The organism is Micromonospora sp. NPDC048909 (genome assembly GCF_040649635.1).
Taxonomy (GTDB): domain Bacteria; phylum Actinomycetota; class Actinomycetes; order Mycobacteriales; family Micromonosporaceae; genus Micromonospora.
Genome location: NZ_JBEZFU010000004.1, coordinates 224,973 through 282,643 on the forward strand (window position 1 = coordinate 224,973; position 57,671 = coordinate 282,643).

General features: G+C 73.0%; 46 protein-coding genes (2 of these 46 cut by a window edge). 32 read left to right on the forward strand and 14 right to left on the reverse strand.

The genetic code is table 11. The features are described 5' to 3' along the window. From AB0C04_RS13305 to AB0C04_RS13325, 5 genes are all read right to left on the reverse strand, one after another. Nucleotides 1-761, reverse strand: the 5' portion of a protein-coding gene (locus AB0C04_RS13305; protein ID WP_357052838.1) for an aminotransferase class V-fold PLP-dependent enzyme. It extends 421 nt beyond the left edge of the window; the window shows 761 of its 1,182 coding nt (coding positions 1-761); its start codon is at nucleotides 759-761; its stop codon lies off the left edge, out of view. Between the two features lie 63 nt (nucleotides 762-824). Then, on the reverse strand, nucleotides 825-1,889 hold the full coding sequence (locus AB0C04_RS13310; protein ID WP_357052841.1) for a tyrosine recombinase XerC: 1,065 nt from the start codon (nucleotides 1,887-1,889) through the stop codon (nucleotides 825-827). Nucleotides 1,890-2,072: 183 nt separating this feature from the next. Next, the gene (dprA, locus tag AB0C04_RS13315; protein WP_357052844.1) at nucleotides 2,073-3,287 is read right to left on the reverse strand and encodes a DNA-processing protein DprA; all 1,215 of its coding nucleotides are present in this window, start codon (nucleotides 3,285-3,287) and stop codon (nucleotides 2,073-2,075) included. Continuing rightward, nucleotides 3,284-4,804, reverse strand: coding sequence for a YifB family Mg chelatase-like AAA ATPase (locus AB0C04_RS13320; RefSeq protein WP_357052847.1), 1,521 nt, complete (start codon nucleotides 4,802-4,804; stop codon nucleotides 3,284-3,286). The genes dprA and AB0C04_RS13320 overlap by 4 nt, the downstream gene beginning before the upstream one ends. Nucleotides 4,805-4,855: 51 nt before the next feature. Further along, nucleotides 4,856-5,215, reverse strand: coding sequence for a YraN family protein (locus tag AB0C04_RS13325; RefSeq protein ID WP_357052850.1), 360 nt, complete (start codon nucleotides 5,213-5,215; stop codon nucleotides 4,856-4,858). A gap of 197 nt (nucleotides 5,216-5,412) precedes the next feature. Between AB0C04_RS13325 and AB0C04_RS13330 the strand changes: the two genes are divergently transcribed. From AB0C04_RS13330 to frr, 5 genes are all read left to right on the forward strand, one after another. After that, nucleotides 5,413-6,567 (forward strand): hypothetical protein, encoded by a 1,155-nt coding sequence (locus tag AB0C04_RS13330; protein ID WP_357052852.1) that lies wholly within the window; start codon nucleotides 5,413-5,415, stop codon nucleotides 6,565-6,567. A gap of 272 nt (nucleotides 6,568-6,839) precedes the next feature. After that, complete coding sequence (rpsB, locus tag AB0C04_RS13335; RefSeq protein ID WP_357052856.1) at nucleotides 6,840-7,706, forward strand: 30S ribosomal protein S2; 867 nt, start codon at nucleotides 6,840-6,842, stop codon at nucleotides 7,704-7,706. A 135-nt stretch (nucleotides 7,707-7,841) separates the two neighbouring features. Then, nucleotides 7,842-8,669: a translation elongation factor Ts gene (tsf, locus tag AB0C04_RS13340; RefSeq protein WP_350869695.1), complete on the forward strand. Its 828-nt coding sequence runs from the start codon at nucleotides 7,842-7,844 to the stop codon at nucleotides 8,667-8,669. Nucleotides 8,670-8,828: 159 nt separating this feature from the next. Next, nucleotides 8,829-9,596 carry a UMP kinase gene (pyrH, locus tag AB0C04_RS13345; RefSeq protein WP_350869696.1) on the forward strand — a complete coding sequence of 256 codons (768 nt, stop codon included), beginning with the start codon at nucleotides 8,829-8,831 and terminating at the stop codon, nucleotides 9,594-9,596. Between the two features lie 80 nt (nucleotides 9,597-9,676). Then, nucleotides 9,677-10,234: a ribosome recycling factor gene (gene frr / locus AB0C04_RS13350; protein ID WP_350869697.1), complete on the forward strand. Its 558-nt coding sequence runs from the start codon at nucleotides 9,677-9,679 to the stop codon at nucleotides 10,232-10,234. Nucleotides 10,235-10,313: 79 nt separating this feature from the next. Here the strand turns inward: frr and AB0C04_RS13355 are convergent, their stop codons facing one another. Further along, nucleotides 10,314-10,757, reverse strand: a complete 444-nt coding sequence (locus AB0C04_RS13355) for a hypothetical protein (RefSeq protein ID WP_357052861.1) — start codon at nucleotides 10,755-10,757, stop codon at nucleotides 10,314-10,316. Nucleotides 10,758-11,142: 385 nt separating this feature from the next. Between AB0C04_RS13355 and AB0C04_RS13360 the strand changes: the two genes are divergently transcribed. The 3 genes from AB0C04_RS13360 to AB0C04_RS13370 all read left to right on the forward strand — a co-directional run bounded on the left by AB0C04_RS13360 (nucleotide 11,143) and on the right by AB0C04_RS13370 (nucleotide 14,949). Beyond that, a complete protein-coding gene (locus AB0C04_RS13360; RefSeq protein WP_357052864.1) occupies nucleotides 11,143-12,558 on the forward strand; it encodes a phosphatidate cytidylyltransferase in 1,416 nt (471 codons plus the stop codon). A gap of 104 nt (nucleotides 12,559-12,662) precedes the next feature. Beyond that, nucleotides 12,663-13,814 carry a 23S rRNA (adenine(2503)-C(2))-methyltransferase RlmN gene (gene rlmN, locus AB0C04_RS13365; protein WP_350869700.1) on the forward strand — a complete coding sequence of 384 codons (1,152 nt, stop codon included), beginning with the start codon at nucleotides 12,663-12,665 and terminating at the stop codon, nucleotides 13,812-13,814. A gap of 31 nt (nucleotides 13,815-13,845) precedes the next feature. Beyond that, on the forward strand, nucleotides 13,846-14,949 hold the full coding sequence (locus AB0C04_RS13370) for a DivIVA domain-containing protein (protein WP_357052867.1): 1,104 nt from the start codon (nucleotides 13,846-13,848) through the stop codon (nucleotides 14,947-14,949). Between the two features lie 106 nt (nucleotides 14,950-15,055). Here AB0C04_RS13370 and AB0C04_RS13375 read toward each other — a convergent pair whose 3' ends face one another. After that, entirely contained in the window at nucleotides 15,056-15,277 is a 222-nt protein-coding gene (locus AB0C04_RS13375) for a DUF2631 domain-containing protein (RefSeq protein ID WP_350869704.1), read from the reverse strand. Between the two features lie 91 nt (nucleotides 15,278-15,368). Here AB0C04_RS13375 and AB0C04_RS13380 point away from each other — a divergent pair, with 91 nt between their 5' ends. The 4 genes from AB0C04_RS13380 (at nucleotide 15,369) to AB0C04_RS13395 (ending at nucleotide 18,203) form a co-directional block, all read left to right on the forward strand. Continuing rightward, nucleotides 15,369-15,536, forward strand: a complete 168-nt coding sequence (locus tag AB0C04_RS13380) for a hypothetical protein (protein ID WP_357052870.1) — start codon at nucleotides 15,369-15,371, stop codon at nucleotides 15,534-15,536. Nucleotides 15,537-15,562: 26 nt separating this feature from the next. Further along, on the forward strand, nucleotides 15,563-15,706 hold the full coding sequence (locus tag AB0C04_RS13385; RefSeq protein ID WP_357052873.1) for a hypothetical protein: 144 nt from the start codon (nucleotides 15,563-15,565) through the stop codon (nucleotides 15,704-15,706). A gap of 127 nt (nucleotides 15,707-15,833) precedes the next feature. Further along, the gene (locus AB0C04_RS13390) at nucleotides 15,834-17,414 is read left to right on the forward strand and encodes a Rieske 2Fe-2S domain-containing protein (protein WP_357052877.1); all 1,581 of its coding nucleotides are present in this window, start codon (nucleotides 15,834-15,836) and stop codon (nucleotides 17,412-17,414) included. Between the two features lie 168 nt (nucleotides 17,415-17,582). Next, nucleotides 17,583-18,203: a TMEM175 family protein gene (locus AB0C04_RS13395; RefSeq protein WP_357053693.1), complete on the forward strand. Its 621-nt coding sequence runs from the start codon at nucleotides 17,583-17,585 to the stop codon at nucleotides 18,201-18,203. A gap of 27 nt (nucleotides 18,204-18,230) precedes the next feature. Here AB0C04_RS13395 and AB0C04_RS13400 read toward each other — a convergent pair whose 3' ends face one another. Then, nucleotides 18,231-19,823: an NAD(P)/FAD-dependent oxidoreductase gene (locus tag AB0C04_RS13400; RefSeq protein ID WP_357052880.1), complete on the reverse strand. Its 1,593-nt coding sequence runs from the start codon at nucleotides 19,821-19,823 to the stop codon at nucleotides 18,231-18,233. Nucleotides 19,824-20,010: 187 nt separating this feature from the next. Here AB0C04_RS13400 and AB0C04_RS13405 point away from each other — a divergent pair, with 187 nt between their 5' ends. Beyond that, entirely contained in the window at nucleotides 20,011-21,174 is a 1,164-nt protein-coding gene (locus tag AB0C04_RS13405) for an alkaline phosphatase PhoX (protein ID WP_357052883.1), read from the forward strand. Nucleotides 21,175-21,312: 138 nt separating this feature from the next. On the opposite strand, the gene AB0C04_RS13410 is transcribed toward AB0C04_RS13405, so the two are convergent. Beyond that, nucleotides 21,313-22,143 carry a YhjD/YihY/BrkB family envelope integrity protein gene (locus AB0C04_RS13410; RefSeq protein ID WP_357052886.1) on the reverse strand — a complete coding sequence of 277 codons (831 nt, stop codon included), beginning with the start codon at nucleotides 22,141-22,143 and terminating at the stop codon, nucleotides 21,313-21,315. Between the two features lie 51 nt (nucleotides 22,144-22,194). Here AB0C04_RS13410 and AB0C04_RS13415 point away from each other — a divergent pair, with 51 nt between their 5' ends. The 6 genes from AB0C04_RS13415 to ispG all read left to right on the forward strand — a co-directional run bounded on the left by AB0C04_RS13415 (nucleotide 22,195) and on the right by ispG (nucleotide 31,902). Further along, a complete protein-coding gene (locus tag AB0C04_RS13415) occupies nucleotides 22,195-22,740 on the forward strand; it encodes a GNAT family N-acetyltransferase (protein WP_357052889.1) in 546 nt (181 codons plus the stop codon). A gap of 565 nt (nucleotides 22,741-23,305) precedes the next feature. Beyond that, nucleotides 23,306-27,247: a CARDB domain-containing protein gene (locus AB0C04_RS13420; protein WP_357052891.1), complete on the forward strand. Its 3,942-nt coding sequence runs from the start codon at nucleotides 23,306-23,308 to the stop codon at nucleotides 27,245-27,247. A 258-nt stretch (nucleotides 27,248-27,505) separates the two neighbouring features. Beyond that, nucleotides 27,506-27,997: a YcxB family protein gene (locus AB0C04_RS13425; protein ID WP_357052895.1), complete on the forward strand. Its 492-nt coding sequence runs from the start codon at nucleotides 27,506-27,508 to the stop codon at nucleotides 27,995-27,997. Between the two features lie 262 nt (nucleotides 27,998-28,259). Further along, entirely contained in the window at nucleotides 28,260-29,471 is a 1,212-nt protein-coding gene (gene dxr / locus AB0C04_RS13430; RefSeq protein WP_357052898.1) for a 1-deoxy-D-xylulose-5-phosphate reductoisomerase, read from the forward strand. After that, on the forward strand, nucleotides 29,471-30,721 hold the full coding sequence (locus AB0C04_RS13435; RefSeq protein ID WP_357052901.1) for a site-2 protease family protein: 1,251 nt from the start codon (nucleotides 29,471-29,473) through the stop codon (nucleotides 30,719-30,721). The genes dxr and AB0C04_RS13435 overlap by 1 nt, the downstream gene beginning before the upstream one ends. A gap of 8 nt (nucleotides 30,722-30,729) precedes the next feature. Continuing rightward, nucleotides 30,730-31,902 carry a flavodoxin-dependent (E)-4-hydroxy-3-methylbut-2-enyl-diphosphate synthase gene (ispG, locus tag AB0C04_RS13440; RefSeq protein ID WP_357052904.1) on the forward strand — a complete coding sequence of 391 codons (1,173 nt, stop codon included), beginning with the start codon at nucleotides 30,730-30,732 and terminating at the stop codon, nucleotides 31,900-31,902. 70 nt (nucleotides 31,903-31,972) lie between these two features. Here ispG and AB0C04_RS13445 read toward each other — a convergent pair whose 3' ends face one another. After that, entirely contained in the window at nucleotides 31,973-32,539 is a 567-nt protein-coding gene (locus AB0C04_RS13445; protein WP_357052907.1) for a PadR family transcriptional regulator, read from the reverse strand. 120 nt (nucleotides 32,540-32,659) lie between these two features. On the opposite strand from AB0C04_RS13445, the gene AB0C04_RS13450 reads away from it, so the two are divergent. The 3 genes from AB0C04_RS13450 to AB0C04_RS13460 all read left to right on the forward strand — a co-directional run bounded on the left by AB0C04_RS13450 (nucleotide 32,660) and on the right by AB0C04_RS13460 (nucleotide 38,488). After that, complete coding sequence (locus AB0C04_RS13450) at nucleotides 32,660-33,892, forward strand: MFS transporter (protein WP_357052910.1); 1,233 nt, start codon at nucleotides 32,660-32,662, stop codon at nucleotides 33,890-33,892. A 58-nt stretch (nucleotides 33,893-33,950) separates the two neighbouring features. Next, a complete protein-coding gene (locus AB0C04_RS13455) occupies nucleotides 33,951-34,790 on the forward strand; it encodes a GNAT family N-acetyltransferase (protein WP_350869733.1) in 840 nt (279 codons plus the stop codon). 203 nt (nucleotides 34,791-34,993) lie between these two features. Then, complete coding sequence (locus AB0C04_RS13460) at nucleotides 34,994-38,488, forward strand: ABC transporter ATP-binding protein (RefSeq protein ID WP_357052914.1); 3,495 nt, start codon at nucleotides 34,994-34,996, stop codon at nucleotides 38,486-38,488. A 359-nt stretch (nucleotides 38,489-38,847) separates the two neighbouring features. On the opposite strand, the gene AB0C04_RS13465 is transcribed toward AB0C04_RS13460, so the two are convergent. The 4 genes from AB0C04_RS13465 to AB0C04_RS13480 all read right to left on the reverse strand — a co-directional run bounded on the left by AB0C04_RS13465 (nucleotide 38,848) and on the right by AB0C04_RS13480 (nucleotide 43,106). Continuing rightward, on the reverse strand, nucleotides 38,848-39,915 hold the full coding sequence (locus AB0C04_RS13465; protein ID WP_357052917.1) for an NADH:flavin oxidoreductase/NADH oxidase: 1,068 nt from the start codon (nucleotides 39,913-39,915) through the stop codon (nucleotides 38,848-38,850). A gap of 64 nt (nucleotides 39,916-39,979) precedes the next feature. Further along, complete coding sequence (locus AB0C04_RS13470) at nucleotides 39,980-41,284, reverse strand: dicarboxylate/amino acid:cation symporter (protein WP_357053696.1); 1,305 nt, start codon at nucleotides 41,282-41,284, stop codon at nucleotides 39,980-39,982. 201 nt (nucleotides 41,285-41,485) lie between these two features. After that, a complete protein-coding gene (locus AB0C04_RS13475; RefSeq protein WP_357052920.1) occupies nucleotides 41,486-42,148 on the reverse strand; it encodes a DUF998 domain-containing protein in 663 nt (220 codons plus the stop codon). Further along, nucleotides 42,141-43,106, reverse strand: coding sequence for a glutathione S-transferase C-terminal domain-containing protein (locus tag AB0C04_RS13480; RefSeq protein ID WP_357052923.1), 966 nt, complete (start codon nucleotides 43,104-43,106; stop codon nucleotides 42,141-42,143). Before AB0C04_RS13480 ends, AB0C04_RS13475 begins: the two co-directional genes overlap by 8 nt. A 106-nt stretch (nucleotides 43,107-43,212) precedes the next feature. Here AB0C04_RS13480 and pcaF point away from each other — a divergent pair, with 106 nt between their 5' ends. From pcaF to AB0C04_RS13530, 10 genes are all read left to right on the forward strand, one after another. Continuing rightward, nucleotides 43,213-44,418 carry a 3-oxoadipyl-CoA thiolase gene (pcaF, locus tag AB0C04_RS13485; RefSeq protein WP_357052926.1) on the forward strand — a complete coding sequence of 402 codons (1,206 nt, stop codon included), beginning with the start codon at nucleotides 43,213-43,215 and terminating at the stop codon, nucleotides 44,416-44,418. Nucleotides 44,419-44,523: 105 nt separating this feature from the next. Beyond that, nucleotides 44,524-45,339, forward strand: a complete 816-nt coding sequence (locus AB0C04_RS13490) for an SAM-dependent methyltransferase (RefSeq protein WP_357052929.1) — start codon at nucleotides 44,524-44,526, stop codon at nucleotides 45,337-45,339. Between the two features lie 4 nt (nucleotides 45,340-45,343). Beyond that, complete coding sequence (locus AB0C04_RS13495; RefSeq protein ID WP_357052932.1) at nucleotides 45,344-47,512, forward strand: EAL domain-containing protein; 2,169 nt, start codon at nucleotides 45,344-45,346, stop codon at nucleotides 47,510-47,512. After that, nucleotides 47,512-48,012: a DUF456 domain-containing protein gene (locus AB0C04_RS13500; RefSeq protein WP_357052935.1), complete on the forward strand. Its 501-nt coding sequence runs from the start codon at nucleotides 47,512-47,514 to the stop codon at nucleotides 48,010-48,012. Before AB0C04_RS13495 ends, AB0C04_RS13500 begins: the two co-directional genes overlap by 1 nt. A 310-nt stretch (nucleotides 48,013-48,322) precedes the next feature. Further along, a complete protein-coding gene (locus tag AB0C04_RS13505) occupies nucleotides 48,323-49,915 on the forward strand; it encodes an amino acid permease (RefSeq protein WP_357052938.1) in 1,593 nt (530 codons plus the stop codon). A gap of 88 nt (nucleotides 49,916-50,003) precedes the next feature. Continuing rightward, on the forward strand, nucleotides 50,004-51,368 hold the full coding sequence (locus tag AB0C04_RS13510) for a glutamine synthetase family protein (protein WP_357052941.1): 1,365 nt from the start codon (nucleotides 50,004-50,006) through the stop codon (nucleotides 51,366-51,368). A gap of 129 nt (nucleotides 51,369-51,497) precedes the next feature. Beyond that, a complete protein-coding gene (locus AB0C04_RS13515; RefSeq protein ID WP_357053699.1) occupies nucleotides 51,498-52,853 on the forward strand; it encodes an aldehyde dehydrogenase family protein in 1,356 nt (451 codons plus the stop codon). Nucleotides 52,854-52,856: 3 nt separating this feature from the next. Beyond that, complete coding sequence (locus AB0C04_RS13520; protein ID WP_350869751.1) at nucleotides 52,857-53,624, forward strand: 3-oxoacyl-ACP reductase; 768 nt, start codon at nucleotides 52,857-52,859, stop codon at nucleotides 53,622-53,624. A gap of 17 nt (nucleotides 53,625-53,641) precedes the next feature. Beyond that, nucleotides 53,642-54,355, forward strand: coding sequence for a gamma-glutamyl-gamma-aminobutyrate hydrolase family protein (locus tag AB0C04_RS13525; RefSeq protein ID WP_357052945.1), 714 nt, complete (start codon nucleotides 53,642-53,644; stop codon nucleotides 54,353-54,355). 292 nt (nucleotides 54,356-54,647) lie between these two features. After that, nucleotides 54,648-57,671, forward strand: partial view of a SpoIIE family protein phosphatase gene (locus AB0C04_RS13530; protein WP_357052949.1) — the 5' portion only. The gene runs 615 nt beyond the window's last position; only the first 3,024 of its 3,639 coding nucleotides appear in the window; its start codon is at nucleotides 54,648-54,650; its stop codon lies off the right edge, out of view.

Sequence of the window (57,671 nt, forward strand, 5' to 3'; positions counted from 1 at the left end):
CCGGCGTCCTGTTCCCAGGAGACCACCAGCGGCTCGATCCGGTCCCGCCACGACGGCGCCACCACCAGTGCGGCGGTGCCGCGCGGCGCGTACCCCCATTTGTGCAGGTTGCCCACCCAGAAGTCGGCGCCGACGCTCGCCACGGTGGTGGGCAGCATGCCGGGCACGTGCGCCGCGTCGACCAGGACCGGCACCCCGTGCTCGTGGGCCACACCGACGATGGCGGCGGCGGGAAAGACCTTGGCGGTGGCGGAGGTGAGCTGGTCGATGACGAGCAGCCGGGTGCGGCCCGGGCGCAGCCCGGCCCGGATCGTCTCCACGATCTCCTCGGCGGTGGCGGCCAGCGGCACCGGCAGCACCCGGCTCTCGGCCCCGGTGCGGCGGCACTCCCGCTGAATGGAGAAGCTGACCGCGCCGTAGCCGTGGTCGGTGCTGAGCACCTCGTCGCCGGGGCGCAGGCCCAGCGACTGGAGCACCACCGCGACCCCGGTGGTCGCATTGGCGACCAGCGCGGTGCCGTCGGGGTCCGCGCCGAGGAAGGTGGCCAGGTGCCGGCGGGTGTGCGCGACCCGGTTGACCAGCCCCTGAGTGAAGAAGCGCAGCGGGTTGGCCTCCATCTCGTCGCGCAGCCGCTGCTGGGCCCGCTGGACGCCGAGCGGTACCGCGCCGAACGAGCCGTGGTTGAGGTGGCTGACCGCCGGGTCGAGGGAGAAGAGCAGGCGGGCACCCGGAATCGGCTCCGGTGGCTGCGGGACGCTCACGCGGTGATCGTAACTGTCGGTCGATCATCGTCCGCCGGTTCGGGCTGCGGTGCCCCGGCGGGGTCAGGCGCGGGGATGGGCCTGGCGATACGCGGCCCGCAACCGCTCGACCGAGACGTGCGTGTAGATCTGGGTGCTCGCCAGCGATGAGTGGCCGAGCAGCTCCTGCACCGCACGCAGGTCCGCGCCGCCCTCGAGCAGGTGGGTGGCGGCCGAGTGGCGCAGGCCGTGCGGGCTGGTCGGGGGCAGGCCGGCGGCCTCGGCGTAGCCGCTGACGATCCGGCGCGCGGTGGTCGGGTTGAGCCGGCCGCCGCGGGCGCCGAGGAGCAGCGCGTCCCCCGACTGCGCTCCGGCCAGCGCCGGCCGGCCCTGGCGTATCCACTCGTCCAGCGCGCGCTGCGCCGGCACCCCGTACGGCACCGTCCGCTCCCGCCCGCCCTTGCCGAACACCCGGACCACCCGCCGGGCGTGATCGACGTCCGCGCGGTCCAGCCCGCACGCCTCGCTGACCCGGACGCCGGTGCCGTAGAGCAGCTCCAGCAGCGCGCGGTCCCGCAGCAGCACCGGCTCCACGGTGTCGGGCAGTTCTCCCGTCCCGCCGGCAGTCCCGCCGTCCCGGTCGGGCGGTCCATCCGGAGCGGCGCCGGGGGGTGCGAGCGACCCGTCGGCCCGCGGCTGGTCGACGCGCGCCGCGGGGAGTCGGCCGGGGGCCTCGACCAGGGCGGCGGCCTGCTCGGCCCGGAGGACGCCGGGCAGCTCCCGTTGGGCACGAGGGCTGGCCAGCGCCGCACCCACGTCGGTCGTCAGCAGGCCGCGGCGATGTGCCCAGGCACTGAACACCCGGGCGGAGGCAGCTCGCCGGGCAAGTGAGCTTCGGGCCGCTCCGCTCGTCCGCTGCCGCGCGAGCCAGCTGCGTAACACCGTCAGGTCCACGCCGGCGACGTCCGCACGGCCCATCCGGGTGGCATGGTCGAGCAGCGAGACCAGGTCGGTGACGTACGCCCGCACCGTGTGGGTGGAGCGGTTGCTGACCCGGGACAGATGATCGGCGAACTCGTCGACCGCCTCGCGCAGCGCGGGCGGGAGGGCCTGGTGGGCGGCCCGGGTGCCGCCGGCGTCGCGGCTCATCGCCGCCCCGGCGGGCAGGAGCGCCCGGACGACGCGGACCCGCTGTCGGCTGGCACGGCGCAAGCCTACGGGCGCCCGGTCCCGGGCGCGCGCCGCTCGCTCGGCGCGGCCCGGCGCGCCGCTGGCTCGGCGCTGGCTCGGCGCGCCGCTGGTTCGGCGCGGCCCGGCGCGCTGTCCGGATCGTCACCCGTCGCTTGCGGGGTTGGCCGGCGCCCGGCTGGCCGGCACCCGGTTGGCCGGCGCGAGGCCGTACCCGTCGTCGCGGCGGACCACCAGGGTCAGCTCCTCCAGCAGGGAGAGCTTGCGCAGCGCGGTCCGTACGTCCAGGCCGGCCCGGGCGGCGAGGCGCTGCACGTCGGCCCTGCCGCGCCGGGGCATCGCCTCCAGCACCGAACGGGCCTCGTCGTCGAGCGCGTCGGTCGGCCGCTCCGGCCCGCGCGCCGGCGGCGCCAGGTCGGCGCCGATCCGGCCCACCTCCTCCAGCACGTGCGCCACCCCGACCACCAGGCGGGCTTTCGGGTAGTCCCGGAGCAGCTCGTGAGTGCCGACCGACATCGCGGAGGTGACCGGACCCGGTACCGCCATCGCCGGACGGCCGATCGCGAGCGCCCGGTGCGCGGTCTGCGTCGCGCCGCTGCGGGCCGAGGCTTCCACCACCACGGTGCCGAGGGTGCCGGCCGCGATGACCCGGTTGCGGATGAGGAACCGTGGGCGCAGCGGCTCGGCGCCGGGCAGCCATTCGCTCACCAGCAGCCCGCTCTCGGCGATCCGGTCGAAGAGCGCCGCGTTGCCCATCGGATAGGGCCGGTCCACGCCGCAGGCGAGTACGGCCACCGTCAGGCCCCCGGCGTTGAGCGCGCCCCGGTGCGCGGCGGCGTCGATCCCGAACGCGCCGCCGGAGACGACCGTCCAGCCCCGGTCGGCCATGCCGTAGCCGATCTCGGTGGCGACGTGCGTTCCGTAGCCGGTGGAGGCCCGGGCGCCGACCACGGCGACCGAGCGGTCCAGCGCCTCGGCCAGCGGCCACGAGCCGCGTACCCAGAAGCAGAGCGGCGGGGCGGTCTCGGTGTCGACCCTGCGGTAGGCACCGGGCAGCTCGAGCTTGTGCAGGTCGGTGAGGCGGGCCGGCCACTCCTCGTCCTCCGGGGTGACGATCCGTGCGCCGAGGCGTTCGGTGCGCGCGAACGCGTCGGCGGCGGCAGCCCGGGCATCACCGTGGGCGCTGCGGGCGGCCACCGCCGACCGCAGCTTCTCCTCCGGCGCCCGGCCGGCGAGCAGCAGGTCGAGCGTCGCCACCGGACCGAGTCGGGTGACCAGTCGGTGCACCGAGCGGGTGCCCGGTTCGGTCAACCAGGTCAGTGCGACCCGGGCCAGCGTTCGTTCCTCCTGAGTGCTCATGTCGCGTCCCCCGTCCGCAGTTGGATGGCCTCCCGCACGTCGTCACGGTCCGGCCGGTCCCGGCCGTCGAGATCCGCGATGGACCAGGCCATCCGGATGACCCGGTCGAAGCCCCGGGCGGAGAGCGACCCCGAGTCGAGCCGGCCGCGCAGCTCCGTCGTGTCCCGCGCGGGCAGGCGCCACGGTGCCCGGCGCAGGTGCGGCCCGGGCACCTCGGCGTTGAGCCGGCGGCCGAGGCCCGACCAGCGCTCGGCCGCCGCCTGCCGGGCCGCCGCCACCCGTTTCCCGACCGCGGCCGAGGACTCGCCGCCGCCGTCACTGGCCATCAGCTCCGCCGCCCGCACCGGCGGCAGCTTCACCTGCACGTCGATCCGGTCGAGCAGCGGACCGGAGAGGCGGCCGAGGTAGCGTCGCCGGGCCAGTGGACTGCACTCGCAGTAGGCGTCGCCGGCCGGCTTGGCGCACGGGCACGGATTGGCGGCGAGCACGAGCTGCGTGCGGGCCGGGTATTCGGTGCCGCCCTGACTGCGGGCCAACTGGACCCGCCCGTGCTCCAACGGCTGGCGCAGCGCCTCCAGGGCGCCCTTGCTGAATTCGGGCGCCTCGTCGAGGAAGAGCACCCCGCGGTGGGCCAGCGAGATCGCGCCCGGTCGGGCCAGCCCGGAGCCGCCGCCGACCAGGGACGGCACGGTCGCGGTGTGATGTGGGGCCTGGAACGGTGGCCGGCGCAGCAGCCGGCCGCCGGGCGGCAGCAGCCCGGCGATGGAGTGCAGGGCGGTGACCTCCAGCGCGGCGTCGTCGTCCAGCGCGGGCAGGATCGAGGGGAGCCGTTCGGCCAGCATCGTCTTGCCGGCACCCGGCGGGCCGAGCAGGGCCAGGTGGTGCCCGCCGGCGGCGGCGACCTCCAGCGCCCGCCGGCCCAGCGACTGCCCGGCCACGTCGACCAGGTCGAGTTCGTCGCCGGCCGGCGACGGCTCGACGGCGGCGGGCTCGATCAACGGGGTGCCGTCGCGGACGAAGGCGACCAGCCGGTGCAGGGTGTCGACCGCCCGGACCCGTACGCCGGGGATGACGGCCGCCTCGGCCGCGTTGCCCTGGGGCACGATCACCCGTTCGATGCCGGCCCGGGCGGCCGCGGCGACCATCGGCAGCACGCCGCGTACCGGCCGGACCGTCCCGTCCAGCCCCAGCTCGCCGAGGATCACCACCTGGTCCAGCGGCACCAGCGGCAGCTCGCCGGAGCCGCCCAGCAACGCCGCGGCGATGGCCAGGTCGAATGCCGAACCGAACTTCGGCAGGGTGGCCGGCAGCAGGTTGAGCGTGATCCGCCGGTTCGGCCAGCGCTGGCCGGAGTTGACCACGGCGGCGCGGACCCGGTCGCGAGCCTCGTGCAGCGCGGTGTCCGGCAGGCCGGAGATCACCACCGCGGGCAACCCGGCGGCCAGGTCGGCCTCCACCTCCACCAGGTGCCCGGTGACCCCGACCAGCCCCACGCAGAGCACCTTCGCGTAGCTCATCGCGCGCTGCCCGTCCGGGCCGGGCTGACGGGTGCGGTCCGCCCGGGCATCTCAGAACGCGCCCTTGAGGTGCTCCACCCGGGCCGGGCCGGCGTCGGGCAGCCGGACCGAGAGCACGTCGAAACGGACCTCGTCGGCGGTGGTGCCGGTCTCGGCCAGCCATCGGGCGGCCAGGCCGCGCAGCCTCCGGGCCTTGGCCGGTACGACGGCCTCGGCCGGGCTGCCGAACTCGCCGCCCCGACGGGTCTTCACCTCGCAGAACGCGAGCACCGGCCCGTCCCAGGCGATGATGTCGATCTCTCCGGCCGGGCAGCGCCAGTTCCGGGCGACCGGCCGCAGCCCCGCCCCGATCAGGTGTTGGACGGCGCACCGCTCGCCGTACGCGCCGACCGCCTGGTTCCGCTTCGTCATGGCCGGCACGCTGCCCTGCTCCGGCCGCCCGGGGCGACCCCGGAGCGACCCCGCTGTGGACAACGCCCGGGCTGTGGACGACCGGACGATCATGCCGGTCTCGTGCTATGCCACCTGAGCCCGACCGGCGGAATTGGCGGCGGTGCGGCGTCGGGGTCGAATGGCGTCCGTCGGGCCGGTCGCATACGGTGCCGGACGTGGACGGACGACGGAGCTTCCCCGACGACCAGGAGTCGCGCTGGTACCCCGGTGAGCGCGGACGCGGCTACGAGCCGGACTGGCGTGGCACGGACGACGCGCGCCCGCGGGACGAGGAGTTCCGCGCCCCGGAGCAGCGTGGCCCCGGCGACGAGGTTCGCTACGCCGACACCGCCGGCTACCGCGAGCCGGCGCGCTTGGTCGCGGCCGACGCCGATCCCGGCCGGTTCGGCGTCGCGGAGGCCGACTCCGGGCGCTTCGCCGCCGTTGACGGGGGTTTCGGCGTCCCCGAGAGCGACTCGGGCCGGTTCGCGGCGGTCGACGCCGGGTTCGACGTGGCCGAGCGGGACGCCCGACGCCGGGCCGAGCCGGGTGGGTTCGGCAGCGGCGACGACTCGGGACGCTTCGGGGCGGTGCGCCCGGCCGGGGACGACCGGCAGGACTCCGCCGGATACCGGGTCAACCGGGCACGACGCGCCGAACCGGACCCGGTCGAGGTCTCCGGCGACCTGACTTTCGCGCGCGCCGGCCGTCGCGTCGAACCGGACCCGGCGGACGCCACCGGCGATCTGGCCGCCGGGCGGGCCGGCCGCCGCGCCGCCCGGGAGGTGACGGAGCCGGTCGCCCCCGAGCCGACGGCCGCCACCCGGGAGCCCGAATCCGCCGGGGCCGAGCCGCCCCGGACCGCCCCGCTCGCCGGCTATCCGATCGTCGACTCCGGCCGGGGCGGTGAGCAGCCGCACCCGCTGGAGATGCCGACGGGGCCGATGCACCCGATCGGGCCGCGCGCCGACCTGCCGCCGTATCTGCCGGGCGCCGCGCCGGACGCGGTACGCCAGCCCACCGGCGACGGGGTCTACCGGACCCGCCGGCCGGTGCTGGCGGTGCTCTTCGCGCTGCTCGCCCTGGTCTTCGAGATCCCCGCGCTGCGGCTGCTGGCCAGCGGCGTGACCGGGGACCCGGTCTCGGCCGGGAACGTGGTGGCGGGGACCTTCCTGGTCGCCGGGCTGCCGATCTTCGCGATCGGGCTGTACGGGCTGCGTACCGGTGGATTGTCCCTGGCCGACGGCGGGCGGGGCTGGTTGCGCCCGCCGACGGCCTACCTGACCGTCGCCCTCGTGCTCTTCGTCGCCGCCGCGCTCGCCGCCGGCTGACGCGCGGGGCCGGTCGCCCTACCGGCCGGCTGGTCGGCCGCCCTGGTGGGCGCGGCGCACCCGGAGGCCGGCGGGCGGGGGAGGGGCGTACACTGGTCGACTGGCGACCGCCTCGTGCGGTCGACCTCGCGCGCCCTCTCCACGAGCCGTCGTGGGGCGACGGCCTCCCTGGTCCCGATCTTGATCGGGCCCGCCATGGCCGGCGACCGGGCGCCAGGACGCCCGGCCGCCGGCCGGGCGCGACAACCAGGGACCGCAAGGAGTACCCCACCATGGCCGTCGTGACCATGCGTCAGCTGCTGGAAAGCGGTGTCCACTTCGGGCACCAGACCCGGCGCTGGAACCCGAAGATGAAGCGCTTCATCTTCACCGAGCGCAACGGTATCTACATCATCGACCTGCGCCAGACTCTCGACTACATCGAGAAGGCGTACGAGTTCGTGCGTGGCACCGTCGCCGAGGGCGGCAGCATCCTCTTCGTCGGCACCAAGAAGCAGGCCCAGGAGGCGATCTCCGAGCAGGCGACGCGGGTCGGCCAGCCGTACGTGAACCACCGCTGGCTCGGTGGCATGCTGACCAACTTCCAGACCGTGTACAAGCGGCTGCAGCGGATGAAGGAGCTGGAGGCTCTCGGTGACCTGAGCGGCACCGCCGCCGGCTACACCAAGAAGGAGACCCTGCAGCTCTCCCGCGAGAAGATCAAGCTGACCCGCACCCTGGGCGGCCTGCGGGACATGCAGAAGCTCCCGGCTGCGATCTGGGTGGTCGACACCAAGAAGGAGCACATCGCCGTCGACGAGGCCCGCAAGCTGGGCATCCCGGTGATCGCGGTGCTCGACACCAACTGCGACCCGGACGAGGTCGACTTCCCGATCCCGGGCAACGACGACGCGATCCGCTCGGCCGAGCTGCTGACCAAGGTCGTCGCCGCCGCCGTGGCCGACGGTCTGATCGCCCGTTCCGGCCGGCGCCGGGGCGCCGACGAGAAGCCGGAGCCGGGCGTCGCCTCCGACGAGCCGCTGCCCGAGTGGGAGCGCGAGCTGCTCGAGGAGCCGAAGAAGGCCGACGAGCAGGAGCAGCCGGCCGCCCAGCAGCAGGAGCAGCCGGCCGCCCAGCCGGCGGCCGCCGCCGCGGAGTGATCGCACCGTCGCTGTCCCGCTGTCCGTTTCGGCGGACGGCGGGACAGCGGCGGACGGGTCGGCACATCCGGCCCGGATCCGGGTAACCGGCACCTCTGACCATCCACACGCCGTCTCAACATCGAAGAGAGAGCCATGTCCCAATTCACCGCCGCGGACGTCAAGAAGCTCCGCGACCTCACCGGCGCCGGCATGATGGACAGCAAGAAGGCGCTGACCGAGGCCGAGGGCGACTTCGACAAGGCCGTCGAGATTCTGCGCGTCAAGGGCGCCAAGGACGTCGGCAAGCGGGCCAGCCGGACCGCAGCGAACGGCCTGGTGGCGCACTCCGGCCAGGCGCTGCTCGAGCTCAACTGCGAGACCGACTTCGTGGCCAAGACCGAGTCGTTCATCGCCCTGGCCCAGCAGCTGGTCGAGCACGGCGAGCGTTCCGGCGTCACCAACGCCGAGGAGCTGCTCGCCAGCGAGCTGGACGGCCGGCCGGTGGCCGACCTGATCCAGGAGCAGTCCGCCAAGATCGGCGAGAAGCTGGTGCTCAACCGCTTCGTCAAGCTCGACGGCACCACCGCCGTCTACCTGCACCGCAAGGCCCAGGACCTGCCCCCGGCGGTCGGCGTGCTGGTGCAGTACACCGGCAAGACCGACGAGGCCGGCGACGCCGACGCTCGTGGTGTCGCCATGCAGATCGCCGCGATGCGGCCGAAGTACCTCACCCGTGACGAGGTGCCGGCCGAGATCGTGGAGTCCGAGCGGCGCATCGCCGAGCAGACCGCCCGCGAGGAGAACAAGCCCGAGGCGGCCCTGCCGAAGATCGTCGAGGGCCGGGTGAACTCGTTCTTCAAGGACTTCGTCCTGGTCGAGCAGGCGTCGGTCACCGACAACAAGAAGTCGGTGAAGCAGGTGCTGGCCGAGGCCGGCATCGAGGTCACCCGCTTCGAGCGGTTCGAGGTCGGCCAGGCCTGAGCCGTCACCGGGCGCCTCGGCGCCCGTGGGCAGGAAACGTAGACGAGGAGGTCGTGGTGTACGTGACAGGCACCGCGGCCTCCTCGTCCCATAGGGTCGGCAGCGGCAGGTTCGCGGTACGCGGCGCACGGGGCGTCGGCGTGGGGAAGGGCGGGGCGGATGACGCAGGTTGTGAGTGACCGGACGCTGGCGGAGGACGATCCGACCGCACCGCCGCCCGGCCGGGCTCGCCGGGTGGTGCTGAAGCTCTCCGGTGAGGTCTTCGGTGGCGGCGCCATCGGCGTCGACCCGGACGTCGTCCAGGCCATCGCCCGGCAGATCGCCACCGTGGTCCGCCGCGGCGTGCAGGTGTCCGTGGTGGTCGGCGGCGGCAACTTCTTCCGCGGCGCCGAGCTGCAGAAGCGCGGCATGGACCGGGCCCGCGCCGACTACATGGGCATGCTCGGCACCGTGATGAACTGCCTCGCGCTGCAGGACTTCCTGGAGAAGGAGGGCATCGAGACCCGGGTGCAGAGCGCGATCACCATGGCCCAGGTCGCCGAGCCCTACATTCCGCTGCGCGCCATCCGGCACCTGGAGAAGGGCCGGGTCGTCATCTTCGGCGCCGGCGCCGGCATGCCGTACTTCTCCACCGACACCGTCGCCGCACAGCGGGCGCTGGAGATCCGCGCCGACGTGGTGCTGATGAGCAAGAACGGCGTGGACGGCGTCTACACCGCCGATCCCCGGATCGACCCCACCGCCAGCAAGTTCGACTCGATCACCTTCTCCGAGGTGCTGCGCCGCAACCTGCGGGTCGCGGACGCGGCGGCGTTCAGCCTCTGCATGGAGAACGGCCTGCCGATGCTGGTATTCGGCGCGCAGGGGGATGACACGATCGTCCGCGCCGTGGGTGGCGACAAGATCGGCACCCTGATCACCGCCTGAACGGTCGCCGGCGGCGACGGCAGCGGTCCTCCGACACACAGCAGAGCCCACCACGAGCACAGAAGGAGGCGAGGAGACCGGTGATCGACGACACCCTCCTCGAGGCCGAGGAGAAGATGGAGCGTGCGGTCGAGCACGCCAAGGAGGAGTTCGGCGCGATCCGGACCGGCCGCGCCAACCCGGCCATGTTCTCCAAGGTCATCATCGACTACTACGGCACGCCCACCCCGCTGACCCAGATGGCGTCCGTCGCGATCCCCGAGCCGCGGATGGCCATCATCAAGCCGTACGACGCGTCGCAGATCAACGCCATGGAGAAGGCGATCCGCGACTCCGACCTCGGCGTCAACCCGAACAACGAGGGCAACCAGCTGCGCATCCTGCTCCCGCAGATGACCGAGGAGCGCCGCCGCGACATGATCAAGGTCGCCCGGCAGAAGGGTGAGGAGGCCAAGGTGGCGGTCCGCAACGTTCGTCGCCGCGGCAAGGAGGAGCTGGACCGGATCGTCAAGGACGGTGAGGCCGGCGAGGACGACGGCCGCCGGGCCGAGAAGGAGCTGGACGACCTGACCCAGCGCTTCGTGGCGAGCATCGACGAGCTGGTCAAGCACAAGGAGACCGAGCTGCTCGAGGTCTGAGAGCCGGCCGCGCGCCGTGCACCAACGGACGTGACACGAGGCCCGTCCCCGACGCCGGGGACGGGCCTCGCGGCGTACGTCAGGTGGGGATCCGCACCGTCCTGGTGCTCTCCATCAACTCCTCGCCGGTGGACGCGTCGCGCAGCGAGAAGCGGGCGGTGGCCCGGCCCGGGTGCAGCAGCGGCTCCCTCCGGGAGAAGGCCATCGGGATCATGACCGTGCCGCCGTCGCACCGGACCTCGCCGGCGCCGTGCCCCCAGACGGCCCAGAGGGTCGGCAGGCCGTCCTGCACCAGCGAGGCCGACATGAGGTAGTCGCCGGCCGGGCAGTGCAGGGCGGCGGCGTTGACACTGGTCGCCGGGTACGCCTCTCCCGGCGCACCGCCGGGCGGCTCGAACAGGTACAGCTCGCTGGCCCGGTGATCGATGACGATGCTGGCCTCTGGTGTGTCGGCAGCGGCCGGTGCGGCGGCGCCCAGGACCGTGGCGACCACCGCCAGCACCGCCAGACTGATCTTGTTCATGCGTGTTCCCCCCGTTGGTGACGCCGGCGGTGCCGGCGCGACCACCAGAGGACCACGTCCGGTGTGCCCGGCTCAGTACCTGATCGGGCACCGGAGGAGTCGGATCGAGGGCTGCGGGTCTCCGGCGAGGTGCCCACGGCGGGTGTGCCCGTCCCGCCGCTCCTCGACCGGCGGTCGGCCCGGGCGAGGGCTCGTCCCCCGAGCCTCGTCCGCAGTGCCGGTCCGGCGGGTGCAGTAGGCTCGGCAGGATTCCCGGCCACCGGGCGGTGAACGCTGGGGATCGACCGGCCGTCGCGCCGGTCAACCCGGAAGAACAGTCGCGCGTGTAGGGGATGCTTGTGGTCTTGCGTCATGTGGTGGTACTCGCGCCGCGTCGCGGTGCGTGATGTCCCACCCCGACCCCTACGGCGGCGCGGAGCCCCGCGGCTGGGACCGACCTGACCGGTCGGCCGCCCTGCCCTGGCCGGAACCCGAACTCGATCCGTGGACGCGGCACCCGGACGCCGGGCCGGAGATGTACGCCGAGCCGCGGACCCGGTCCCGCCCGCACGGTGACCCGTACCCGGACCGTGGCGCCCCGTTCCCACCGGACCGCTACGACGACGGCGGGCGGTACCCGGCCGACCCCTACCCGCGCCGGGGCGCCCCGGCGCGGCGCGACGACCGGCGCGGCCCCGACCCGTACCCGGATCGCGGCCGGACCGAGCCGCACCAGGGCCCGAACCCCTACGACGACCGGTACCACGACGACCGCTACGACCGACGCGACGACGAGCGCGGCGCCGGCCGCTACGACGGGCCGCCGGGCGCCGGCCCGGGCCGGCACGACGACGAGGACGCCTACCCGACGGCTCAGCTGGAGCCGGTCCGGGACGACGCCGTCCCGCAGGCCGCGGCGGAGGCGGAGTCCGAGCCGCCCGCGGGCCGGCGGCAGCCCGGTCGGCGGCGGGCGAGCGCGAGCCGGCCACCCACCCAGCAGACGGCGAGCCGGGCCGGTCGCAACCTGCCGGCCGCCATCGGCGTGGGGCTCGCCCTCGGCGCGCTGATCGTGGTTCCGCTCTTCTTCTTCCCACCGGCGTTCCTGGCGGTCGTCGTGGCCGCGATCTGCGTCGGCATCTGGGAGATGGCCCGGGCGGTCCGGCGCAGCGGGGCGCACCCGCCCTTGGTGCCACTGGTCGCCGGCGGCGCGCTCACCGTGGGGCTGGCCTGGTACGCCGGGCCGGACGCGCTCAGCCTGGGGCTGCTGGTCACGGTGCTGGGCACGATGATCTGGCGGCTGGGCGACGGGCCTGGCGGCTACCAGCGAGACCTGACCGCGGCCACCCTGATCGCGGTCTACGTGCCGTTCCTCGGCGGGTTCGCCGCGTTGCTGGCGGCGGCGCCCGACGACGGCCCGTTGCGGATCCTGGCCACCCTGATCGCGGTGGTGCTCTCCGACACCGGCGGGTACGCCGCCGGCGTCGCCTTCGGCAAGCACCCGATGGCGCCCACGGTGAGCCCGAAGAAGTCCTGGGAGGGCTTCGCCGGCTCGGTCACCGCGGCGGCCGCCGGCAGTGCCCTGCTGCTCTGGCTGATGTTCGACGTGGCTCCCTGGTGGGGTGCGCTGTTCGGGGTCGCGATCTCCTGCGCCGCGGTCCTCGGCGATCTCGCCGAATCCATGATCAAGCGGGATCTCGGGGTGAAGGACATGAGCAACCTGCTCCCCGGGCACGGCGGCTTGATGGACCGGCTCGACTCGATCCTCTTCGCGGTGCCGACGGCGTACCTGCTGCTGGCGGTCCTCGTGCCGGTGGCGGGCTGAGGCGTGCGGGACGCCGGCGGCGGCGGGTCGGCCGGAGGGCCGGGGTCGGTTCGGCACCTCCGGACAGGTACGTCCGCCGTTCGGCGTGACAGACTGGACCAGCCATGACAAGCCTGCCCTTGATCCCCGTCGCCCCGGACGCCCCGGCCGCGCGCCGCGCCGCCATGCCCCCGCAGCACCTCGCCGACCTCGACCTGGCCGGCCGCCAGGCGCTGGTCACCGAGCTGGGCGAGCCGGCGTTCCGCGCAAAGCAGATCTCCACCCATTACTTCGGCCGGCTGGTCCGTGATCCGCAGCTGATGACCGACCTGCCGGCCGCCACCCGGGAGCGGCTGGCCGACCGGCTGCTGCCGTCGCTGCTCACGCCGGTCCGCGAGATGGCCTGCGACGACGGCGCGACCCGCAAGGCGCTCTGGCGGCTGCACGACGGCTCGCTGGTGGAGAGCGTGCTGATGGGCTACCCGGACCGGGTCACCGTCTGCATCTCCAGCCAGGCCGGCTGCGGCATGGCCTGCCCGTTCTGCGCCACGGGGCAGGCCGGGCTGACCCGCAACCTCTCTACCGCCGAGATCGTCGACCAGGCGGTCTACCTGGCCGGGGTGGCCGCCTCCGGCGCGGTGGCGGGATCGCCGGCGCGCCTGTCGCACGTGGTGTTCATGGGCATGGGTGAGCCGCTGGCCAACTACTCCCGGGTGATCGCCGCGATCCGGCGCCTGGTCACGCCGGCCCCGGAGGGGCTCGGCCTGTCCCAGCGGCACATCACCGTTTCCACGGTCGGGCTGGTTCCGGCCATCCGCCGACTGGCCAGCGAAGACCTCTCAGTGACTCTTGCGTTGTCGTTGCACGCGCCCGATGATGATCTGCGCGACGAACTCGTGCCGGTCAACCAGCGCTGGAAGGTAGCCGAGGTGCTGGACGCAGCGTGGGACTACGCGGCCAGGACGGGACGCCGCGTGTCGATCGAGTACGCGATGATCAAGAACGTGAACGACCAGCCGTGGCGAGCTGACCTGCTCGGCCGGCTGCTGGCCGGCAAGTTGGCCCATGTGAACCTCATTCCGCTCAACCCGACGCCGGGCAGCCGCTGGGACGCGAGCCCGAAGCCGGTCGAGCGGGAGTTCGTCCGGCGGTTGCGTGACGCCGGGGTGTCCACCACCGTGCGGGACACCCGGGGCCGCGAGATCGACGGCGCGTGTGGGCAACTCGCCGCGGCTGAGGACAGGGACATCGACCGCGCCGGAGCGGCACCGGCATGACCGGGCGCGGCGAACGAGACCAGGAGACATAGTGGCGAGTCAGGGTCAGCGTTTCCGGCGTAAGGCGCTTCGCCGGGGATACAAGGTCGACGAGGTGGACGCCTTCCTCGACCGGGTGGAGGCGACGCTCTCCGGCCAGCCGGTCGGCGCGCCCGTGGCCTCCCAGGAGGTCCATGACGTCGTCTTCCGGGTCCGGTTCAACGGCTATGACGAGTGGCAGGTCGACCTGCACCTCGACCGGGTGGAGCGGCAGCTGGCCGAGCTGGAGGAGCGCGGTGCGGCCGCTGGGCGCGGCGGCGACCCGCGGCTGGGTGACCGGCTGGGTCCGCCGGACCGGATGGGCCCACCGATGCGCGACGACCGTGGCATGCCGCCGGTCCCGCAGCCGATGCCGCCCCGGCCGATGCCGGCGCAGGCCGGTCCGCCCGCTGACCGCTACGGTCGCTACGACGAGCCGACGGGCGCCTTCGCCGGTGGTTACGACGCCCCGCGCGGCGGCTACGACGGTCCGCGTGGTCCCGGCGGCCCCGGTGGTCCGGGCGGTCCGGGCGGCCCCAACCCGGGCATGCCGATGGGGCCGGGCGCCCCGATGGGCGGCCCCGGTGCGCCCCAGCGCGGCCTCCCGCCGGGCCCGAGCGGCTACGGCCCCCCCGAGGAGCAGCGCTTCGACGGCTTCGAGGCCGGGCGGCGCGCCCGCGCCGACATGACCGCAGAGATCCGGATGCCGGAGCGGGACCCGCGCGACATGCGCCGGGGGCCGGCCGGCCCGCCGCCGATGCCGCAGCCGGGAATGGGCGGCCCGCCGATGGGCGGCCCGCCGGCGGTGCCTGGCCCGCCGGTCGGTGGCCCGCCGATGGGTGGCCCGCCGATGGCCGGTCCGCCCGGCAGCGACCTCTACCGGGTCGATGCGATCCGCCGCAGCTTCCAGGTGCGCCGGTTCGGCAGCGGCTACGACCCGGACCAGGTCGACCGCTTCTTCGAGAGCCTGCTCGGCGGGATGGCCGGCCGCAACCAGATGCCGGTCAACCCCAAGGACCTGGACACGTTGCGCTTCGGCCTGGTCCCGGGCGGCTACTTCGAGGCCGAGGTGGACGCCGCGCTCAAGGACGTGCAGGACATCCTCTTCGGCCGCTGACCCCGGCCCGCGTACGGCGAGGGCCCGCTCCCCGAGGTCGGGGAAGCGGGCCCTTTGCGCGCTCGAGGCCGGTGCGCGCCGGATCGGGGCGGCGCCGGCGCCTGGGTCAGGACCGCAGGCCGTTGCGGCGCAGCACGGCGTCGCCGATGACGATGATCAGCAGCAGCGCGGCCAAGCCGGCCAGCCAGATGTTCTCGACGCTGCCCTCGTGGTTGCCGATGATCATTGCCAACAGCGCCAGCGCGGTGAGCACCGCGCCGATCCGCCCCGACTTGCGGTGCCCGGGCTTGTGCTGGTCTGGCGACGTTACCGGCTCGCTTCCTGCCACTGTCGGTCCTTCCCTCGCGATCGGATCTCCGGTTAGTCTGGCACGCCCCGTGCCGGGCCCGGCGCAGGGTCCGGCACGCACGAGGGACCGCATGACCCGCAAGGATGATCGGGAGTTGCTCAAGGCCGCGTACGAGGCGTGGGACGCCGAGGACTGGGCGCTCGCCGGGGAGCGGTTGGAGCAGCTGGTGCGGCGGCACCCGGACCACCGGAAGTCTCCGGTCTGGTACGCGGCGGAGCCGCCACCGGCGTACAGCTGATCTGCTCCTGCTGCAGCGAGAGCAGCGTGGAGCAGCATCCCGACCATCAGGTTGGTGGTGGGCAGCGGGTGCATCTGGCCGCCCCGGTGGGAAAGATCTCCGAACTGATGGACGCCTGGTGCGCCGACGCGCCGGAGCGCCGGAGCTGGACGGGCGCGATCCAGGGCTGAAGACCCGGGTAACCGGGCCTGCCCCGGACGGGGCGAAGGGCACTACCGGCGTCGCGGAACGGCGGCCACACTGCCTCCGGTAGCGTTTGGCGTACACCTTGATACGTCTTTTGAGGGGGAAACTGCGGTGCGAGTGACCGGGACCGGGCACGCCAGCATGCGGATCGACACGGCCGCGGGCAGCATTCTGTGTGACCCATGGGTCAATCCGGCCTACTTTGCCTCCTGGTTTCCGTTTCCTGACAATTCCCTGCTCGACTGGGAGAGCCTCGGCCAGGTCGACTACCTCTACGTCTCCCACCTGCACCGGGACCACTTCGACGCGGCGCACCTGAAGCGGTACGTCTCGAAGCAGGCCACCGTGCTGCTGCCCGAGTTCCCCACCTCGGAGATGGAGGACGAGCTGCGGGAGCTGGGCTTCACCCGGTTCCTCAAGGCGCCGAACGAGCAGGTCGTCGAGCTGGACGGCGGCCTGAAGATCATGATCCAGGCGTTGACCAGCCCCACCGACGGCCCGATCGGCGACTCCTCCCTCTGGGTGGAGTACGACGGGGTCCGGCTTCTCAACCAGAACGACGCCCGCCCCACCGACCTGAGCGTCTTCGCCGAGCTGGGGCACGTGCACGCACACCTGCTGCAGTTCTCCGGCGCGATCTGGTACCCGATGGTCTACGAGCTGCCCCAGTCGGCGAAGACCGCGTTCGGCAAGCAGAAGCGCGACCGGCAGTTCGACCGCACCTGGCGCTACATCGACGACCTGAAGGCCTCGCACGTCTTCCCGATCGCCGGCCCGCCCTGCTTCCTCGACGACGCGCTGTGGCAGTTCAACGACATCCACGGCGACGAGGGCAACATCTTCCCCGACCAGTCGGTCTTCATGAGCGAATACGCGAAGGTCGGCGGCACCAACGGCATCGTGCTGCTGCCGGGCAGCGTCGCCGAGGTCACCACCGAGGGCGCGACCACCAACCACCCGGTGCCGGTCGAGGAGTTCTTCGCCGACAAGGTCGCCCACCTGGAGGAGATGCGCGAGCGCAAGCGTCCGATCATCGAGGCGGAGAAGGCGTCCTGGCGGCACCCCGAGGTGGACGTGCTCGGCGAGATGAAGCGCCGGATCGAGCCGCTGCTCGACGAGTCGATCTACCTGGCCAAGGGGGTTGGCGGCCCGGTCCGCTTCGACCTGGTGGGATATGACGGCGAGAGCGTCGAGTCGATCGTGGTGGACTTCCCGGGCAAGGAGGTCCGGCCGTACGCCGACGAGAAGGTGCGCTACCGGTTCCGTACCGAGCGGGCGCTGATCGAGCATCTGCTCTTCATCGACGAGGTGGACTGGGTCAACTCGCTCTTCCTCTCCTGCCGGTTCTCGGCGGCCCGGATCGGCCAGTACAACGAGTTCGTCTACGCGTTCTTCAAGTGCCTCTCCGAGGAGCGCCTCCAGTACGCCGAGGGCTGGTACGACGAGCACGAGCGGGCCGTCGACGCGGAGGACATCACCCTGGGCGACTGGGTCGTGCAGCGGCGCTGCCCGCACCTGAAGGCGGACCTGAGCCGGTTCGGCATCGTCGAGGGCGACCAGCTCACCTGCCAGTTGCACGGCTGGCGGTTCGACCTGGAAAGCGGTCGCTGCCTCACCAGCGTCGGGCACAAGGTCCGCGCCCACCGCGTCGACGCCGACACCCCCGCCCCCGCCGGCGACGCCGCCAGCTGACCCCCGCCCGGCCTCCGCCCGGCGGCGATCATGGGGTTGTGGTGGGGGACGAAATCCGCTTCCCGCCCCATCGCGGGCACCGCAACTCCATGATCGAGGGGGCGATGGGGGCGGGGTGTGACCGAGGGCGACGACGAGTCGAGGTACCGGTACGGGCGGGACCGGGAGATGGCCCGGGACGCGTCCCGGGTCGAGGCGTTCAGCGACGCCGTCATCGCGATCGTGCTGACGCTGATGGCGGTCGACCTGCTCCAGCTCGGCCCGGTTCGCACCGACGGGACGGGGTTGCCCCGGGCGCTGCTGCACGAGTGGCCGGCCTACCTGGCGTACGTCATCACCTTCGCCATCGTCGGTCAGGTCTGGCTCACCCACCACAACATGTGGCGCTACGTGGTCCGGGTCGACCAGGTCCTGCTGGTCTTCAACCTGCTCCTGCTGCTCTTCGTCGCCGCCATCCCGTTCACCGCTGACCTGCTCGCGGACAACCTGCGCGGCAGCGTCCAGGAGCAGCGGCTGACCGCCGCGCTCTACGTCGGCGCGGTGCTCGGCGAAGCGCTCTTCTTCAACCTGAGCTGGTGGTGGGCCCGCCGCCGGCGGCTGCTGCACCCCGACCTGGATCCCCGGCTGGCCCGGGCGGTGGCGCGGCGGTTCCTGCTCGGACCGGCGCTCTACCTGGTCGCGTTCGCCTTCGTCTTCGTCGACCCGATCCTCAGCCTCGGCCTGTACCTGCTGCTGGTCGGCCTCTACCTGATCCGCGGCCCCGGCGACCTACCCTCCTCCGCCCGCTGACCCCGCACCAGAGGGAGTCGCGCGGGGTCAGGCGGTCAGGTCGGTGAGGATGCGGCGGGCGGCGTTGTGCCCGGCCGCGCCGATCACGCTGCCGGCCGGGTGGCAGCCGGCGCTGCCCGCGTACACGCCGTCCACGCCGGTGGCGTAGGGCATCCGGTCGGTGAACGAGACCGTGTTGTCGACGTGGTGGATGTGGCCGCCGGTGATGCCGAAGTGCGCCTCGATGCCCGGTGGCGGCAGCGGTACCGCGTCGGCGATGAGGTCGCCGGTGCCGGGCGCGTACCGCTCGCAGATCTCGATCAGCCGGTCGACGTAGCCGGGCAGCGCCGCGTCCCAGGTGGTGCCGGCCAGCTCGTAGGGGACCGACTGGACGAAGAGCGCCGACGAGTGGTGCGTGCCGTCGGAGAGCGACGGGTCGACGGTGGTGTGCAGGTACCACTCGATCGTCGGCTCGGCCGGCAGCCGCCCGGCCCGGACGTCCGCCCACATGGCGCGCAGCGCGGCCATCGGCGAGGTGTCGTCCCCGCCGACCAGCGACGCCGACCCGGGCAGCAGGTGGATGGTCGAGCCGAACGGGCTCGGCGCGTCCGCCGGCAGGCAGGAGAAGCGGGGCAGCCCGGTCAGCGCCAGGTTGAGCTTCAGGGTGCTGCCGGTACGGCGGACCGCCGTCATCCGCTCGCCGAGCGGCGCCGGGAGCGAGCCGTCGGGCAGCAGGCCCATCAACCGGTACGGGTCGCAGGCGCCGAGGACCACCCGGGCGGCCACCTCCCTGCCGTCGGCGAGCACCACACCGCTCGCCGCGCCACCGTCCAGCGTGATCGCCTGCACCGGCGCGCCGGTCAGGATCCGCGCCCCGGCGGCCTGGGCAGCCTCGGCGAAGGTACGGGAGACCGTACCCATGCCGCCCTCGGCGATCATCCAGGTGCCGCCCGAGCCGGGCAGCCGACACATGTTGTGCACCAGGAAGTTGTGCCCGGTGCCCGGGTCGTCCGGGCCGGCGTTCAAGCCGGAGAGCCCGTCGGTGACCGCGTACATGCTGACCAGCAGCTCGGAGCGGAAGTCGAAGCGGGCCAGGTAGTCGGCGACGGAGCCGCGGACCAGGTCGACGAAGACCTGCCGCAGCGCCGGTCGGACGTAGCGTTCGGCGGTCTCCTCCACCGGCAGCGGCTCGGCCAGCCAGGCCGGCGCCAGGTCCTCGCGCAGCGCCGCCAGCTCGGCCTGGAGCGCGTCGTCGGCGGCGACGTCGGCGGGGGAGAAGAACTCGGCGAGCTGCGCCCGGGTGGCCGCGGTGTCACTGCCGAAGAGCAGGTAGGGCGAGCCGATCTTGCCCGGGGTGGGCAGGAAGTAGTGCGGGTCGCGGCGCAGCACCGGGATCCGCACGTCGAGCGTGGCGAGCAGCTCCGGCGGCATCAGCCCGAGCAGGTACGAGCCGGTGGAGTGCCGCAGCCCGGGCACCTTCGGGAACGGGTTCTCGGTGCGGGTCGCGCCGCCGATGACGTCGGCGGCCTCCAGCACCAGCACGTCCAGACCGGCCCGGGCCAGCAGGACGGCGGAGACCAGGCCGTTGTGCCCGGCGCCGACGACCACCACGTCGGCGCGCGCGGGAAGCTCACTGCTCATGCCGCCGCAGCCTACCCGCCCAGCGGCGTTGATCATGAGGTTGCCGGCGGGAATGGAGATCGAACCTGCCGCACGCCTCATGATCAACCGGAGCCGTCATTCCGCGTTCACCGGATAGCGGGTTTCGTCGATGCCTTTTCGGCCCTAGCGTCGACGGGGGCATCGATTCGCGTCCGGGAGGTCTCCGATGGATCGTCGTACCGTCCTGCGCTCCGCCGTCGCCGGCGCCGCCGCCTTCTCCGGCAGCCTCTGGGTCGGCGCGGCGCTCGCCGCCCCCGCCCAGCCCGGCCCCGGCCCGTACGGCGAGCTGCTCGCCGCCGACGGCAACGGCCTGCAACTGCCCGCCGGGTTCACCAGCCGGGTGATCGCCCGCTCCGGCCAGCGCGTCGCCGGCACCTCGTACCTCTGGCACTGGGCCCCCGACGGCGGGGCCTGCTTTCCCGCCGGCAACGGCTGGATCTACGTCTCCAACTCGGAGATACCGCTGGTCGGCGGCGCGTCGGCGGTGCGGTTCAACGCCGATGGCACGATCGCCGCGGCCTACCGGATCCTCGGCGGCACCAACGTCAACTGCGCGGGCGGCGCCACGCCGTGGGGTACCTGGCTCTCCTGCGAGGAGGTGCCGCTCGGGCGGGTCTTCGAGACCTGGCCGGACGGCAGCCGGGCGGGCGAGGAGCGGACCCGGATGGGACGGTTCACCCACGAGGCCGCCGCCTGCGACCCGGACCGACGGGTGGTCTACCTGACCGAGGACGAGGGCGACGGCTGCTTCTACCGGTTCGTCCCGGACAGCTGGGGCGACCTGCGCAACGGGCGGGTGCAGGTGCTCTGCGCACCGGCCGACCAGGTGGCCGGCCCGGTGACCTGGCGGGACATCCCGGACCGGGACGGCTTCCCGATCCCCACCCGGCACCAGGTGGGCGCGGCGAAGCACTTCGACGGTGGCGAGGGGTGCTGGTACGACCGGGGAACCTGCTGGTTCACCACCAAGGGCGACAACCGGGTCTGGGCGTACGACGCGGTCAACCAGCGCCTCGACCTGGCGTACGACGACTCGTTGGTGCCGGCCGGCACCGCGCCGCTGACCGGGGTGGACAACATCACCGGCACCGCCGGCGGCGACCTCTACGTGGCCGAGGACGGCGGCAACATGGAGGTCAACGTGATCACCCCGGCCGGCGTGGTCAGCCCGTTCCTGCGCATCCTCGGCCAGTCCTCCTCGGAGATCACCGGCCCGGCGTTCTCCCCGGACGGCACCCGGCTCTACTTCTCCTCCCAGCGCGGCACGAGTGGCGCCTCCACCGGCAGCGGCGGCCTCACCTACGAGGTGACCGGCCCCTTCCGCCGCTGACCCACCCTGCCCCCCCGGCCTCCCGCCGGACCCCTGTTGATCAAGAGGTTTGCGTCACCGGAGCGGCCTTTCCTGACGCAGATCTCTTGATCAACGCGGGTCAGGCGGGAGGGCGGGGGGCGGGGTCGGGCGGGTTGGTCAGTGGGGGCGGTGGGCGCGCCAGGCGGAGAGGGCGAGGGTGGCGGAGTAGCCGGCCAGCACGATCACGTGGAACACGTAGAGCCAGAGCAGCACCGCGACGCCGGCGCCGATCTCCTCGAATCCGCCGAACGGCACGCCCAGGTCGATCGGGAGCGAGGCGAAGAGTACGAAGCCGTGCAGGAAGCCGGAGAGGTTCGCCGCGGTGAACGAGCCGACGCCCAGCGTGGAGAGCCAGTCCGGCGAGGCCGGGCCGACCACCCGGAACACCCAGAGCACCACCGGGGTGAGCACCAGCCACACTCCCAGGAACGACAGCACCACGCCCAGCGCGCCGACCCAGCCGCCCCGGCGGACCAGGTCGGTGTTGGTCGGCAAGGCCACCAGGATCGACAGCAGCAGGGCCGGCGCCGGGGCGAGCAGTGGCAGCAGCAGCAAGCGCCCCCGCCAGCCGACCCAGGACTCGCCGGTGTGCGACGCGGCGACCGAGACGAACGCCCGGCGCAGCCCCCCGCCGTAGAGCGAGGCGGGCAGCAGCGAGGCCAGCGCCAGGGCCGGGGTCAGGCCCACCCCGGCATCGACCAGCGCGGCCACCGCGTGCGGCGCGCCGATCGCGTCCGGCAGGGTCCGCACGGCGTACGACGTGAGCCGTTGGACCCGGTCGGCCCCGGCCACCAGCGCGGTCGACCAGATCGCCAGCAGTGCGACCGGTACCACGGCGATCGCACCGTAGAACGTGATGGCGGCGGCGTGCAGGGAGAGGTCGCGGCCGCGTACCGGGCGGAACGCGGCACTGGCGATCCGCTTCGTCCACTGCCACGAGGTGCCCATCGGAGCTTCATTCCCCGCCCGGCACCCGGGCACTCATTAAGATCGCCGGCCATGACCGTCCTGCGCACCGAGCGGCTCGTCCTGCGGGACTGGACCGACGCCCCGACCGACCTGGCCCGGATCTACGACATCTACTCGCGCACCGAGATCACCCGCTGGCTGGCCGCCTCGGGGCTGCCGCTGACCGACCCGGCCCAGGCCGCCGACCGAGTGCGGATCTGGCGGGACCGGCACGCCGACCACGGCGGCCGGTACGGCACCTGGGCAATCGAGGTGCGGGAGAGCGGTGTCGTCGCCGGCACCGTGATCCTCAAGCCGCTGCCCGGCGCGGACGGCGAGACACCGACCGAGAACATCGAGGTCGGCTGGCACCTGCACCCCGACTCGTGGGGGCACGGTTACGCCACCGAGGCGGCCCGGGCGGTGCTGGCCCGGGAGTTCGCCGCCGGTTCGCCGGAGATCTATGCGGTCGTCTCCCCGGGCAACGACCCGTCGATGGCGGTCTGCCGGCGCCTCGGCATGGCCCACCTCGGCCGGCGTACCGACTGGTACGGCGGGGAGGAGCTGGAGACCTTCGCGGTGGCCGCCCCGAGCTGACCGTCCGCGCCCGCTCGATCACCCCTGGCCCGCGTCGCAGCGGGCCGCGGTCGCCCGCGGCCCCCTGACGGCGAACGCCGAGCGGCCGGATGCGCAACGCCGTCGTCGCGACCAGGTCGCCGTCGGGCGCTGGGCGCTGGGCGCAAATAGTGATTGTGGTCGAAGTGTTGACGCCCTCGTAGCACCTCAGTAACCTTTGGTCAACGTCACGCAAGATCTAGACAAAGACGTGTCTTGTTCGTTGCAAGCGTCTGAAAAATCGAGCGGGGCCGCCTCTTTGGCGGCCTTTCTCCCCATGCCCCGGAGAGGCCCGGTGATCGTCTCCGTCCCTCGGCACTGGTCGTAGCTTCACTGGTTCCGCCCCGGTCGAACGGCGCCCGCAGGCCGTTGACCGACCGCCACCACCCCCCGCCTTCTCGCCTCTCGACACCGGCCCGGCTCGCCTCCGTGCCCGGCCGGTGCCGCGATGCCGCACACCCCACCGCGGTCGAGAGCATTCCGCGGTCCCGTCCCCCAACGACAGAGGACAGTGATGAGACGAGCGAATCTGTTCAGGATGGTGGCGATGACAGTCGCGGCCACGCTGATCGCCACCGCAGGGTCGGCGGCCGTCGCGAACGCGGCGCCCGACTCGGGCCCGGTCGACACCACGGCCGCGAAGAGCACGAGCAACTTCGTGGCGGCGGCCACCAATCTCGCAGCGGGGCGTCCGACCCAGGAGAGCGGCCACGCCGACGTCTACGACTCGTCCAAGGTCGTCGACGGCAACGCGGGCAGTTACTGGGAGAGCACCAACAACTCGTTCCCCGAGTGGGTGCAGGTCGACCTCGGCTCCTCGCAGGCCGTCAACCAGGTCGTGCTGAAGCTGCCGACCGTCGGTTGGGCGACCCGTACGCAGACCCTGAGCGTGCAGGGCAGCGCCACCGGGTCGTCGTTCAGCGACCTGGTCGGGTCGCAGACCTACACCTTCAACCCGGCCAGCAACAGCACGGTCACCATCAACGTCAACCAGACCGCCACCCGCTACCTGCGGATCAACTTCACCGCCAACAGTGGCTGGCCGGCGGGCCAGCTCTCCGAGCTCGAGGTCTACGGCAGCGGCGGCGGTGGCCCGGACACGACCGCGCCGAGCGTGCCGGGAAACCTCTCGTACACCCAGTCGGGCACCACGATCACCCTCAACTGGGTCGCGTCGACCGACAACCCGGGCGGTAGCGGCATCGCCGGCTACGACATCTACCGCAACGGCACATTCCTGCAGTCCATCGGGAACGTGACCACGTTCAACGACACCCAGCCGGCAACCGCGACCGTCTCCTACCACGTGCGGGCCCGCGACGCGGCGGGCAACCTCTCCGGCAACAGCAACACGGTGACCCGTACCGGCAGCGGTGACACCACCGCGCCGAGCATCCCGGGGACGTTGTCGCACAGCACGTCGGGCAGCACGATCACGCTCAACTGGGGCACCTCCACCGACTCCGGCGGCAGTGGCCTGGCCGGCTACAACGTCTACCGCGGCGGCAGCCTGATCGCGACCCTGGGCACCGTCCTCACGTACCAGGACACCCAGCCGTCGACGGCGACCGTGTCCTACCACGTCCGCGCCCGCGACGGCGCGGGCAACCTCTCCGCCAACAGCAACACCGTCACCCGGACCGGCACCCAGCCCCCCGGCTGCACCAACGTGGCGCAGGGCAAGACCATGACGGCGACCGGCTCCACCTTCACCTTCACCCCCGAGAAGGCGAACGACGGGCAGCTGACGACGTACTGGGAGGGCGCGCCGAGCTACCCGCAGAACCTGACCGTCGCGCTGGGGGCGAACCACTCCATCACGGCCGTCAACGTCAAGCTGAACCCGGACCCGGCCTGGGGCACCCGCACGCAGAACATCCAGGTCCTCGGCCGCGACCAGGCCTCGTCCACATACACCAACCTGGTCTCGGCGGCCAATTACCAGTTCGTCCAGGGCAACAACGTGGTGAGCATCCCGGTCACCGCGACCACGGCCGACGTGCAGCTGCGGTTCACTGCCAACACCGGGGCACCGTCCGGCCAGGTGGCCGAGCTCGAGGTGTGCGGCACCCCGGCGCCCAACCCCGACCTGGTGATCAGCTCGACGACGTGGTCGCCCGCGTCGCCCAGCGAGGTCACCCCGGTCACCCTCTCGGCCCAGGTCCAGAACGTGGGGTCGGCGGCCGCCGGCGCCACCACGGTGAACTTCAGCCTGGCCGGCGCGGTCGTCGGAAGCGCCGCGGTGGGCGCGCTCGCCGCCGGTGCCTCGACCACCGTCTCGTTCAACGCCGGGACCCGGCCGATGGGCAGCTACAGCGTCTCGGCGGTGGTCGACCCGACCAACACGATCGTCGAGCAGAACAACGGCAACAACAGCTTCACCGCGCCCGCTCCGCTGGTGGTCGCCCAGGCCCCGGGCCCCGACCTGCAGGTCCTCGGCATCACCTCCAACCCGCCGAACCCGGCCGTCGGGGCGTCCGTCACGTTCAGCGTGGCGGTACGCAACCGCGGCACCACCGCGACCGGCGCGACCACGGTCACCCGGCTGACGGTGGGCGGCACCACGCTCAACACCAACACCGCGTCGATCGCCGCCGGCGCGACGGTCAACGTGGCTGTCGACGGGAGCTGGACCGCCACCAGCGGCGGGGCCACCATCACCGCCACCGCCGACGCGACGAACAGCGTCGCCGAGACCAACGAGACCAACAACGCGTTCACCCAGTCGATCGTGGTCGGGCGGGGCGCGGCGGTGCCGTACGTCTCCTACGAGGCGGAGGCCGCCCGCTACCAGGGCGCGCTGCTGGAGACCGACCCGCTGCGCACCTTCGGCCACACCAACTTCGCCACCGAGTCGTCGGGCCGCAAGTCGGTACGGCTGAACAGCACCGGGCAGTTCGTCGAGTTCACCTCGGCCAACCAGGCCAACTCGATCGTGGTGCGCAACTCCATTCCGGACGCACCGGGTGGCGGCGGCATCGAGGCGAGCATCAGCCTCTACATCAACGACGTCTTCTCCCGGAAGCTGACGTTGTCGTCGAGGCACAGCTGGCTCTACGGCAACACCGACGGGCCGGAGGCGCTGACCAACACGCCGCAGGCCGACGCCCGGCGGCTCTTCGACGAGTCGAACGCGCTGCTGGCGCAGTCGTACCCGGCCGGCACCCGGTTCAAGTTGCAGCGCGACGCGGGTGACAACGCCGCGTTCTACATCATCGACATGATCGACCTGGAGCAGGTGGCGCCGGCGGCCAGCCAGCCGGCCGGGTGCACCTCGATCACCGCGTACGGCGCGGTCCCGAACGACGGGCTCGACGACACCGCCGCCATCCAGCGGGCGGTCACCGACGACCAGAACGGGGTCATCGGCTGCGTCTGGATCCCGGCCGGACAGTGGCGGCAGGAGCAGAAGATCCTGACCGACGACCCGCTGAACCGGGGTACGCACAACCAGGTCGGCATCAGCAACGTCACGATCCGGGGCGCCGGGATGTGGCACTCCCAGCTCTACACGCTGACCGAGCCGCAGAACGTGGTGGGCGGCATCAACCACCCGCACGAGGGCAACTTCGGCTTCGACATCGACAAGAACACCCAGATCTCCGACATCGCCATCTTCGGCTCGGGCCGGATCCGTGGTGGTGACGGCAACGCTGAGGGTGGCGTGGGTCTGAACGGTCGGTTCGGCACCGGCACCAGGATCAGCAACGTCTGGATCGAGCACGCCAACGTGGGTGTCTGGGTGGGTCGCGACTACGACAACATCCCCGACCTGTGGGGCCCGGCCGACGGGCTGGAGTTCACCGGCATGCGGATCCGCGACACCTATGCCGACGGCATCAACTTCAGCAACGGTACGCGGAACTCACGGGTGTTCAACTCGTCCTTCCGCAACACCGGTGACGACGCCCTGGCGGTCTGGGCCAACCCGTACGTCAAGGACCGGAACGTCGACATCGCCCACGACAACCACTTCGTCAACAACACCATCCAGCTGCCCTGGCGGGCGAACGGCATCGCCATCTACGGCGGCTACGGCAACTCGATCGAGAACAACCTGATCTACGACACCATGAACTACCCGGGCATCATGCTGGCCACCGACCACGACCCGCTGCCCTTCTCGGGGCAGACGTTGATCGCCAACAACGCGCTCTACCGGACCGGCGGTGCCTTCTGGAACGAGGATCAGGAGTTCGGGGCCATCACCCTCTTCCCGGCGACCCGGGACATCGTCGGGGTCACCATCCGGGACACCGACATCTACGACTCGACGTACGACGGCATCCAGTTCAAGAACGGCGGCGGCAACATGCCGAACGTCGCGATCACCAACGTGCGGATCGACAAGTCCAACAACGGCGCAGGCATCCTCGCGATGAGCGGCGCCCGCGGCAACGCGACCCTGACCAACGTGACCATCACCAACTCGGCCGACGGCAACATCGTCATCCAACCGGGCTCGCAATTCGTGATCAACGGCGGTTAGTCCCGCGCGACCCGCCACGGCGGGAATCCGGGTGAGCGTTCGACGCCCGACCGACCAGCCATGTGACGTGCTCCTGACCGCCAGGGAGCACGCTCACATGGCTGGTCGCGTTCGCCCCGACCGGCGAGAGCGTCCCGCCCGGACGACCACGGGCCGGCGCCTGCACGGCCACCCGCGGGGCGAGTTCGCCGGCTGGCCGTCGACGGCGACTCCGGACGGGACAGCGGCGGCGTTGGGGCGGTCGTATCCTCTGCGGCCGTGATGATCAGTTTCGAGACGCAGCCGGACCGGCGCCTGCTGACGGACGCGCTGCGCCGCACGATGCGCCGGAGCCTGCGCCTCTTCACGCTCTGCGGCTTCATCCTGCTGCTGCCCGCGGCGGTCGCCCTGCTCGGCGACGACTCGGTGCTGGCGGTGGGCTGGCTGGTGGGAGCGGTCGTCTTCTGGATCCTGCCGGCGCTGATGGTGCGCAGCGCGGTCCAGGCGAGCGGGAAGACGTACGGGCTGCCGATCGCCTGGCAGTTCTCCGACGAGGGGGTGCGGATGGACTCGGCACTGATGGAGAGCCTGATCCGGTGGGAGGCGCTGGAGTCGGTCGAGCCGGTCCCCGGTCAGTTGCTTCTCAAGATCAACCGGCAGCAGGTCGTCCCGGTGGCGATCGGCGGGCTGCCCGCGGCCGACCGTGACGCGCTCGCCGACCTCCTGCGTGGCCGGAGTCTGCTCCCCGGCGGGGCGCGGCTCACTGCCTGACGGCTGCGCGAGACCCGTCATGGTCGGTGCGGAGGAGGCAGCGGCCGGCACCGACCGGGGGTCGCACCCGATTCGGGTACGCAGGAACTACACGATGATCCACACCGGTGCGGCGGCATGGCGCAGCCCTTCAAGTTCGCCATCGACCCGGCCGACCTGCTCGACGAGGAAGCTGCCGAGCGGGAGGAAGCTCCGGCGCAGGTCGACGGCGAGAATTGAGGCTCCCAGCGGACGCACAGCGGCGCTGGGGAAGAATGGCCGGGTGACTTCCGCGCGAGATCTCGTCCTGCTCGGTTCCACCGGGTCGGTCGGCACCCAGGCCATCGACATCGTCCGGCGCAACCCGGAGCGGTTCCGGGTGGTGGCGCTCGGTGCCGGCGGCGGCAACGTCGAGCTGCTCGCCGCCCAGGCGCTCGAGCTGGGGGTGGAGGCGGTCGGGGTCGCGAAGGCGTCCGCCGCCCAGGATCTCCAGCTGGCGTTCTACACCGAGGCGAGCCGGCGTGGCTGGGCCACCGGGGACTTCAAGCTTCCGAAGATCATCGCCGGGCCGGACGCGATGACCGAGCTGGCCCAGTGGCCGTGCGACGTGGTGCTCAACGGGGTGGTCGGCTCGCTCGGGCTGGCGCCGACCCTGGCCGCGCTGCGCGCCGGGCGTACCCTCGCGCTGGCCAACAAGGAGTCGCTGGTGGCCGGCGGCTCGCTGGTCAGGGCCGCGATGACCCGGGCGGGGCAGATCGTGCCGGTGGACTCCGAGCACTCGGCGCTGGCCCAGTGTCTGCGCGGCGGGACGCGCGGCGAGGTGCGCCGGCTGATCGTCACCGCCAGCGGCGGGCCGTTCCGGGGCAAGCGGCGCGACGAGTTGACGCGGGTCACGCCCGAGCAGGCGCTCGCACACCCGACCTGGAACATGGGGCCGGTCGTCACGATCAACTCAGCCACCATGGTCAACAAGGCGCTCGAGGTGATCGAGGCGCACGAGCTGTTCGACGTGGCGTACGCGGACATCACCGTGATGGTGCACCCCCAGTCGGTGATCCACTCGATGGTCGAGTTCGCCGACGGCTCGACCCTCGCGCAGGCCAGCCCGCCGGACATGCGACTGCCGATCGCGCTGGGCATCGGCTGGCCGGACCGGGTGCCCGACGCCGCCGCGGCGGTCGACTGGACGGCCGCGCACACCTGGGAGTTCGCGCCGCTCGACGACGAGGCGTTTCCGGCGGTCGCGCTGGCGAAGGCCGCCGGTCAGACAGGACGCTGCCGACCGGCCATCTACAACGCCGCCAACGAGGAGTGCGTGGCCGCGTTCGTGGCCGGCCGGCTGCCCTTCCTCGGCATCGTGGACACCTTGGCGAGGGTGCTGGAGGACGCTCCGGACTTCGACGAACCAGGTACCGTCGGGGACGTGCTCGCGGCCGAGTCGTGGGCGCGCGCGCACGCGCAGGAGATCATCACCGGGTCGGTGGAAGGAGCTTGATGTCATTCGTGCTCGGGGTAGCGCTCTTCGCGCTGGCCATCCTCATCTCGGTGAGCCTGCACGAGGCGGGGCACCTGCTCACCGCCAAGGCGTTCGGGATGAAGGTCACGAAGTACTTCGTCGGCTTCGGGCCCACCCTCTGGTCCTTCCGGCGGGGTGAGACCGAGTACGGCGTCAAGGGCATCCCGCTCGGCGGCTTCTGCAAGATCGTCGGTATGACCCCGCAAGACGACGACGTGGACCCGGCGGACGAGCCGCGGGCGATGTGGCGCTACCCGGTGTGGAAGCGGACGATCGTGATGTCGGCGGGCTCGATCACCCACTTCGCGCTGGCCCTGGTGACGCTCTGGATCCTGGCCGTCTCGGCCGGCCTGCCCAACCCGAAGTTCCCGAGCACCGAGGCGGAGATCCGCCAGGAACCCGCGGTCATCATGCTCAGCGACTGCGTGGTGCCGGAGAGCGTCGCGCGGGCCTGCGCTCCGGGCGACCCGGCCAGCCCGGCCGCCCAGGCGCAGCTGCGAAACGGCGACCGGGTCACCTCGCTCAACGGCACCCCGGTCAACAACTACGGCGAGCTGCTCACCGCGCTGCGCGGGCTCCAGCCGGGCAGCACCGCGACCATCGGCTACGTCCGCGACGGGCAGCCGGCCGAGACCCGCACCACGCTGGCCCAGACCCAGCGCCCGCCGCTGAACGACCCGAAGGGCGCCGTGACCCCGGTCGCCGCGCTCGGCGTCGGGCTCATCCCCAGCACCCCCACCCGGGTTACCTACGGGCCGGTCGGGGCGTTCGGCGCGACCGCCGACTTCACCGGTGAGATGGCGGTGGGCACCTACCACGCGCTGCTGCGGATCCCGTCGAAGGTCCCGGCGCTCTGGACTGCGATCACCGGCGGCGAACGGGACGTCGACACCCCGATCAGCGTGGTCGGCGCCAGCCTCCTCGGCGGCGAGGCGGTGGAGAACAACGCCTGGCTGGTCTTCTTCATGCTCTTCGTCTCGCTGAACTTCTTCATCGGCGTGTTCAACCTGCTGCCGCTGCTGCCGGTCGACGGTGGGCACATCGCCATCGCCTGGTTCGAACGAGCCCGCTCCTGGGTCTACGCCCGGCTGCGGCGGCCGGACCCGGGCCGCGTCGACTACCTCAAGCTCATGCCGTTCACGTACGTGGTGATCCTGATCGGTGGCGCGTTCACGTTGCTGACCATCACCGCGGATATCGTCAATCCGATCTCGCTCTTCTCAAGGTGAGTGTTGAAGTGACCGCTGTCAGTCTCGGTATCCCTGCCGTCCCGCCCCCGCCGCTCGCTCCCCGGCGGGCCAGCCGCCAGATCTTGGTCGGCTCGGTCCCGGTCGGTGGCGGCGCGCCGGTGTCGGTGCAGTCGATGACCACCACCCTCACCTCGGACGTCAACGCCACGTTGCAGCAGATCGCCGAGCTGACCGCCAGTGGCTGCCAGATCGTCCGGGTCGCGGTGCCGTCCCAGGACGACGTCGAGGCGCTGCCCGCGATCGCCAAGAAGTCGCAGATCCCGGTGATCGCCGACATCCACTTCCAGCCGAAGTACGTCTTCGCCGCGATCGACGCCGGCTGCGCCGCCGTGCGGGTGAACCCCGGCAACATCCGGCAGTTCGACGACAAGGTCAAGGAGATCGCCAGGGCCGCCGGCGACGCCGGCGTGCCGATCCGGATCGGCGTCAACGCCGGCTCGCTCGACAAGCGGCTGCTCAGCAAGTACGGCAAGGCCACCGCCGAGGCGCTGGTCGAGTCGGCGCTCTGGGAGTGCTCGCTCTTCGAGGAGCACGGCTTCCGGGACATCAAGATCTCGGTGAAGCACAACGACCCGGTGGTGATGATCCGCGCCTACCGGCAGCTCGCCGAGCAGTGCGACTACCCACTGCACCTGGGCGTCACCGAGGCCGGCCCCGCCTTCCAGGGCACCATCAAGTCGGCGGTCGCGTTCGGCGCCCTGCTGGCCGAGGGGATCGGCGACACCATCCGGGTCTCGCTGTCCGCCCCGCCGGTGGAGGAGATCAAGGTCGGCAACCAGATCCTGGAGTCCCTCGGCCTGCGCGAGCGGGGCCTGGAGATCGTCTCCTGCCCGTCCTGTGGGCGGGCCCAGGTGGACGTCTACAAGCTCGCCGAGGAGGTCACCGCCGGCCTGGAGGGACTGCCGGTGCCATTGCGGGTCGCGGTCATGGGCTGCGTCGTCAACGGCCCGGGTGAGGCCCGGGAGGCCGACCTCGGTGTCGCCTCCGGCAACGGCAAGGGCCAGATCTTCGTCAAGGGGCAGGTCGTCAAGACCGTCCCGGAGGCGCAGATCGTGGAGACGCTGATCGAGGAGGCGCTGCGGATCGCCGACGAGATGGGCGCCGAGCTCCCCGAGGAGCTGCGCGGCATGATCACCGGGCCCACCGTCACCGTGCACTGAGCCATACGCCCGCCGGGCGTGCGAAAGGGTGGTCATTCCCGCGGGAACGACCACCCTTTCCGTACCCGGATCACTCGGATTCGGCGAGGATCGCGTAGAGCTTTCGCCGGGTCTCGTCGAGCACCTGGGCGGCCCGCTCCCGCTGGTCGTCGGTGCCGGTCATCATCACCTGCCGCAGCGCCTGCATCGCCTGCATCCCGGCGTCGCGGATGTCGTGCCAGCTGTTCACCGTGTCCTGGGCGAACTCCGCCCAGGGCGGGGTCTGCGCCGCTTCGGTCGCCTCGTCGCGACCGGCGTCGGTCACGGTGAACCGCTTCCGTCCGCCCCCGGACTCCTCGGCCGGGGCGATGACGCCCTCGTCCTCGAGCAGCTGCAGGGTCGGGTAGATCGAACCGGGGCTGGGCCGCCAGGCCCCGCCGGTACGCGAGTCGATCTCCTGGATCATCTCGTAGCCGTGCATCGGCCGCTCGACGAGCAGCGCCAGCACGGCGCCCCGGACGTTGGGTCGGCGACCCCGGCCGCGTCCGCGACCCCGGCCGCCGCCACCGTGCCCGTGCGGGCCGGGCGGGAAGCCGAAACCGAAACCGCCGTGCATCCGGGCCTCGTACATCGCGTGGTGCTGTCGATGGAACCGCATGGTCCCGTCTCCTTCCGTCGTATCACTGATGCATCAACGATATATCGGCAATGTGTCGGCGACAAGTCTTCCGACAAGGCGTCTACCAAACCGTACGTACGTCTTGCTAGGCTGCCGGTCGTGCGCCTACTTCCCGCGCCGGGCCCGGCCCGGATCCTCACCCTCGGCACCCTGGTCAAGACCGTCGGCCGGGGCCTCTGGCTGGTCGCCAGCGCGCTCTTCCTCACCCGGTCGGTCGGGCTCTCCGCCGCCGAGGTCGGTGCCGGACTGACCGTCTCGGCGTTGGTCGGCGTGCTGGCCAGTGCCCCCACCGGCTACCTCGCCGACCGGGTCGGCCCGCGGGGCACCCAGATCGGCGCGCTGGTCGCCGCGAGCATGCTGACCGCCGGTCTGGTCGCCGTCCGGTCGTTCCCGGCGTTCCTGCTGGTCGGTGCGGCGACCGCGCTCGCCGACGCCGCCGACCGGGGCGCCCGGGGCGCGCTGATCGCGGGCGCCATCCCCGCCGACCAGCGCGTGCGTACCCGGGCCTACCTGCGCGCCACCACGAACGTCGGGATCTCGGTCGGCGCCGTGCTCGCCGGGTTCGCCATCGCCGCCGACACCCGCGCCGCGTACGTCGCGCTGGTGCTGACCGCCGCGGCGGCGTCCCTGGCCGCGGCGGCCGTGCTCACCCGGCTGCCGGCCGTCCCGCCCGTCGCCGCGCCGGCGCACGGCCCCCGGCTCGTCGCCCTGCGGGATCGCCCGTTCCTGGCCTTCACCGTGCTCGACGGCCTGATGTCGATGCACTTCGGCCTGCTCAACATCGCCCTGCCGCTGTGGATCGCCGGGCACACCCGCGCCCCGGCCTGGGCGATCTCCGGGGTGATGCTGGTGAACACCGTGATGGTGGTCCTCTTCCAGGTCCGCGCCGCCCGGGGTACGGAGAACGTGACCGGGGCGGCCCGCGCGTCCCGTCGCGCCGGGGTCGCCATCGCGGCGGCCTGCGTACTCTTCGCGGTCAGCGGCGGGCTGCCCACCGTCGCCGCCGTCGGGCTGCTCGGCTGCGGGGCGCTGGTGCACGTGGTCGGCGAGCTGTGGCACTCCGCCGCCGGCTGGGGGATCTCCTTCGGGCTGGCCCCCGAGGAGGCCCAGGGGCAGTATCAAGGGGCGTACAGCATGGGGTACGAACTGGGCAAGATGCTCGCACCGGTGGTGGTGACCAGCCTGGCGATCGGCTGGGGCGTACCGGGCTGGTTGCTCCTCGGCGGGCTCTTCCTGCTGCTCGGCGCCCTGATGCCCCCGGTGGTGCGGTGGGCCGCCCGGAGTCGCCTCGCCCAGCGGCAGGAGCGCCAGGAGCGGGCGGTGCCGGTGTGACGGCTGGGCTCGGCACTCCCCCGGCGAGGCGGGGGCCCGATCTGGCAGGCTGGTAAGCGTGCTGACGGTGCCGGTACGGCAACTCGGGGAATCGGAGCGCCGCGCGGTCGAGCGGCTGCTCGACCTCGACCCGTTCGCGGGCGCGCAGGTCGCCGAGCGGGTCGCCGCGCGCGGGCTCTCCTGGTGGCGGGCCGAGGGTCGGATCCTCGGCTACGGCGCGCGGCGCAACCTCGAGTCGATCTGCTGGCTCGGCGGCAACCTGACCCCGGTCCTGGCCACCGAGCCGGCCGTCGCCGCCTTCGCCGACCTGCTCGCCGGCGAGGAGCGGCTCTGCTCCTCGATCGTCGGCCGGGCCGACGCCGTGCTCGGGCTCTGGGACCAGCTCTCCGACGTCTGGGGGCCGGCCCGGGACGTACGCCCGAACCAGCCGCTGCTGGCCACCGAGGCGCTGCCGGCGGTCACCGCCGACCCGGAGGTGCGGCGGGTGCGCCCCGGCGAGATCGACCGGCTCTTCCCGGCCGCGGTGGCGATGTACACCGAGGAGGTCGGGGTCTCCCCGCTGGCCGAGGATGGCGGGCGCAGCTACCGGCGGCGGGTCAGCGAGCTGGTCCGGGCCGGTCGGGCGTACGCCCGGTTCGTCGACGGCCGGGTCGTCTTCAAGGCCGAGCTCGCGGTGGTGACCCGGCGGACGGCCCAGGTCCAGGGGGTCTGGGTGGCCCCGGACTGGCGGGGCCGGGGGATCGCCACGGCGGCGATGGCGGCGGTGGTGCGCGACGCGCTGCTCCGGGTCGCGCCGTCGGTCAGCCTCTACGTCAACGACTTCAACCAGCCCGCGCGCCGGGTCTACGAGCGCTGCGGCTTCCGCCCGGTCGGCACCCTCGCCACCGTGCTCTTCTGACCGGTTCGCGCCCGCCGGACCGCCGATCGAGGACGCGCAGGAGGCTCCGCTCGGCATCCTCCGGCGGGTGATTCAGACGTGTTCGGGGCTGGCCGATGCGGGCTTCGAGGCGCCCGTTGGCTGGTAATTGCGTTGAGCGGCGCCGGCCGAGCGACCAGGCTGGAGGCACCGCCCCCAGCCGACCCGAGTCCGGAGGACTTTCCATGCGCCTGCTCCGCGACCTCTGGGCCACCGCACCACGCCGGATGGCGGTCGTCCTGGTGCTCGTCGTGCTCGGCGCCGCCGGCCAGGCGGCCGCGTCCGCGCTGGCCGGGCCGGTGCTGGTGCACCGGTCGACGGGCTGGTTCACCGTGCTGGCGGTGGCGCTGGTCGCCGCGGTGCTCACCGACCTCGCCATCGGGCTGCTGATGGCCGGCCTGACCGCCGACTGGTCCGCCGACGTGCGCCGCCGGCTGTGCCGGGTCGCGCTCGGGCAGGACCTGCCCACCCTGGAGACCACCCCGGTCGGCGAGCTGCTCGACCGGATCGACAACGACGTCTACCAGGTCGCCGCCGAGCTGCGGAACACCGGCGTCCGGCTCGTCCAGGGGCTGGCCGTGTGCGTGCTCGCCACGGCGAGCGCGCTGGTGGTGTGGTGGCCGGCCGGCATCGGGATGATCGTGCTGACCGGGCTGCTCGCCGTGGTCCTGCGCCGTCCCACCGCGCGGATCGCGCCCGCCCGGATGGCTGAGGAGGAGGCCTGGTCCGACCTCGCCGCGGTGATGGAGGAGGCCGTGCACGGCCAGGACGACGTCCGCACCAGCCTGGCCCGGCCGTACGTGCTGCGCCTCTACGCCCGGCGGGCCGCCGAGGTGATCGCCCGAGGTGGTCGGGTGTTCCGGATGTCCGCCCAGGTCACCGCCGTGGCCGCCGGCGGCATCCGGGCCGGGATCGCCGCCGTGGTGCTCGGCGGCGCGTGGGCGCTGGCCAGCGGCCGGATCGACGCCGCCCGGCTGACCGCGATCTGGCTGCTCGCCATCGCCTTCGGCGCGACCGTCGAGCACCTGGCCCGGTGGGTGCCCCACCTGCAGTACGCGCTCGGCGCCTGGGCGCGGGTGCAACTGCTCTCCGACTCGCCGCAGGAGCCCGCCGGCGGGGCCGAGCCGGTCGACGGCGACCTCACCGTGCGGGGGCTCACCTTCCGCTACTCCGCCGACGACGACCGCGGCCCGGCGCTGCGCGACGTCCGACTGACCTTCGCCCGCGGCCGGTCGTACGCCCTGGTCGGCCGCACCGGATCGGGCAAGTCGACGCTGGCCAAGGTGCTCACCCGGGCGGTCGAGGTGCCCCGGGGCGCGGTCTTCCTCGGCGACACCGACCTGGTCGACCTCGACGTCGAGGAGCTGCGCCGGTGGATCGCGGTGGTGCCGCAACGCACCGAGATCCTGGCCGGCACGCTGGCCGAGAACGTCGCGCTCTTCGACCCCGACCTGCTCGACGACGCCACCCGGGCGCTGGAGGAGCTGGGGCTGGCCGGGTGGATCGCCGAACTGCCCGACGGCGTACGGACCCGGCTGGGCGAGGGCGGGCACGTGCTCTCCGCCGGGCAGGAGCAGCTGGTGGCGTTCGCCCGGATCCTGGTCCGCGACCCGCACGTGGTGATCCTCGACGAGGCCACCGCCCGGCTGGACCCGGTCACCGAGTCGCGGGTCCGGCAGGCCACCGAGCGGCTGCTCACCGACCGGATCGGCATCGTGATCGCCCACCGGCTCTCGTCGGTGCGCCGCTGCGACGAAGTGGTGGTGCTGGCCGACGGTGCGGTGCTGGAGGCCGGGCCGCTGCGCGAGTCGACCCGCTTCGCCGAGCTGCTGGCCACGAGCCATGCGAGCGCCTACGCCGGGGCGGGCGCGGGGCACGGCCGGGTGGACCTGCTGCCCGCGCCGGGTGCGGAGTGGGACCTCGCGGAGCCCACCGAGGCGGCGTCGGTGGAGGTCGAGCGGTCGGTCGCCGTACCGAAGACCGATCCGCCGCCGGTGCCCGCGACGCCGCCCGCCCGGACTCTGCGGGAGATCCTCCGGCTGGGGGTCAACGACCCGCGCTACGGCCTGGTCTCCGTCACCCTCTTCATCGTCATGACCCTGCTCGGCCTGGACGGCGCGGTGCTGCCGTGGCTCTGGGCCGACGTGGTCGACGGCGGCAGCCCGTGGCTGCCGGCGATCGGCATCGTCGCCGCGCTGCTCGTCGTCCTGCCGCTGCCCTACCTGACCAACCTGTGGTTCCCGCAGTGGTGGATCCGGCAGATGCTGCGGATCAGCCAGCGACTGGTGCACGGCCAGACCGGTGCCCGCCGGGTCAGCGCGCACACCCCGGCCGAGGTGGTCGCCCAGAGCGGCGACACCGAGCGGGTGGTGCAGCTCGCCGACAACCTGATGGACCAGTTCATCTCGCTGGCGATCGTGGTCACCATGACCCTGGTGACCGGCAGCGTCGTACCGGCGCTCTTCTTCCTCGGCACGATGGTGGTCTCCGGGCTGGCGGCGACCCTGTTCGGGCCCCGGTTGGAGCGCACCGCCCGGGGCACGGTGAAGGCCCGGGCGGCGTTCGCCACCGCGCTGGTCTCCTCGCTCTCCGCCGCCCGTACGGTGAAGCTCGCCGGCGCCACCCGCCCGGTGCTGCACCACCTCGCGGCGCTGGACACGGTCCGCAGCGACCGGCAGCGCCGGGAGATCTCCATGCAGGTCTGGGCCCGGTCCACCCCGTCGGTGATCAGCGGGCTGCTGCCGATCGGCGCGTGGGCGCTCTACCTCGGCGGTGGGCTCACCGCCGGCGCCGTGCTGGTGGCGGTCTCCACCCTCGGCGCGGCCCGCTGGTTCGCCTGGACCACGGCCGCGCTGGTCTCGCACTACCCGTCAGCCCGGGTCTGGACCCGCCGGACGGTGGCGATGACCGGCGTCGCCACCTACTCGGCGGCCGTGCCGGGGGTGGACCTGGCGGCCGGGACCGCGCCCGCCCCGGTGCCACCGCCGCGGCACCCGCTGCGCCGGCTGGAGCTGACCGGCTTCGGCGCGCTGCACTCGGACGGGAAGCTCGCCGTGCGCGACGTCGACCTCACCGTCGAACGGGGACAGCTGGTCCTCGTCGTCGGGCCGGTCGGCTCCGGCAAGTCGTCGCTGCTGCGCGCCCTGGCCGGCATCGTGCACCACACCGGGCGGCTGAGTTGGAACGGCGAGCCGGTCACCGAGCCGGAGCTGTTCCTGCGCCCGAACCAGGTCGGGTACGTGGGTCAGCTGCCCCGGGTGCTCTCCGGCACGGTGGCCGACAACATCGCCCTCGGCCACCAGGTCGACGCGGTGGAGGCGGTCTCGACCGCCCAACTGGAGCACGACCTGGCCGCGGCCGGCGGCGGGCTGGGGTTGTTGATCGGGCACAAGGGCACCCGGCTCTCCGGCGGTCAGTTGCAGCGGCTGGCGTTGGCCCGCGCGTTGGCGCCGCGGACCGAGCTGCTGGTCGCCGACGACGTGTCGTCCGCCCTGGATGTGACCACCGAGCTGGAGCTCTGGGCGGCGCTGCGCGCGCACGGGGTCACGGTGGTGGGCTCGACCTCCAAGCGAGCCGCGCTGGTCCGCGCCGACCACGTGGTGGTCCTGCTCGCCGGCACGGTCGCCGCTCAGGGCCCGTGGCGGGAGCTGGAGCAGCGCTGGGGCCATCTGGCGGGCTGATCGGGGTTCGCGCGGCGGCCAGGTTCGCGTGGCGTGGCGTGGCGGTCTGGCACGGGCGGCGTGGTGCGGGCGGCAGGGCGCGGGGTGGCAGGGCTCGCTGGGCGCTGTCGGTCGCGGTGGGTGCGGGTGCCGCCGCTTCCGGGGGTACTCCCTCGCCCCCTTTGCTCTGCTTCAGCGATGGAAACACCCGCCGTCCGGACAGCGGACGGCGGGTGTTTCCTCGGCTGATGCAGAGCAAAGGAGGTGGAACGGGGTCCGGCGCCGACCGCCGGGGCCGGCGGACGGCCACCGGCGGGCCGGCCGCGGTCGAGCACCGGCGGGCCGGCCGTGGCGGACGGCCACCGGTGGGGACGGTCGGGTCAGGTGGCGCGGAGGTACTGGCTCGGCCAGCTGGGGGTGGCGCCGAGCTTGGCGGCCGCGCGGTGCGGCCAATACGGGTCGCGCAGCAACTCCCGGCCGAGCAGCACCAGGTCCGCCTCGCCGTCGGCGACGATCGCCTCGGCGTGCTCCGGCTCAACGATCAGCCCGACCGCGCCGGTCGGCACACCGGCCTCCCGACGGATCCGGCCGGCCGCCGGCACCTGGTAGCCGGGACCCAGCGGGATCCGCTGGGCCGTGCTGACGCCGCCGGACGAGGTGTCCACCAGGTCCACCCCGGCCCCGGCCAGCTCGCCGGCGAGCACCACGCTGTCGTCCACCGTCCAGCCGCCCTCGACCCAGTCGGTGGCCGAGATCCGGGTGAGTACCGGCATCTCCTCGCCGACCGTCGCACGGACCGCCCGGGCCACCTCGAGGGTGAGCCGCATCCGTCCGGCCCGGTCACCGCCGAATTCGTCGGTGCGGTGGTTGCTCAGCGGGGAGAGGAACTCGTGCAGCAGGTAGCCGTGCGCCGCGTGGATCTCCACGGCGGCGAAGCCGGCCTCGACCGCCCGACCGGCGGCGGCCGCGAACGCGTCGACCAGCCGCGCGATGCCGGCCCTGTCGAGGGCCGTCGGCGTCCGGTAGTCGGGCGCGAACGGCTCGGACCCGGGGCCGACCGGTGCCCAGCCGCCCTCGGCGTCCGGCACCCCACCCCGGCTCTCGGCCCACGGCCGGTACGTCGAGGCCTTGAACCCGGCGTGCGCGAGCTGCACCGCGGGCACCGCCCCGTGCGCGGCGAGGAAGGCGGTCACCGGGCGCCAGGCGTCTACGTGTGCGCCGGACCAGATCCCGGTGTCCTGCGGGCTGATCCGCCCCTCGGGCAGCACCGCCGTCGCCTCGGTGAGGACCAGGCCGGCGCCGCCCACCGCCCGGGTACCCAGGTGCACCAGGTGCCAGTCGGTGGGCAACCCGTCCGGGCCGGCGGTGTACTGGCACATCGGCGCCACGGCGATCCGGTTGGGCAGGGTCACCGCGCGCAGGGCCAGCGGCGAGAACAGGACGCTCATCTCGTCATCCTCTCGGTACGGAAGGAGGACCCCTCGACGAGGGGTCCTCCTCCGGTCATCGGGTTCAGGCCGGTACCGGGCTCAGCCCGTCCTGCCGGGTGGCGGCGGGAGAGTCCGCGGACTCCGGCTCGACCAGCCCGCGCCGGCCCGCCGTGTCGTAGGCGGTCCGGTCGAGGGTGCCCTCGCGAGCCGCGACGACGGTCGGCACCAGCGCCTGGCCGGCCACGTTGGTGGCGGTGCGGATCATGTCCAGGATCGGGTCGATGGCCAGCAGCAGACCGGCGCCGGCCAGCGGCAGGCCCAGCGTGCTGAGGGTCAGGGTGAGCATCACGATCGCGCCGGTCAGGCCGGCGGTGGCCGCCGAGCCGACCACCGAGACGAAGGCGATCAGCAGGTAGTCGGTGACGCCGAGGTGGACGCCGAAGACCTGGGCCACGAAGATCGCGGCGAGCGCCGGGTAGATCGCGGCGCAGCCGTCCATCTTCGTGGTCGCACCGAAGGGGACCGCGAACGAGGCGTACTCGCGGGGCACGCCGAGCCGCTCGACGGCGCGCTGGGTCACCGGCATGGTGCCCACCGAGGAGCGGGAGACGAAGGCCAGCTCGATGGCGGGCCAGGCGCCGGCGTAGAAGCGCACCGGGTTGAGCCGGCCGGCGGCCACCAGCACCAGCGGGTAGACCACCAGCAGCACGATCGCGCAGCCGAGGTAGACCGCGGTGGTGAACTTGGCGAGCGGGGCGAGCAGGTCCCAGCCGTAGGAGGCGACCGCGTTGCCGATCAGGCCGAGGGTGCCGATCGGGGCGAGCCGGATCACCCACCAGAGCGCCTTCTGGACGATCTCCAGCACGGAGCGGTTCAGCGTCACGAACGGCTCGGCCTTCTCGCCGACCAGCAGCGCGGCGGCGCCGACGACCAGCGCCAGGAAGACGATCTGGAGCACGTTGCCCTCGACGAACGCGCCGACCGGGTTGGTCGGCACGATGCCGGTGAGGAAGTCCGTCCAGGAGCCGGTCTTCTTCGGCGCGGTGGCGCCGGCGAGGTCGAGGGTGACGCCCCGGCCGGGGTTGGTGAGCAGGCCCAGGCCGATGCCGACGCCCACCGCGATCAGGGCGGTGAGGCCGAACCAGAGCAGCGTCTTGAGCGCCAGCCGGGCGGCGTTGGCCACCCCGCGCAGGCTGACCACGCTGACCACGATCGCGGTGAAGACCAGCGGCGGCACGGCCAGCTTCAGCAGCTGGACGAAGAGGTGGCCGACGGTGTCGAGGGTGCTGGTCAGCCAGGCCAGGTCGTTGGCGCGGGCCAGGAAGCCGAGCGCCACGCCGAGGACGAGGCCGAGGAGGATCTGTACGGAAAAGGGGATCTTGCGCAGGGCGGAAGCCACGATGATGCGTCCAAGGGTCTGGTGGGGTCAGGGCAGCGTCAGGAGAGCGGCTGCGCCGGACAGACGCCGCTGGCCTGCAGTCGGAGATCGACGTACAGGCGCACGGTCAGGCACCAGATGTTGGTCATCGCCGGCAGACGATACGCCGGAGGGGGGCCCGCAGGGAAGGAGCGGTATCCGTGACGATCCTTACAGCCTGACGTCGTCGGTCGATGTCCACCGGCCGGTCAGGCCGACCGTGGCGGCGGCGGCCAGCCCCCAGAGCACCGCGATCGCCAGCACGAGCCGTTCCAGCACACCGACCAGGGCTCCCCGGCCGACCAGCAGCATCGCCAGCCCCACCGCGGCGCAGAGCGGCAACGCCACCGCCGCGGCGATCGCGGAGAGCCGCCGCAGCTGCCCGCCGGCCCGGCCGGAGAGCGCGATCGCGACCATCGCGAAGATCACCGCCGCGGTGGCCGCGATGCTCGCCCCGCCGTGCACCAGGTCGGCCACGGTGGCGCGTTCGAACGGCGGCAGCGGGCAGCCGGCCGTGCAGGTCACCGCGCCGGAGAGCGCCGTGCCCAGACCGGCGGCGGCGAGCAGCGCCGCGGCCGCCCGCAGCGCCGGCAGCAGCGCCGCGGCGAGCAGCAGCAGCCCGGCGGCCAGCGCGTAGACCCCGATCCGGTACATCGGCGCGTGGCCGCTGCCGGCGATGCCGGCCTCGCTGACGTACCCGGTCAGGCCCGGTCCGGGCCCGGCGAGCACGGCGAGGGTCACCGCGCCCGCGCCGGCGAGGGTGCAGCCGGCGGACGCCGACGCGGCCGCCGCGCGGGGGGTGATGAGCGGCTCGGGCCGGCCCTGCTCAGCCACGCCCGTGCGGCGTGGTCCAGCCGGAGAGGTCTGGGCCGAGCGGCACGACGCCGGTCGGGTTGATCTCCTTGTGGGTGCCGTAGTAGTGCCGCTTGATCTGGTCGAAGTCGACCGTCTCCCCGAAGCCGGGCGTCTGGAACAGGTCCCGGGCGTACGCCCAGAGCACCGGCATCTCGGTGAGCTTGCTGCGGTTGCACTTGAAGTGCCCGTGGTAGGCGATGTCGAAGCGGACCAGCGTGGTGAAGAGCCGCACGTCCGCCTCGGTGATCGCGTCGCCCATCAGGTAGCGCTGCCCGGCCAGCCGCTCCGAGAGCACGTCCAGCCGGGCGAAGAGGCCCCGGTACGCCTCGTCGTACGCCTCCTGCGAGGTGGCGAAGCCGCACCGGTAGACGCCGTTGTTGACGTCCCGGTGGATCTCCGCCATCAGCGCGTCCAGCTCCGGACGCAGCTCGACGGGGTAGAGGTCCGGCGCGTCAGGGGCGTGGAACCGCCGCCACTCGGTGGAGAGGTCGAGGGTGAGCTGCGGATAGTCGTTGGTGACCACCCGTCCGGTCTGGGTGTCGATCAACGCCGGCACGGTCACCCGGCCGCTGTAGTCCGGGTCGGTCGCCAGGTAGGCCTCGGAGAGGAACCCGATGCCGAGCACCGGGTCGAAGCCGTCCTGGTCGAGGGTGAACCGCCAGCCCCGCTCGTCCCGGATCGGGTCGACGGTGCCCAGCGAGATGACGTCCTCCAGGCCGAGCAGGCTGCGGACGATCCGGGCCCGGTGCGCCCACGGGCACGCCCGGCACCAGATCAGCCGGTAGCGGCCCGCCTCCAGCGGCCAACGACCCTGCTCGTCCGGCCCACCGCCGGGTGGGGACGTCGAGTGCGGGGTGACCCGGTCGGTGAACCGGTTGGGCTGGCGGACGAACGCGCCGCCACCGCTGGTCTCTGCGCTGAACTGGGCCTGAGCCATGCCGTCAACCTATCGGCTCCGGACGGCCGATATCCTGGCGGTCGGGCGTCCCTCGCGACCCGACGGGCGCGCCCGCCCCGCCCTTCCCACCCCCGAAGGACTCGCGATGACCGTGGCATACCTGGTGGCCGGTGTCCGCACCCCGATCGGCCGTTACGCCGGCGCGTTGGCCGGCGTCCGCCCCGACGACCTGGCCGCGCACGTGATCCGGGAGCTCGTCGCCCGCCACCCGTCGGTGGACTGGGCCCGGGTGGACGACGTGCTTCTCGGCTGCGCCAACCAGGCCGGCGAGGACAACCGCAACGTGGCCCGGATGGCCGCGCTGCTCGGCGGGCTGCCCGAGCAGGTGCCCGGCAGCACCATCAACCGGCTCTGCGGCTCCGGCCTGGACGCCCTCGCCACCGCGGCCCGCGCCGTCGTCGCCGGCGAGGCCGAACTGGTCGTCGCCGGCGGCGTGGAGAGCATGAGCCGGGCGCCGTTCGTCATGCCGAAGGCGACCTCGGCCTACTCCCGGTCGGCCGAGGTCTACGACACCACGATCGGCTGGCGGCTGGTGAACCCGCTGATGAAGGCCGGGTGGGGCGTCGACTCGATGCCGGAGACGGCCGAGAACGTCGCCGCCGAGTACGGCGTCGACCGGGTCGCACAGGACGAGTTCGCCCTCCGTTCGCAGCAGCGGGCGGCCAAGGCGCAGGCCGACGGCCGGTTCGCCGAGGAGATCGTTGCGGTGACCGTGCCGGAGGGGCGCCGCGGCACCCGCCTGGTGGAGGTCGACGAGCATCCGCGGGAGACCTCGCTGGAGAAGCTCGCCGCGCTGCCCACTCCGTTCCGCGCCGGCGGCACGGTGACCGCCGGCAACTCCTCGGGTGTGAACGACGGCGCGGTCGCGCTGCTGGTCGCCTCCGAGGCGGCGGTCGCCCGCTACCACCTCACCCCGCTGGCCCGGATCGCCGGTGCGGCGGCCGCCGGGGTGCCGCCGCGGATCATGGGCGTCGGCCCGGTGCCGGCCACCCGCAAGCTGCTGGACCGGCTCGGCGTCGGCCTGGACGCGGTGGACGTGATCGAGCTGAACGAGGCGTTCGCCGCCCAGTCGGTCGCCGTGCTGCGCGAGCTCGGCCTGCCCGAGGACGCCGAGCACGTCAACCCGAACGGCGGGGCGATCGCCCTCGGCCACCCGCTCGGCGCCAGCGGCGCCCGACTGGCGCTGACCGCCGCGCTGGAGCTGCGCCGCCGGGGCGGGCGGCGGGCGTTGGCCACCATGTGCATCGGGGTGGGGCAAGGGATCTCCCTAATGCTGGAGTCCGCGGCCTAGAGTGTTCAACACCACACCCTCAGCGGGTCGACTGGTGGGCCGACGCGTGCCCCCGCGCGTCCCGACACCGGCTGCGTCCCGCCTCTCGGCGACGAACTGGGGAGCTTGCAGATGCCGGACGGACTGCCGACCGAGATCGACCTGACCAGGCCGAGCGCCGCCCGGGTCTACGACTACTTCCTGGGCGGGGCGCACAACTTCGAGATCGACCGGCAGCTCGCCGAGCAGATCGCCCGGATGACGCCGAACCTCGCCGCCACCATGCGTGCCGGCCGCGAGTTCCTGCGCCGGGCCGTCCGCGCGCTGCTCGACGCCGGCGTCGACCAGTTCCTCGACATCGGCTCGGGCATCCCGACCGTGGGCAACGTGCACGAGGTGGCCCAGGGTGCGAACCCGAAGGCCCGGGTGGTCTACGTGGACATCGACCCGGTGGCCGTCGCGCACAGCCGGGAACTGCTCGCGGGTAACGACCTGACCACGGTGGTCCACGCCGACCTGCGCGAACCGGAGCGGATCCTCGACGAGGCGCGCGGCCTGCTCGACTTCGGCCGCCCGGTCGGCATCCTGCTCGCCGGCGTGGTGCACTTCGTCCCGGACGCCGACCGGCCCGGGGAGATCCTGGCCACCCTGCGGGCCGCCGCCGCCCCGGGCAGCTACCTGGTGATCTCCCACTCCACCTTCGAGGACCAGCCGCAGGAGATGCTCGACGCGCAGCGGCTCTCGGCGCGTACCGACACCGAGATCAGCCTGCGCTCGCGGGCCGAGATCACCGGGTTCTTCGGCGGGTGGACGCTCCTGGAGCCGGGGCTGGTGCACATGCCGCTCTGGCGGCCCGACTCGCCGTCCGACGTGGACGAGCACCCGGAACGGTTCGGCGCGTTCGGCGGTGTCGCCCGCTACGACCAGCCCGCCGCCGGCTGATCGCATGGCCGCCGTCGCGGACTCCGCCGGCGACGAGGTCAGCCGGGCCGGCGCGCAGGGGTACGCCGCCGAGTGGGCCCGCGCGGTTCGCCGCCTCGGTTTCGTGCCGCTCAGCGCCGCCGAGACCGAGCGGCTGCTGCTGGTGCACACCGTACGGCTGGCGCAGGCGCTGCGGTCCGAGCCGTTCTCCGGCCAGCCCGCGGAGGACGTCGGGCGGGCGCTGGTCGAGGCGCACCTGGCCGAGCCCCGGATGTTGGAGTGGTCGGTGCGCGCCCTCGGCGAGGAGTTTCTCGACCGGGCGATGCCCGCCGGGGCGTACCCCGGGAACGCGCGGCAGCGGATCGTGGCCCTGCAGGCCGGTCTCTCCGCCGGCTTCGCCCGGGCGTTGCGTGACCGCACCTTCAGCCAGCAGGAGCGGATCGCCCGCTCCGCCTGGCAGGCGCGCGACGAGGTGGAGCAGGCCCTACGGGACAGCGAGGCGCGGTTCCGGGCGGTCTTCACCGGCGCCGCGATCGGTATCGGCATCGCCGGGATCGACGGGCAGATCATCGACGTCAACCAGTCGTTCGCGGACATGCTCGGCTACTCGATCGAGGAGCTGCACGGGACCGATGTGACCGCCCTCTTCCACGCCGAGGACGCCGCCGGCATGTGGGAGCTCTATCAGGAGATGATCGAGGGCAAGCAGGACCTGGTCCGGGTGGAGAAGCGCTACCACCGCAAGGACGGCAGCATGCTCTGGACCGACCTCGCGGTGTCGCTGATCCGGCACGACGACGGTCGGCCGCGGTTCACCGTCGCGATGATCGAGGACATCACCGAGCGGTACGCGCTCCAGCAGCGGCTGCGTTTCCAGGCGTTGCACGACCCGCTCACCGGCCTGCCCAACCGGACGCTCTTCTTCGAGACGCTGGGCCGGATCTTCGAGACCGCGGCTCCCGGCCGGCGGCTCGGGATCTGCTTCCTCGACCTGGACGGCTTCAAGGCGATCAACGACAGCCTCGGGCACGACCTCGGTGACCGGCTGCTCGTCATGATCGCCCGGCGGCTCGCCGACTGCGTCGCCGACCAGGGCCACCTGGTGGCCCGGATGGGCGGTGACGAGTTCGTCATCCTGGTCGACGGTGGCGACGGGCTCGACGACGCGGTCGCGGTCGCGGAGGCGGCGCTGGCCGCGGTCTCCGCCCCGGTGAACGTCGGCGACCAGCAGCTCGCCGTGTCGGCCAGTGTGGGCATCGTCGAGGGCCCGGTCGCCGGGACCAGCGCGTCGGAGCTGATGAAGGCCGCTGACACCACCCTCTACTGGGCCAAGGCGGAGGGGCGCGGCCGGTGGGCGGTCTACGACTCGGAGCGCAGCGCCCGGGACATCGCCCGTTCGTCGCTGGCCGCCGGCCTGCCTGCCGCGCTCGACCGGGGCGAGTTCGTGCTGCGGTACCAGCCGATCGTGTCGCTGCTGGAGGGGCGGATGCTGGCGGTCGAGGCGCTGGTCCGGTGGCAGCACCCGGAGCTGGGGCTGCTCGGCCCGGACCGGTTCATCGGGCTGGCCGAGGAGACCGGACTGATCGTCCGGCTCGGCGAGTGGGTGCTCCGGCAGTCCTGCCGGGACGCCGAGGAGTGGCGACGCCGCTTTCCGGCGGCCCGGCTGGTGGTGAGCGTGAACCTGGCCGCGCGGCAGGCCGAGGATCCGGCCATCGTGGCGACCGTCTCGGACGCGCTGAGCACCAGCGGGCTCCCCGCCGAGCTGTTGCAGTTGGAGCTGACCGAGAGCGCGGTGATGGGTACCGCCGGGGAGCCGCTGCGCTCGTTGCACCGGTTGGGGGCGCTCGGTGTGCGGCTGGCGATCGACGACTTCGGCACCGGCTACTCGAACCTGGCGTACCTGCGTCGGCTGCCGATCCACTGCCTGAAACTGGCCGGCCCCTTCGTGGAGGGCATCCGCGGTGACGGCCCGGAGGCGGCGGCCGACCACCGGGACGAGCGGATCGTGGACGCGCTGGTCCGGCTGGCGCACGCGCTGGAGCTCTGGGTCACGGCCGAGGCGGTGGAGACCGGCGTGCAGGCCGAGCGGCTGCGGGCGCTGCGCTGCGACACAGGGCAGGGACGGTTCTTCGGCAGCCCGATGCCGGCCGACCGGATCGCCGCCCGGCTCGCGGGGACGCAAGGGGGGATCTGATGAGCGCGACGGACACCGAGGCCCTCGTCGCGGTGGTTGCCGCCCTGGCGATCCTGGCGGGGCTGGCCGGCGTGGTGGTACCCGGGCTGCCGGCCCTCCCGCTCTGCTGGGGTGGGGTGCTGGTCTGGGCGCTCTTCGGTGGCGCCGGGGCGGGCCGGTGGGCGGTGCTCGCCGCCGCGACGCTGGTCGCGCTCGGCGGCACGGTGGTGAAGTACCTCTGGCCGGGGCGGAACCTGAAACGCACCGGAGTGCCGACGCGCTCCCTGCTGGCCGGGGGCGTGCTCGGGCTGATCGGCTTCTTCGTCATCCCGGTCATCGGCCTGGTCATCGGCTTCGTCGGCGGGGTCTGGGCGGCCGAGCGGCTGCGGCTCGGGGACAACCGCCTCGCCTGGCCCGCCACCGTCCAGGCGTTGAAGGCGGCCGGGCTGTCGATGCTCGTGGAGTTCGCCGCCGGCCTGGTGATCGCGGCGCTCTGGGTGGCCGGGCTGCTGCTCGTCTGAGCGCCGCGGGCGGGTGCGGGGCGACGGCGCGGGGCACCCGTTTCGGTAGCTACGGCGGATCACGCCGCACTTGTGAGAGAGAGGTGGGCACCCCGCGCCGACGTGGGCCGGGCGTTGCCGAGCGCCCGGCCGGGGCCCGTCGCGATCGGGCCTGGTCACGAGGTCAAGGATGCGGTCGACGGGGGCGTAACGGCAACGGAATTAGTCCGGTGCGGCGGTGAGATTCCCACCAGCGATCTATTGACCGACTTGATCGGCGGGACGAGACTTTTGCCCACTCGCACCGGGGATCACCTCGAGGAGGTGTGCAGTGGCCACGACGCCCGCGCCGACCGCCGAGCAACCGATGGACGACGACGCCCGACGGCTCGCCGAGCTCGGCTACAAGCAGGAACTGCGCCGCAAGTGGAGCGGCTTCTCCAACTTCGCCATCTCGTTCTCCATCATCTCGATCCTGGCCGGCTGCTTCACCACCTTCGGCCAGGCGTGGAACAACGGCGGCCCGGTCGCGATCTCCTGGGGCTGGCCGCTGATCTCACTCTTCATCCTGATCATCGGCTTCTGCATGGCCGAGCTGGTGTCCGCCTACCCGACCGCCGGCGGCATCTACTGGTGGGCGGCGAAGATGGGCCGGCCGGTGCACGGCTGGTTCACCGGCTGGCTCAACCTGATCGGTCTGGTCGCGGTCACCGCGTCGGTCGACTACGGCTGCGCCACCTTCCTCAATCTCACCCTCTCGGCGCTCTTCGACGGGTGGGAGGGGACGCTACGCCAGGCCTTCCTGCTCTTCGTGATCATCCTCGCCCTGCACGGGCTGATCAACGTGTTCGGTCACCGGATCATCGACGTACTCCAGAACGTCTCGGTCTGGTGGCACGTGGCCGGCGCGGCCGCCGTGGTGGCCATCCTGGTCTTCGTCCCGGACAACCACCAGAGCTTCCAGTTCGTCTTCACCGAGCGGTTCAACAACTCCGGCTTCGCCGACGGCGGTACCGGCGGGCTGACCTTCTGGTTCTACGTGCTGCCGCTGGGCTTCCTGCTCACCCAGTACACGATCACCGGCTTCGACGCCTGCGCGCACGTCTCCGAGGAGACCCGCGGGGCGTCGCAGGCCGCCGCCCGCGGCCTCTGGCAGTCGATCTTCTATTCCGCGATCGGCGGCTGGATCCTGCTGCTGGCGTTCCTCTTCGCGGCCACCGACGTCGAGGCGGTCAACGCCGCCGGCGGCTTCTCCGGCGCGATCTTCGAATCGGCGCTGACCCCGGTCTTCTTCAAGACGGTCATCATCATCTCCACCATCGGCCAGTTCTTCTGCGGGATGAGCTGCGTGACCTCGATGAGCCGGATGGCGTACGCGTTCAGCCGGGACCGGGCGGTGCCGGGCTGGCGGCTCTGGTCCAAGGTGGACCGCAACGGCACCCCGGCCAACGCGATCATCGGCGCCACCGTGGCCGGCCTGGTACTCACCCTGCCCGCGCTCTACGAGAGCGCCGACGGCATCCCGATCGCCTTCTACGCGGTGGTCTCCGTCGCGGTGATCGGGCTGTACCTGTCCTTCCTCATCCCGATCGCGCTGCGACTGCGGATGGGCGACCGGTTCGTTCCCGGGCCGTGGACCCTCGGGCGCAGGTACAAGCTGCTCGGCTGGATCGCGGTGATCGAGATCGCGATCATCTCGCTCTACTTCGTGCTGCCGATCGTGCCCGCCGGAGTGCCCGGTGACCCCGACTTCACCTGGTCGGCGGTGAACTACGCGCCGCTCGCGGTGGGCGGGCTGCTGCTGGTGGTCGCCGTCTGGTGGTACGCCTCGGCCCGGAAGTGGTTCACCGGCCCCCGCCGTACGGTCGACGTGCCCGGGCCCCGGACCGCCCCCGACGGCGCACCGGTCGACGAGCCGGCATGACCCCGCCGCCCGGGTTTCCCGGGCGGCGGGTTCCGGGCATTGACGGTGATCCGGTTTGCCAGTAGACCTTGGTGATGGAGGCCCGCCGATGAGGAAAGCTCCGCTCACGCTGGAAGAGTTGCGGGTCGCCATCGGCGGCGGCGAGATCGACACGGTGGTGCTGGCCCTGGTCGACATGCAGGGCCGGTTGCAGGGCAAGCGGTTCCACGCGCCGTTCTTCCTCGACCAGGTGGTGGCGAACGGCAGTGAGGGGTGCAACTACCTGCTCGCGGTCGACGTCGACATGAACACCGTAGACGGGTACGCGATGTCGAGCTGGGAGCGGGGCTACGGCGACTTCGCGATGAAGCCCGACCTGAGCACGCTGCGCCGGGCGCCCTGGCAGCCGGGCACCGCGATGCTCCTGGCCGACCTGGAGTGGCTGGACGGCTCGGGTCCGGTGGTCGCCTCGCCCCGGCAGATCCTCCGCCGTCAGCTCGACCGGCTGGCCGGGCACGGGCTGCGGGCGTACGCCGGCACCGAGCTGGAGTTCGTGCTGTTCCGCGACTCGTACGAGGACGCCTGGCGGCGCGGCTACCGGGAGCTGACCCCGGCGAACCAGTACAACGTGGACTACTCGCTGCTCGGTACCGCGCGGGTGGAGCCGCTGCTGCGCCGGATCCGCACCGAGATGGCGGGCGCCGGACTGACCCCGGAGAGCGCCAAGGGGGAGTGCAACCTCGGCCAGCACGAGATCGCCTTCCGCTACGACGAGGCGGTGGCCTGCGCCGACCACCACGTCATCTACAAGAACGGGGCGAAGGAGATCGCCGCCCAGGAGGGCATGGCGATCACCTTCATGGCCAAGCCCAACGCCCGGGAGGGCAACTCCTGCCACATCCACTTCTCGCTGCGCGGCGCCGACGGGCGCTCGGCCATGCTCGGCGACGGCCCCGCCCACCTGTCGGTGACCGGGCAGCGCGTGCTGGCCGGGCTGCTCGCCACCATGCGTGAGTTCAGCCTCCTCTTCGCCCCGAACATCAACTCCTACAAGCGCTACCAGCCGGGATCGTTCGCGCCGACCGCGCTGCGCTGGGGCACCGACAACCGCACCTGCGCCCTACGGCTGGTCGGCCACGGGCAGGGCATGCGGGTCGAGAATCGGGTGCCCGGGGCCGACGTCAACCCGTACCTGGCGGTCGCGGCGCTGGTCGCCGGCGCGGTGCACGGCGTCGAGCGGGAGCTGGAACTCGGCGAGGAGTGCACCGGCAACGCCTACGACGACCCGGACGCCGAGCGGGTCCCCGGCACGCTGCGCGACGCCCTGGCCCTCTGGGAATCCTCCACGGTGGCCGCCGAGGCGTTCGGCGCCGAGGTCGTCGCCCACTACGCCAACCAGGCGAAGGTCGAGCTGTCGGCCTTCGACGCCGCGGTCACCGACTGGGAGCTCATCCGTGGCTTCGAACGCCTCTAACCCCGCCGGCCGCTCCGCCGCCCCCGCAGCCGGCCGCGTCGATCATGCAGTCTTGGTGGGCGATCGATGGCCGTTTGCCGCATTCGTGAGGCACCACAACTGCATGATCGACGGAGTGGGGTGGGGCTTGTGACCGGCGTGGTCAACCCGGCCAGCGGGGAGGTGGTCGCGGAGGTCGCGGGCACCTCTCTCGCCGAGACGGATGCGGCGATCGGGCGGGCGGCCGTCGCCTTCGAGCGGTGGCGGGGCGTGGCACCGGGGGAGCGGGCGCGGATGCTGCGCCGCTTCGCGGCCGTGGTGGACGCACACCAGGAGGAGCTGGCGCAGCTGGAGGTGCGCAACTCCGGGCACACCGTCGGCAACGCCCGCTGGGAGGCCGGCAACGTCCGGGACGTCCTCGACTACTACGCCGGGGCGCCGGAGCGGCTCACCGGCCAGCAGATCCCGGTGCCCGGCGGGCTGGACGTCACCTTCCACGAGCCGCTGGGCGTGGTCGGGGTGATCGTGCCCTGGAACTTCCCGATGCCGATCGCCGCCTGGGGCTTCGCCCCCGCGCTCGCCGCCGGCAACACCGTGGTGCTGAAGCCGGCCGAGCTGACCCCGCTCACCGCGCTGCGCCTGGCCGAACTGGGCCGCGAGGCCGGCCTGCCCGACGACGTGTTCACCGTGTTACCCGGTGCGGGCCGGGTGGTCGGCCAGCGTTTCGTCACCCACCCGGCGGTCCGCAAGATCTGCTTCACCGGGTCCACCGAGGTCGGCACCCGGATCATGGCGGGCGCCGCCGAACAGGTGAAACGGGTGACGCTGGAGCTGGGCGGCAAGAGCGCCAACCTGGTCTTCGCCGACGCCGACGTGGCGAAGGCGGCGGCCACCGCGCCGTACGCGGTCTTCGACAACGCCGGCCAGGACTGCTGCGCCCGGTCCCGGATCCTGGTCCAGCGCTCGGCGTACGACCGGTTCCTGGAGCTGCTCGAACCGGCGGTGCAAGCGTTGCGGGTGGAGGACCCGGCCCGGGAGACCGCCGAGATGGGCCCGCTCATCTCAGCGGGCCAGCGGGACCGGGTGGCCGGCTACGTCGACGGGGCGAAGGTCGCCTTCACCGGCACCCGCCCCGACGGCCCCGGCTTCTGGTACGCCCCGACGGTGTTGCTCGCCGACTCCCCGGCGGACCGGCACTGGCGGGAAGAGATCTTCGGCCCGGTGGTCTCGGTGCTCCCGTTCGACGACGAGGCCGACGCGATCCGGCTCGCCAACGACACCGAGTACGGCCTCTCCGGTTCGATCTGGACGCGCGACGTCGGGCGGGCCATCCGGGTGGCCCGGGCCGTCGAGTCCGGCAACCTCAGCGTCAACTCGCACTCCTCAGTGCGCTACTCGACCCCGTTCGGTGGCATGAAGCGCTCGGGGCTCGGCCGCGAACTGGGCCCCGACGCGCTGCACGCCTTCACCGACGTCAAGAACGTGTTCATCGCGACGGAGGAGTGAACAGTGCAGGGTCGGTTGCAGGACCGGGTGGCCGTGGTCACCGGCGCGGGCAGCGGGATCGGGTTGGCCACCGTGCGGCGGTTCGCCGCCGAGGGGGCCCGGGTGGTCTGCGTGGACATCGACGCGGAGGCGGGCAAGCGGGCCGCGGACGAGGTGGGCGGCGAGTTCGTCGCCACCGACGTCGCGGACGAGACGGCCGTCCGGGACCTCTTCGACGGGGTGGCCGAACGGCACGGCCGGGTGGACGTAGCGTTCAACAACGCCGGCATCTCCCCGCCGGAGGACGACTCGATCCTGGAGACCGGCCTGGACGCCTGGGAACGGGTGCTGCGGGTCAACACCACGAGCGTCTACCTCTGCTGCAAGTACGTGATCCCGCACATGCGCCGGCAGGGCAAGGGCTCGATCATCAACACCGCCTCCTTCGTGGCGCTGATGGGGGCGGCCACCTCGCAGATCGCGTACACCGCGAGCAAGGGTGGCGTGCTGGCGATGACCCGGGAGCTGGGCGTGCAGTTCGCCCGGGAGGGGATCCGGGTGAACGCGCTCTGCCCCGGCCCGGTCGCCACCCCACTGCTGCTGGAACTCTTCGCCGCCGACCCGGAGCGGGCCGCCCGCCGGCTGGTGCACGTACCGATGGGCCGGTTCGGGAACCCGGCGGAGATCGCCGCCGCGGTGGCGTTCCTGGCCAGCGACGACGCGTCCTTCATGACCGCCGCCCAGTTCGTGGTGGACGGCGGCATCACCGGCGCCTACGTCACGCCCCTCTGAGCGTGAGGAGTGAGCCGGTGACCCGGCCGCTGATCGGGGTCAGCGCCTACGTCGAGCCGGCCGGCTGGGCGGTCTGGCGTGACGTGCCCGCGGTGCTGGTGCCCGAGGCGTACGTGCGGGCGGTGACCGCGGCCGGCGGCCGGGCCGTGGTGCTGCCCCCGGACGACCGCGACGCGGACGTGCTGCGGGTGCTGGACGGGCTGATCCTGGCCGGCGGCGCCGACGTGGACCCGGCCCGGTACGGCCAGCTCCCGGCCCCGCGCACCGAGAGCCGGCCGGATCGGGACGCCGGCGAGTTGACCCTGCTCACCGCCGCGCTCGACGTCGGGCTGCCGGTGCTCGGCATCTGCCGGGGCATGCAGTTGCTCGCCGTCGCCTACGGCGGCGTCCTGCACCAGCACCTGCCGGAGGTGATCGGGCATGACGGGCACCGTCCGGCGCCCGGTGTCTACGGCACGCACCCGGTCCGGTTCGCCCCGGGCAGCCTGGCCAGGGCCGTGATGGCCGGGGTGGACCGGGTCAACTCGTACCACCATCAGGGGGTGGCCGATCCGGGGCGGCTCACCGTCACCGGCTGGGCCGACGACGGAGTCGTCGAGGCGGTGGAAGACCCGGACCGGCCGTTCGTGCTGGGTGTGCAGTGGCACCCGGAGAACGAGGCGGATCCGCGGCCGGTCGCCGCGTTGGTCCGGGCGGGCCGGGACCGGGCCCTCGGGTACCTGCGGGGCTGACCGCCGGTCCCGCCCGGTGTAGCCGATGTCACATTTCCGCCAGGACGGCAGTGGCCCTCGCCGTCCCACCGGTCCGCCACGTTCCTCAATGGGCTTGCCGGAGCGGGACGCCAGCGGGTCGGGCCTCCACCGGCCGGCGGCCGCCTCGCCGTCGCAGGCCGAAGGCTGCGGGAGGCAAACAGCGCTTCGGGTGCGCCATGCGTTACGTTGCTGCTCCGCCGGGGTACATGGCGGAGCACGGCGGATGGAGATCATCGGCTGACGGGTGGGGATGGCCGGAGCGGGAGGCTGCATGAGTTCGCCGCTGGGGGGCGCGGACCGGGGGCAACGCCCGGACGGCGGGGAGCTGCCCCCGCCGCTGGCCGCGGCCTTTGCGGCCGGCGGCGAGATGGGGCGCCGCCTCGGTGCCCTCGACTGGTCCCGCACCTCGCTGGGCGCGCCGCACCGCTGGCCGCCCGCCCTCTCCGGCGCCGTCGGGATGATGCTCGCCTCCAGCGCCCAGATCGTCATGTTCTGGGGCGAGGAGCAGCTCGCCTTCTACAACGACGCCTACCGCCCGACGATCGGCAGCAAGCATCCGGAGGTGCTGGGCCAGCCGGCCCGGACGTACTGGGCGGAGACCTGGGACGTGCTCGCCCCGCTGCTGGACGGCGTACGGCGTAGCGGTCGCTCGTACCGGGGCGAGGACCACCACTTCCTGATCGACCGGCACGGCTTCCTCGAGGAGACCTACTTCGACGTCTGCTACGACCCGATCCGCGGCGGCGACGGGTCGGTCGCCGCCGTGTTCTGCATCGTGAACGAGACCACCGGGCGGGTGATCGGCGAGCGCCGGCTGCGGGCGCTGGCCGAACTCGGCACCGAACTGGCCGACGTCGGCTCCGGCGCCGAGCTGGGCCGGACGATCGCCGAGGTGCTCGACCGGCACCGGGGCGACGTGCCCTTCGCCCAGATCTGGCTCCGTGCTGACGCCGACCGGTTCACCCTGGCCGGGTGCAGCGGCGTGGAACCCGCGGCGGTCACCGCCCCGGCCGACCTGCTCGCCTCGGTCGCCGGCGACGGACCTGCCCTGGTAGGGGTGGCCGAGGTGCTCGATTCGGTGCCGGCCGGGGCGGGCGACAAGGCGCTGGTGCTGCCGATCACCGCGACCAACGAGACTGTCGGTGCGCTCGTGGTGGGCGTGGGCCGCCGGTTGCCGCTCACCGACGAGTACCGCACCTTCCTGGACCTGGTCGCCGGCCAGGTCAGCCGCGCGGTGGGCAAGCAGCGGGCGTACGAGCAGGAACGCGCGCGGGCCGCCGAACTGGCCGCCCTGGACCGCGCCAAGACCAACTTCTTCGCCAATGTCAGCCACGAGTTCCGCACCCCGCTCACCCTGGTGCTCGGCCCGCTGGAGGACCTGCTCGCCGATCCCACTCTGCCGGCCGGTCACATCGACCGGCTCACCGTGATGCACCGCAACGCGCTGCGCCTGCTCAAGCTGGTCAACACGGTGCTCGACTTCTCCCGGCTGGAGTCCGGCCGGCTGGCCGCCAGCTACGAGCCCACCGACCTGGCCGACTACACCTCCCGCCTGGCCAGCACCTTCCGCTCGGCGATCGAACGGGCCGGGCTACGGCTGCAGGTCGACTGCCCTCCGCTGCCCGCGCCGGTCTTCGTGGACCGCGACATGTGGGAGAAGGTCGTCCTCAACCTGGTGTCGAACGCGGTCAAGTTCACCTTCCACGGCGAGATCCGGGTCCGGGTCCGGGCGGTCGACGGTGCGGCCCGGGTGGAGGTCGAAGACACCGGCGTGGGCATCGCACCGGCGCAGCTGCCGCACGTCTTCGAGCGGTTCCACCGGGTGCCCGGCGCACGGTCCCGTACCCACGAGGGGACCGGGATCGGCCTGGCGCTGGTCCGCGAGCTGACCGAGATGCACGGCGGCGAGGTCGCGGTGACCAGCCGCGTCGACGAGGGCAGCACCTTCACCGTGACCGTGCCGTTCGGCACCGCGCACCTGCCGTCGGAGCGGGTGGCCGCGACCGGGCTGACCCCCGCCGAGCCGAAGCAGGCCCGGCTGCACGTCACGGAGAGCGCGCTCTGGAGCGGCCACGAGGAGTCGCCGCGCCCCGCGGGCGCCACCCCCGCGGGGCGGATCCTGGTCGCCGACGACAACGCCGACCTGCGGGAACACGTCGCCCGGCTGCTCTCGCCGAGCTGGGACGTGGTCACCGCGAGCGACGGCGCGCAGGCGCTACGGCTCGCCGCCGAGGGCGACTTCGACCTGGTGCTCACCGACGTGATGATGCCCCGGCTGGACGGGTTCGGGCTGGTCACCGCGTTGCGGGCGGATCCGCGTACCCGGTACGTGCCGATCGTGCTGCTCTCCGCCCGGGCCGGGTCGGCCGAAGCGGTGGCCGGGCTGTCGGTCGGTGCGGACGACTACCTGACCAAGCCCTTCTCCGGGCAGGAGTTGATCGCCCGGGTGCGGGCCAACGTCGAGCTTGGTCAGTTGCGCGGACAGCTGATCCGGGGACTCCGGTCGCTGGCCGACGCGGCGGTGGCGGTGAACACCGCCCGCTCCACCACGGACGTCCTCCAGGTCGCCGCCCGGCACGCGCTCCGTCTCGCCGAGGCCGCCCGGGTGGTGGTCTCCGCCAACGGTGCCCGCGCCGAGGCCGACGCCGGCGGCAGCACCGCCCCGGATCCCTCGTTCGCGCTGGCGCTCACCGGCACCGGCGGCGACGCCCTGGGCGAGCTGCGGGTGTGGCGGCCGGCCGGGGACGGCACGGAGACCGACGAGGCGGCGCTGACCCAGCTGGCCCGGCTGGTCGGGGCGCGGCTGGAGAACGCCCAGCTCTACGAGGCCGAGCACCGCATCGCCAGCACGTTGCAGCACAGCCTGCTGCCCCGGTCGCTGCCGCAGTTGCCGGGCGCGGTGGTGGCCAGCCGGTACCTGCCGGGCAGCGCCGACGTCGAGGTCGGCGGCGACTGGTACGACGTGGTCGCGCTCAACGACCAGGAGATGGTGCTGGTCATCGGTGACGTGGTCGGCAAGGGAGTGCAGGCCGCCGCGGCGATGGGCCAGCTGCGCAACGCGCTGCGGGCGTACCTGCTGGAGGGGTTCGACCCGGGCGAGTCGCTGACCCGGCTGAACCGGCTGGTCGGCTCGACCGAGCGCCGACCCCTCGCCACCGTGGTCTGCCTGCTGTTCCAGCCCCGCACCGGGCGGCTGCGGTACGCCAGTGCCGGCCATCCGTCCCCCTTGGTCATCCGGGCGGGTGAGGCGGTGTTCCTGCACGACCGCGCGCTGGGTCCGCCGGTCGGCGCCCTG

What these genes read in the sequence shown, in the direction of transcription:
- AB0C04_RS13445 (WP_357052907.1), bottom strand. Translation starts at nt 32,539, where the DNA reads ATGCGGTTCCATCGACAGCACCACGCGATGTACGAGGCCCGGATGCAC.
- AB0C04_RS13420 (WP_357052891.1), top strand. Translation starts at nt 23,306, where the DNA reads ATGACAGTCGCGGCCACGCTGATCGCCACCGCAGGGTCGGCGGCCGTC.
- AB0C04_RS13480 (WP_357052923.1), bottom strand. Translation starts at nt 43,106, where the DNA reads ATGGCTCAGGCCCAGTTCAGCGCAGAGACCAGCGGTGGCGGCGCGTTC.
- dprA (WP_357052844.1), bottom strand. Translation starts at nt 3,287, where the DNA reads ATGAGCACTCAGGAGGAACGAACGCTGGCCCGGGTCGCACTGACCTGG.
- AB0C04_RS13380 (WP_357052870.1), top strand. Translation starts at nt 15,369, where the DNA reads ATGACCCGCAAGGATGATCGGGAGTTGCTCAAGGCCGCGTACGAGGCG.
- AB0C04_RS13400 (WP_357052880.1), bottom strand. Translation starts at nt 19,823, where the DNA reads ATGAGCAGTGAGCTTCCCGCGCGCGCCGACGTGGTGGTCGTCGGCGCC.
- rlmN (WP_350869700.1), top strand. Translation starts at nt 12,663, where the DNA reads ATGACAAGCCTGCCCTTGATCCCCGTCGCCCCGGACGCCCCGGCCGCG.
- AB0C04_RS13395 (WP_357053693.1), top strand. Translation starts at nt 17,583, where the DNA reads ATGGCCCGGGACGCGTCCCGGGTCGAGGCGTTCAGCGACGCCGTCATC.
- AB0C04_RS13460 (WP_357052914.1), top strand. Translation starts at nt 34,994, where the DNA reads ATGCGCCTGCTCCGCGACCTCTGGGCCACCGCACCACGCCGGATGGCG.
- AB0C04_RS13495 (WP_357052932.1), top strand. Translation starts at nt 45,344, where the DNA reads ATGGCCGCCGTCGCGGACTCCGCCGGCGACGAGGTCAGCCGGGCCGGC.
- AB0C04_RS13325 (WP_357052850.1), bottom strand. Translation starts at nt 5,215, where the DNA reads ATGACGAAGCGGAACCAGGCGGTCGGCGCGTACGGCGAGCGGTGCGCC.
- AB0C04_RS13510 (WP_357052941.1), top strand. Translation starts at nt 50,004, where the DNA reads ATGAGGAAAGCTCCGCTCACGCTGGAAGAGTTGCGGGTCGCCATCGGC.
- AB0C04_RS13355 (WP_357052861.1), bottom strand. Translation starts at nt 10,757, where the DNA reads ATGAACAAGATCAGTCTGGCGGTGCTGGCGGTGGTCGCCACGGTCCTG.
- AB0C04_RS13320 (WP_357052847.1), bottom strand. Translation starts at nt 4,804, where the DNA reads ATGAGCTACGCGAAGGTGCTCTGCGTGGGGCTGGTCGGGGTCACCGGG.
- tsf (WP_350869695.1), top strand. Translation starts at nt 7,842, where the DNA reads ATGTCCCAATTCACCGCCGCGGACGTCAAGAAGCTCCGCGACCTCACC.
- AB0C04_RS13500 (WP_357052935.1), top strand. Translation starts at nt 47,512, where the DNA reads ATGAGCGCGACGGACACCGAGGCCCTCGTCGCGGTGGTTGCCGCCCTG.
- AB0C04_RS13465 (WP_357052917.1), bottom strand. Translation starts at nt 39,915, where the DNA reads ATGAGCGTCCTGTTCTCGCCGCTGGCCCTGCGCGCGGTGACCCTGCCC.
- AB0C04_RS13405 (WP_357052883.1), top strand. Translation starts at nt 20,011, where the DNA reads ATGGATCGTCGTACCGTCCTGCGCTCCGCCGTCGCCGGCGCCGCCGCC.
- AB0C04_RS13415 (WP_357052889.1), top strand. Translation starts at nt 22,195, where the DNA reads ATGACCGTCCTGCGCACCGAGCGGCTCGTCCTGCGGGACTGGACCGAC.
- AB0C04_RS13410 (WP_357052886.1), bottom strand. Translation starts at nt 22,143, where the DNA reads ATGGGCACCTCGTGGCAGTGGACGAAGCGGATCGCCAGTGCCGCGTTC.
- AB0C04_RS13360 (WP_357052864.1), top strand. Translation starts at nt 11,143, where the DNA reads ATGTCCCACCCCGACCCCTACGGCGGCGCGGAGCCCCGCGGCTGGGAC.
- pcaF (WP_357052926.1), top strand. Translation starts at nt 43,213, where the DNA reads ATGACCGTGGCATACCTGGTGGCCGGTGTCCGCACCCCGATCGGCCGT.
- AB0C04_RS13310 (WP_357052841.1), bottom strand. Translation starts at nt 1,889, where the DNA reads ATGAGCCGCGACGCCGGCGGCACCCGGGCCGCCCACCAGGCCCTCCCG.
- AB0C04_RS13435 (WP_357052901.1), top strand. Translation starts at nt 29,471, where the DNA reads ATGTCATTCGTGCTCGGGGTAGCGCTCTTCGCGCTGGCCATCCTCATC.
- rpsB (WP_357052856.1), top strand. Translation starts at nt 6,840, where the DNA reads ATGGCCGTCGTGACCATGCGTCAGCTGCTGGAAAGCGGTGTCCACTTC.
- pyrH (WP_350869696.1), top strand. Translation starts at nt 8,829, where the DNA reads ATGACGCAGGTTGTGAGTGACCGGACGCTGGCGGAGGACGATCCGACC.